This window comes from Rhodopseudomonas sp. (assembly GCF_013377015.1).
Lineage (GTDB): Bacteria > Pseudomonadota > Alphaproteobacteria > Rhizobiales > Xanthobacteraceae > JARJEH01.
This window is the reverse complement of the sequence record NZ_JACABA010000002.1, coordinates 172,182-229,371: the sequence shown is the minus strand read 5'-3', so window position 1 is coordinate 229,371 and position 57,190 is coordinate 172,182. Positions and strand designations below refer to the sequence as shown.

The 57,190-nt window shown below is 65.0% G+C and carries 48 protein-coding genes and 2 tRNA genes (2 of these 50 only partly in view); 19 read left to right on the top strand and 31 right to left on the bottom strand.

Going from position 1 to position 57,190, the window contains the following annotated elements; all coding sequences use genetic code 11:
- A protein-coding gene (gene hspQ / locus HXX15_RS09330; RefSeq protein WP_296515328.1) for a heat shock protein HspQ crosses the window boundary here: on the top strand, positions 1–219 show its 3' portion. 114 nt of this gene lie to the left of the window's left edge; 219 of the gene's 333 nt are visible here — the last part of the coding sequence; its start codon lies off the left edge, out of view; it ends in the stop codon at positions 217–219.
- Positions 220–297: 78 nt separating this feature from the next.
- Here the strand turns inward: hspQ and HXX15_RS09325 are convergent, their stop codons facing one another.
- On the bottom strand, positions 298–1,080 hold the full coding sequence (locus tag HXX15_RS09325; RefSeq protein ID WP_296515326.1) for an invasion associated locus B family protein: 783 nt from the start codon (positions 1,078–1,080) through the stop codon (positions 298–300).
- A gap of 373 nt (positions 1,081–1,453) precedes the next feature.
- Between HXX15_RS09325 and HXX15_RS09320 the strand changes: the two genes are divergently transcribed.
- From HXX15_RS09320 to HXX15_RS09310, 3 genes are read left to right on the top strand one after another with little or no spacing between them, the layout of a single operon-like run.
- Positions 1,454–3,169 carry an extracellular solute-binding protein gene (locus HXX15_RS09320; protein ID WP_296516892.1) on the top strand — a complete coding sequence of 572 codons (1,716 nt, stop codon included), beginning with the start codon at positions 1,454–1,456 and terminating at the stop codon, positions 3,167–3,169.
- A gap of 4 nt (positions 3,170–3,173) precedes the next feature.
- Complete coding sequence (locus HXX15_RS09315; RefSeq protein WP_296515324.1) at positions 3,174–4,709, top strand: class I adenylate-forming enzyme family protein; 1,536 nt, start codon at positions 3,174–3,176, stop codon at positions 4,707–4,709.
- Positions 4,710–4,763: 54 nt separating this feature from the next.
- On the top strand, positions 4,764–5,999 hold the full coding sequence (locus tag HXX15_RS09310) for a GGDEF domain-containing protein (RefSeq protein WP_296515322.1): 1,236 nt from the start codon (positions 4,764–4,766) through the stop codon (positions 5,997–5,999).
- Between the two features lie 9 nt (positions 6,000–6,008).
- Here HXX15_RS09310 and mfd read toward each other — a convergent pair whose 3' ends face one another.
- Both mfd and HXX15_RS09300 read right to left on the bottom strand, forming a co-directional pair.
- A complete protein-coding gene (gene mfd / locus HXX15_RS09305) occupies positions 6,009–9,527 on the bottom strand; it encodes a transcription-repair coupling factor (protein ID WP_296515320.1) in 3,519 nt (1,172 codons plus the stop codon).
- On the bottom strand, positions 9,524–9,814 hold the full coding sequence (locus tag HXX15_RS09300) for a succinate dehydrogenase assembly factor 2 (protein WP_296516891.1): 291 nt from the start codon (positions 9,812–9,814) through the stop codon (positions 9,524–9,526). Before HXX15_RS09300 ends, mfd begins: the two co-directional genes overlap by 4 nt.
- A 152-nt stretch (positions 9,815–9,966) precedes the next feature.
- Here HXX15_RS09300 and recG point away from each other — a divergent pair, with 152 nt between their 5' ends.
- Positions 9,967–12,066, top strand: a complete 2,100-nt coding sequence (gene recG, locus HXX15_RS09295; protein ID WP_296515318.1) for an ATP-dependent DNA helicase RecG — start codon at positions 9,967–9,969, stop codon at positions 12,064–12,066.
- Positions 12,067–12,228: 162 nt separating this feature from the next.
- On the opposite strand, the gene HXX15_RS09290 is transcribed toward recG, so the two are convergent.
- From HXX15_RS09290 to glmU, 3 genes are all read right to left on the bottom strand, one after another.
- On the bottom strand, positions 12,229–13,005 hold the full coding sequence (locus HXX15_RS09290; RefSeq protein WP_296515315.1) for a DUF502 domain-containing protein: 777 nt from the start codon (positions 13,003–13,005) through the stop codon (positions 12,229–12,231).
- A 221-nt stretch (positions 13,006–13,226) separates the two neighbouring features.
- On the bottom strand, positions 13,227–15,053 hold the full coding sequence (glmS, locus tag HXX15_RS09285; protein WP_296515313.1) for a glutamine--fructose-6-phosphate transaminase (isomerizing): 1,827 nt from the start codon (positions 15,051–15,053) through the stop codon (positions 13,227–13,229).
- A gap of 137 nt (positions 15,054–15,190) precedes the next feature.
- Positions 15,191–16,558 (bottom strand): bifunctional UDP-N-acetylglucosamine diphosphorylase/glucosamine-1-phosphate N-acetyltransferase GlmU, encoded by a 1,368-nt coding sequence (gene glmU, locus HXX15_RS09280; RefSeq protein WP_296515311.1) that lies wholly within the window; start codon positions 16,556–16,558, stop codon positions 15,191–15,193.
- Between the two features lie 134 nt (positions 16,559–16,692).
- Between glmU and HXX15_RS09275 the strand changes: the two genes are divergently transcribed.
- Complete coding sequence (locus tag HXX15_RS09275; protein WP_296515309.1) at positions 16,693–18,057, top strand: SPOR domain-containing protein; 1,365 nt, start codon at positions 16,693–16,695, stop codon at positions 18,055–18,057.
- 60 nt (positions 18,058–18,117) lie between these two features.
- A complete protein-coding gene (locus tag HXX15_RS09270; RefSeq protein ID WP_296515307.1) occupies positions 18,118–18,498 on the top strand; it encodes a hypothetical protein in 381 nt (126 codons plus the stop codon).
- Here HXX15_RS09270 and HXX15_RS09265 read toward each other — a convergent pair.
- On the bottom strand, positions 18,458–20,128 hold the full coding sequence (locus HXX15_RS09265; RefSeq protein WP_296516890.1) for a beta-(1-6) glucans synthase: 1,671 nt from the start codon (positions 20,126–20,128) through the stop codon (positions 18,458–18,460). The two genes, HXX15_RS09270 and HXX15_RS09265, sit on opposite strands and share 41 nt — an antisense overlap.
- 227 nt (positions 20,129–20,355) lie before the next feature.
- On the opposite strand from HXX15_RS09265, the gene HXX15_RS09260 reads away from it, so the two are divergent.
- From HXX15_RS09260 to HXX15_RS09240, 5 genes are all read left to right on the top strand, one after another.
- On the top strand, positions 20,356–20,922 hold the full coding sequence (locus tag HXX15_RS09260) for a beta-1-3, beta-1-6-glucan biosynthesis protein (RefSeq protein WP_296516889.1): 567 nt from the start codon (positions 20,356–20,358) through the stop codon (positions 20,920–20,922).
- 196 nt (positions 20,923–21,118) lie between these two features.
- Positions 21,119–23,836 carry a glycosyltransferase gene (locus HXX15_RS09255; RefSeq protein ID WP_296515305.1) on the top strand — a complete coding sequence of 906 codons (2,718 nt, stop codon included), beginning with the start codon at positions 21,119–21,121 and terminating at the stop codon, positions 23,834–23,836.
- Between the two features lie 156 nt (positions 23,837–23,992).
- Positions 23,993–24,068 (top strand) — tRNA-Lys (locus HXX15_RS09250).
- 67 nt (positions 24,069–24,135) lie between these two features.
- Positions 24,136–24,726 carry a formyltransferase family protein gene (locus HXX15_RS09245; RefSeq protein WP_296515303.1) on the top strand — a complete coding sequence of 197 codons (591 nt, stop codon included), beginning with the start codon at positions 24,136–24,138 and terminating at the stop codon, positions 24,724–24,726.
- A gap of 145 nt (positions 24,727–24,871) precedes the next feature.
- Positions 24,872–25,222 carry a hypothetical protein gene (locus HXX15_RS09240; protein ID WP_296515301.1) on the top strand — a complete coding sequence of 117 codons (351 nt, stop codon included), beginning with the start codon at positions 24,872–24,874 and terminating at the stop codon, positions 25,220–25,222.
- A 55-nt stretch (positions 25,223–25,277) separates the two neighbouring features.
- On the opposite strand, the gene HXX15_RS09235 is transcribed toward HXX15_RS09240, so the two are convergent.
- Both HXX15_RS09235 and HXX15_RS09230 read right to left on the bottom strand, forming a co-directional pair.
- Positions 25,278–25,478 (bottom strand): hypothetical protein, encoded by a 201-nt coding sequence (locus HXX15_RS09235; protein ID WP_296515299.1) that lies wholly within the window; start codon positions 25,476–25,478, stop codon positions 25,278–25,280.
- Between the two features lie 78 nt (positions 25,479–25,556).
- Entirely contained in the window at positions 25,557–25,958 is a 402-nt protein-coding gene (locus tag HXX15_RS09230) for a RidA family protein (protein WP_296515297.1), read from the bottom strand.
- A gap of 214 nt (positions 25,959–26,172) precedes the next feature.
- On the opposite strand from HXX15_RS09230, the gene HXX15_RS09225 reads away from it, so the two are divergent.
- On the top strand, positions 26,173–27,042 hold the full coding sequence (locus HXX15_RS09225) for a DMT family transporter (RefSeq protein WP_296515295.1): 870 nt from the start codon (positions 26,173–26,175) through the stop codon (positions 27,040–27,042).
- Between the two features lie 4 nt (positions 27,043–27,046).
- Here the strand turns inward: HXX15_RS09225 and HXX15_RS09220 are convergent, their stop codons facing one another.
- Complete coding sequence (locus HXX15_RS09220) at positions 27,047–27,289, bottom strand: BrnA antitoxin family protein (protein ID WP_296515294.1); 243 nt, start codon at positions 27,287–27,289, stop codon at positions 27,047–27,049.
- A gap of 437 nt (positions 27,290–27,726) precedes the next feature.
- On the opposite strand from HXX15_RS09220, the gene HXX15_RS09215 reads away from it, so the two are divergent.
- Positions 27,727–27,942 carry a hypothetical protein gene (locus HXX15_RS09215; RefSeq protein WP_296515292.1) on the top strand — a complete coding sequence of 72 codons (216 nt, stop codon included), beginning with the start codon at positions 27,727–27,729 and terminating at the stop codon, positions 27,940–27,942.
- A gap of 11 nt (positions 27,943–27,953) precedes the next feature.
- Here the strand turns inward: HXX15_RS09215 and tgt are convergent, their stop codons facing one another.
- The 6 genes from tgt to coaD form a co-directional block, all read right to left on the bottom strand.
- Positions 27,954–29,087: a tRNA guanosine(34) transglycosylase Tgt gene (gene tgt, locus HXX15_RS09210; protein ID WP_296515290.1), complete on the bottom strand. Its 1,134-nt coding sequence runs from the start codon at positions 29,085–29,087 to the stop codon at positions 27,954–27,956.
- The gene (gene queA, locus HXX15_RS09205) at positions 29,084–30,166 is read right to left on the bottom strand and encodes a tRNA preQ1(34) S-adenosylmethionine ribosyltransferase-isomerase QueA (protein ID WP_296515288.1); all 1,083 of its coding nucleotides are present in this window, start codon (positions 30,164–30,166) and stop codon (positions 29,084–29,086) included. The genes tgt and queA overlap by 4 nt, the downstream gene beginning before the upstream one ends.
- 134 nt (positions 30,167–30,300) lie before the next feature.
- Entirely contained in the window at positions 30,301–30,768 is a 468-nt protein-coding gene (locus tag HXX15_RS09200) for a peptidylprolyl isomerase (RefSeq protein ID WP_296515286.1), read from the bottom strand.
- Entirely contained in the window at positions 30,744–31,169 is a 426-nt protein-coding gene (locus HXX15_RS09195) for a hypothetical protein (protein ID WP_296515284.1), read from the bottom strand. Before HXX15_RS09195 ends, HXX15_RS09200 begins: the two co-directional genes overlap by 25 nt.
- A gap of 28 nt (positions 31,170–31,197) precedes the next feature.
- The gene (locus HXX15_RS09190; protein ID WP_296515282.1) at positions 31,198–31,761 is read right to left on the bottom strand and encodes a peptidylprolyl isomerase; all 564 of its coding nucleotides are present in this window, start codon (positions 31,759–31,761) and stop codon (positions 31,198–31,200) included.
- 26 nt (positions 31,762–31,787) lie between these two features.
- The gene (coaD, locus tag HXX15_RS09185) at positions 31,788–32,285 is read right to left on the bottom strand and encodes a pantetheine-phosphate adenylyltransferase (RefSeq protein WP_296515280.1); all 498 of its coding nucleotides are present in this window, start codon (positions 32,283–32,285) and stop codon (positions 31,788–31,790) included.
- A gap of 327 nt (positions 32,286–32,612) precedes the next feature.
- Between coaD and HXX15_RS09180 the strand changes: the two genes are divergently transcribed.
- Positions 32,613–32,870, top strand: a complete 258-nt coding sequence (locus HXX15_RS09180) for a hypothetical protein (protein ID WP_296515278.1) — start codon at positions 32,613–32,615, stop codon at positions 32,868–32,870.
- A gap of 90 nt (positions 32,871–32,960) precedes the next feature.
- Here the strand turns inward: HXX15_RS09180 and gyrA are convergent, their stop codons facing one another.
- From gyrA to dusB, 9 genes are all read right to left on the bottom strand, one after another.
- A complete protein-coding gene (gene gyrA / locus HXX15_RS09175; RefSeq protein ID WP_296515276.1) occupies positions 32,961–35,699 on the bottom strand; it encodes a DNA gyrase subunit A in 2,739 nt (912 codons plus the stop codon).
- A gap of 283 nt (positions 35,700–35,982) precedes the next feature.
- Positions 35,983–37,359: a GTPase HflX gene (gene hflX, locus HXX15_RS09170; RefSeq protein WP_296515274.1), complete on the bottom strand. Its 1,377-nt coding sequence runs from the start codon at positions 37,357–37,359 to the stop codon at positions 35,983–35,985.
- 11 nt (positions 37,360–37,370) lie between these two features.
- Positions 37,371–37,619, bottom strand: a complete 249-nt coding sequence (gene hfq / locus HXX15_RS09165) for an RNA chaperone Hfq (protein WP_006020546.1) — start codon at positions 37,617–37,619, stop codon at positions 37,371–37,373.
- Between the two features lie 180 nt (positions 37,620–37,799).
- Positions 37,800–38,657 (bottom strand): D-amino-acid transaminase, encoded by an 858-nt coding sequence (locus HXX15_RS09160; protein WP_296515271.1) that lies wholly within the window; start codon positions 38,655–38,657, stop codon positions 37,800–37,802.
- Positions 38,658–38,692: 35 nt separating this feature from the next.
- Complete coding sequence (locus HXX15_RS09155; protein ID WP_296515269.1) at positions 38,693–40,063, bottom strand: sigma-54 dependent transcriptional regulator; 1,371 nt, start codon at positions 40,061–40,063, stop codon at positions 38,693–38,695.
- Positions 40,064–40,080: 17 nt separating this feature from the next.
- Entirely contained in the window at positions 40,081–42,366 is a 2,286-nt protein-coding gene (locus tag HXX15_RS09150; RefSeq protein ID WP_296515267.1) for a PAS domain-containing sensor histidine kinase, read from the bottom strand.
- Positions 42,367–42,541: 175 nt separating this feature from the next.
- A complete protein-coding gene (gene ntrC, locus HXX15_RS09145; protein WP_296515265.1) occupies positions 42,542–43,984 on the bottom strand; it encodes a nitrogen regulation protein NR(I) in 1,443 nt (480 codons plus the stop codon).
- A 9-nt stretch (positions 43,985–43,993) separates the two neighbouring features.
- A complete protein-coding gene (locus HXX15_RS09140) occupies positions 43,994–45,166 on the bottom strand; it encodes a nitrogen regulation protein NR(II) (RefSeq protein WP_296515263.1) in 1,173 nt (390 codons plus the stop codon).
- On the bottom strand, positions 45,163–46,227 hold the full coding sequence (gene dusB, locus HXX15_RS09135) for a tRNA dihydrouridine synthase DusB (RefSeq protein ID WP_296515261.1): 1,065 nt from the start codon (positions 46,225–46,227) through the stop codon (positions 45,163–45,165). The genes HXX15_RS09140 and dusB overlap by 4 nt, the downstream gene beginning before the upstream one ends.
- A gap of 211 nt (positions 46,228–46,438) precedes the next feature.
- Here dusB and HXX15_RS09130 point away from each other — a divergent pair, with 211 nt between their 5' ends.
- Complete coding sequence (locus HXX15_RS09130) at positions 46,439–47,635, top strand: bifunctional 2-C-methyl-D-erythritol 4-phosphate cytidylyltransferase/2-C-methyl-D-erythritol 2,4-cyclodiphosphate synthase (protein WP_296515259.1); 1,197 nt, start codon at positions 46,439–46,441, stop codon at positions 47,633–47,635.
- 1 nt (position 47,636) lies between these two features.
- On the top strand, positions 47,637–48,272 hold the full coding sequence (locus tag HXX15_RS09125; RefSeq protein ID WP_296515258.1) for a CinA family protein: 636 nt from the start codon (positions 47,637–47,639) through the stop codon (positions 48,270–48,272).
- Positions 48,273–48,275: 3 nt separating this feature from the next.
- Here HXX15_RS09125 and HXX15_RS09120 read toward each other — a convergent pair whose 3' ends face one another.
- Both HXX15_RS09120 and lipA read right to left on the bottom strand, forming a co-directional pair.
- Positions 48,276–48,752, bottom strand: a complete 477-nt coding sequence (locus HXX15_RS09120; RefSeq protein WP_296515255.1) for a type II toxin-antitoxin system RatA family toxin — start codon at positions 48,750–48,752, stop codon at positions 48,276–48,278.
- Between the two features lie 9 nt (positions 48,753–48,761).
- A complete protein-coding gene (lipA, locus tag HXX15_RS09115) occupies positions 48,762–49,721 on the bottom strand; it encodes a lipoyl synthase (RefSeq protein ID WP_296515254.1) in 960 nt (319 codons plus the stop codon).
- Between the two features lie 139 nt (positions 49,722–49,860).
- Between lipA and HXX15_RS09110 the strand changes: the two genes are divergently transcribed.
- The gene (locus HXX15_RS09110; protein ID WP_296515252.1) at positions 49,861–50,493 is read left to right on the top strand and encodes a DNA-3-methyladenine glycosylase; all 633 of its coding nucleotides are present in this window, start codon (positions 49,861–49,863) and stop codon (positions 50,491–50,493) included.
- 161 nt (positions 50,494–50,654) lie between these two features.
- On the opposite strand, the gene HXX15_RS09105 is transcribed toward HXX15_RS09110, so the two are convergent.
- The 4 genes from HXX15_RS09105 to HXX15_RS09090 form a co-directional block, all read right to left on the bottom strand.
- Positions 50,655–53,525 (bottom strand): valine--tRNA ligase, encoded by a 2,871-nt coding sequence (locus tag HXX15_RS09105; RefSeq protein WP_296515250.1) that lies wholly within the window; start codon positions 53,523–53,525, stop codon positions 50,655–50,657.
- Between the two features lie 122 nt (positions 53,526–53,647).
- Positions 53,648–54,427, bottom strand: coding sequence for a PopZ family protein (locus HXX15_RS09100; protein ID WP_296515248.1), 780 nt, complete (start codon positions 54,425–54,427; stop codon positions 53,648–53,650).
- A 301-nt stretch (positions 54,428–54,728) separates the two neighbouring features.
- Positions 54,729–56,129, bottom strand: coding sequence for a TolC family outer membrane protein (locus HXX15_RS09095; RefSeq protein ID WP_296515246.1), 1,401 nt, complete (start codon positions 56,127–56,129; stop codon positions 54,729–54,731).
- A 214-nt stretch (positions 56,130–56,343) separates the two neighbouring features.
- Entirely contained in the window at positions 56,344–57,009 is a 666-nt protein-coding gene (locus tag HXX15_RS09090; RefSeq protein ID WP_296515244.1) for a protein-L-isoaspartate O-methyltransferase, read from the bottom strand.
- A 174-nt stretch (positions 57,010–57,183) separates the two neighbouring features.
- Here HXX15_RS09090 and HXX15_RS09085 point away from each other — a divergent pair.
- Positions 57,184–57,190 (top strand) — tRNA-Asn (locus HXX15_RS09085); it runs 68 nt beyond the window's last position.

Genomic DNA, 57,190 nt, shown 5'->3' with positions numbered 1-57,190 from the left:
TGGTGGCTGTCGATCCCCGAAGAGGTCCGGCCGCACAAGGATCAGCCATTTTATCACCTGCTGGCAGAGAACGCCGAGTCGGAATACGTCGCCTATGTGTCCGAGCAGAATCTGCTGCCCGACGAATCCGGCGAGCCGATCCGGCATTCGCAGGTGGCGGAGATTTTCGTCAAGGACAAGTCGGGCGGTTACCGGCCACGCAATCCATCGCTGAATTAGTTGGATAGCCGCCGATCGCGGCGGAAACAAAAAGGGCGCTCCGTTCGGGGCGCCCTCTTGTATTTCGTCGGCGGCTTGTTACTTCGCGGCCGGATTGGCCGGCGCCCCGCCCGCGGGCGCCTGGGCCTCGAGCTTCTTGCGCTGCTCCTCGGCCCGCTTCTGCAATTCTTCCTGAAGCTTCTTCTGAGTTTCCTCGAACTGCTTCGGATCGGTCGGCGGACCGTCATAAGCCTTGGCGAATTCCGCCAGCGGCAGCGGCAGCGTCAGCGGAGCCCCGTTCGAGTTGATCGCCTGGACGATCAGGTTCTGGCCCTTCTTCAGTTGGCCGAGCAGTTCCGGCGTGACGTCGTAGTCCGACATGCAGCCATTGGCGAAGCAGATCACGTAAGGGCTCTGCATCGGCGCGTTGCTGTCGACGATCACCCGGGTTCCGTGCACCAGCTGCATGCCGAGCGGCAGCGTCACGCGCAGGATCTTCTTCGGCTCGCCTTCCGGCTCGATGATCACCGCCGCAATTACCGGCTGGCCGGACTCGATGCGACCGTCCTTCCCGGTGAAGCAAACCTGCTTCGCCTTGGCATCCTGGCCCTTCAGACAGAACTTGGTCCACGGCGCGTAAATCAGTTGCACCTGCTGCTCCGCAGGCGCGGCGCCAGCGGCGGGTGGCGCTGCGGGGGCTTGCGCAGTGGGAGCTGGAGCAGGCGCCGGAGCGGCCTTCGGCGCCGCCTTGGCCTTGGGTGCTGGTGGGGTCTGGGCCTGGGCTGCGGAAACCACGGTGACGGCAGCGAAGGTCGCGGCCGTCAGCAGGGCTAACGCCCGCCCGCGCGGCACGGCCGGCGCGACCAAGTTACGGAAATTCATTGCAGAGAACCCTTTCTGAACGGTCGCACACCCGAAAAACCGCGACGCGGAGCTGACATCTGGCCGTTTGGCGGCTGTCTCGGAGCCAATTGAGGCGGTTACGTGACAGGCCGAGCGCGCATCGTCAATCGACCGCCTTCAATACAACGGCAGGCGAAAAGATCAATGCCGACCATCCTCCGGGACCGTCCTGGTCAGGGCGACGCTGCGATTGTGGTAAAATTCTCAGGTGAACTTCACCGAATCAAACCACCCGTTCTGGCAGCAGGTTTTGAAGCTCGCGCTTGGCGCCGGTTTCGCGTTCGGCGTGCTTTGCGGCGCCGCGAGATGCGACACCGTTGCAGCGGCGGGAAAGCCCACGCACGCCATTGCCATGCACGGCACGCCAGCGCTTGCCCCCGACTTTGCCGCGATGCCCTACGTCAACCCCGACGCGCCGAAGGGCGGCCGGTTAATCCAGGGGGTGCTCGGCACCTTCGACAGTCTCAATCCGCTGATCGTCAAGGGCCTCGCGGTTCAACAGGTCCGCGGTTTCGTGATCGAGAGCCTGATGGCGCGGGGCAATGACGAAGCCTTCACGCTTTACGGACTGCTGGCGCAGAGCGTCGAAACCGATGACGCCCGGACTTACGTCACCTTCCGGATCGATCCCCGCGCGCGCTTTTCGGATGGCGAACCGGTCCGCGCCGAGGACGTGCTGTTCTCCTGGCAGTTGTTGCGCGACAAGGGACGCCCCAATCACCGGCTGTACTACGCCAAGGTCACCACGGCGGAGGCGCTCGACCAAGCCACGGTGCGGTTCGATTTCGGCGGCGCGGCCGATCGCGAACTGCCGCTGATCCTGGCCTTGATGCCGGTGCTGCCGAAACACGCCGTCGATGTCGCGACTTTCGAGGAGACCTCGATGGCCCCGCCGCTCGGCTCGGGGCCGTATCGCGTCACAGCGGTCAAACCGGGCGCCAGCGTGACGCTGACCCGCAGTCCCGATTATTGGGGCCGGGGCCTGCCGGTCAATCGCGGGCTGTGGAACTTCGACGAGATCCGGCTGGATTATTTTCGCGAGGCCAATTCGCATTTCGAGGCGTTCAAGCGCGGCCTTTACGACTTCCGGGTCGAGAACGAACCGCTGCGCTGGCACGACGGCTACGATTTCCCCGCCGCCCGCGATGGCGAGGTGATCCGCGACACCATCAGGACCGGGATGCCGCAGCCGTCGGAATTTCTTGTGTTCAACACCAGGCGGCCGGTGTTTTCCGACATCCGAGTCCGCGAAGCCTTGCTGCAATTATTCGACTTCGAATGGATCAATCGCAACTACTTCTTTGGCCTCTACACGCGCGCGGCCGGCTTCTTTGCCGGCTCCGAACTGTCGGCCTATCAGCGTCCGGCGGACGACCGCGAACGCGCGCTGCTGAAGCCTTTCCTTTCCCAGCTACGGCCAGAGATCGTCGACGGCAGCTACCGGCTACCGGTCAGCGACGGATCGGGCCGCGATCGCGGCGCGCTCCGCAAAGCACTGACCTTGCTGGCGCAGGCCGGCTACGAGCTCGACGGCACCGCGCTGCGTCACCGCTCGACTCGGGAGAAGCTGCGGTTCGAAATCCTGGTGACCACGCGCGATCAGGAGCGGATCGCGCTGGCCTATGCCGGCAATCTCAAGCGCGCCGGGATCGAAGTTGCGGTCCGCGCGGTCGACGCGGTCCAGTTCGATCAACGCCGCCTCGCCTTCGATTTCGACATGATCCAAAACCGCTGGGACCAATCGCTATCGCCCGGCAACGAACAGTCGTTCTACTGGGGCGCCGAATCGGCCGACCATCAGGGGACCAGGAACTACATGGGCGCACGCGACCCCGCGATCGAGGCGATGATCGCGGCGATGCTGGAATCGCGCGAGCGCCCCGGTTTGGTGTCAGCGGTGCGCGCGCTCGACCGAGTACTTGCCTCGGGGTTCTACGTGATTCCGCTTTACAACGTTCAAGAGCAATGGATCGCCCGATGGAATCGGATAGAACGGCCAAAGGCTACCGCTCTGACCGGTTATCTCCCGGAGACCTGGTGGCAACGACCATCGACGCAGCAAAGGTGATCCCGTGAGCCAGAACAACGCTTCGCCGACGCTAGACGGACTATTTCGCCGCATCCTGGCGCGGCAACCCGACGCCCTGGCGCTGGTCGACCCCGCCGACAAGATGCGCGTCAGCGCCCAATTGCCGAAGCGATTGACTTACGCGCAAGCTGACCGGGCGATCTCGGCACTGGCGGCGCATTTCGCGGCGGCGGGGCTGCCTGCCAATTCGGTGATCGCGGTGCAACTGCCGAACACCATCGAATTCGTTCTGACCGTGCTGGCGGCGCATCGCGCCGGGCTGGTGGTGGCACTGCTGCCGCAGCTGTGGCGGCAGGCCGAATTGACGGTGGCGCTGAACCGCACCGGGGCGCGCGCGATCGTCTCGACGAGCAAGATCGACGGCATCAACCACGCCGATCTGGCGATGAATGCCGCAGCGGAGGCGTTCTCGATCCGGCATGTCTGCGGCTTCGGCGACGATCTGCCGGAGGGAATGGCCTCGCTGGACGTCGCGCTCTACAATAGCGACGAAGCGGGAGTGCCAGCCACCCAGGACGCGCGGCGGGCGGCGATCATTTCGTTCGACGTCACCGCGGACGGTTTTCGCGCGGTGCCGCGCACGCATCTCAGTCTGATTGCCGGCGGCCTCGTGGTGTTTCTCGAAAGCGGGCTGGCGCAGGGCGCCACGATGCTGTCGGCGCAGGCGCCTTCGTCATTCGCCGGTCTGACCTCCTCGCTGGTGGTTTGGCTGCTGAGCGGCGGAACATTGGTCCTGCATCATCCGTTCGACGACCAGATCGCCGAACGACAGATCGTCGAGCTTGGCTGCGACGCCTTGATCGCGCCGGCGCCGCTCGCGCTGCGATTGGCCGACGCCGGGCTGCTGGCGCGGGCACCAACGCTGCGTACAGTAATCGGGCTTTGGCGGGCGCCGGAACAGGTCGCCTCCAGCGCGACCTGGCCGGCCGGCGCGACGTCCATGACCGATATCTACCTGTTCGGCGAAGCCGGGCTGTTCGGCGCGCGGCGATTGTCCGACGGCTCGCCGGCCCCGATTCAGCCCGGACCACACGGCGCGCCGCGCGATGTGGCGGGGTCGTCGACCGCCGGTGAAATCCTGCTAACTCCGAAAGGCACCCTGGCGCTGCGCGGCCCGATGGTTGCGCTCGCCGCCTATAATTCTCACGGTCCGCTGACCGGCCTCCCCGGCGGACAGCCGCCGCCCGATTATGTCGACACCGGCTACGCCGCGCGGCCCGACCGCACCACCGGCGCGATCTGCATCACCGCGCCGCCATCCGGAATCATGGCGGTCGGCGGCTACCGGTTCCTGGCGCAAGACCTGCAGGAATGGGCCAAACGGCTCGGCCAGGGCGCGCTGCTGACCGCGCTACCGGACCGGCTGAGCGGGTATCGCCTCGCCGGACGCGCCAATGACAACGCCCGGGCCCGCGAGGCATTTTCGGAACTCGGTCTCAACCCGTTGATGGTCGAGGCATTTCGCGACCCGGTCGGGCGCAGCGAAGAAAATCCAGCGTCGCCGTTGACGCGGCATTAACAGCGCCAAACTAGGGTCGAACGCTGAAGTGCAGCGTTCAACCGGCTCTGAAATATGTCGTACCAGGCCCCCATCCTCGTCGTGTCGTCAGGCGATCGTGCAGCGCTGGTGACGGCGCTATCGACCGCAAAACTGTTCCCGTTGATCGACGCCGGTTGGACCGACGCCCGCGATGCCGTCAAGCGATTGCAGCCGGCGGCGGTGATCGTCGCCGGGCGCGGTGCCGAGCCATCGTTCGGCGCGCTGGCACAACAGGTCGCCGCGATGACCCCCTACGTGCCGCTGATCGCGATCGATCCGGCCGACCGGTCGCCGGACAATGCCATCCCCTTCGTCGCAACCGACGGCAATTTCGATCGGCTCGGCGCACGGCTGCGCGCCGCGCTGCGGGTCCGGACGCTGCACGCCACGGTGCTGCGGCGGTTGGCGTCGGACTCCGGGGCGCTGCCTCGCCTGCCCGATACCGACCCGATTCAGGACGCCACCGTGCTGCTGATCGGACGCGGTGCGGCCTACCCGGCCTTGTCGGTGGCTCTGGGCGAACGTCTGGGTGTGGTCGGCGCGTTGAGCGTCGAGGCAGCCGCCAAACACCTCAATACGCGCGACCTCGACGGCATCATTCTTGGCGAGGGTTTCAGCCCGCGGGTGGTCGACGCCTTCCTGACCGTGCTCTCTGAAGACTCCCGGTTTCGCAATTTCCCGATCGTGGTGACGGCCCCGGGGCCGACCACGTCCTATGACCTTCCGAACCTGGAATTTGCGCTCGGCGATCCGGCGCACATCGTCGCCGACGCGATGCCGCTGATCCGGCAGCACGCCTTCGAGGCCCGGCTCAGCCGCACGCTGAAGTCGCTCGACGCCGGCGGTCTGCTCGATCCACGAACCGGCCTGCTGACGCTCGACGCCTTCAACCGCGACTTCGCCACGGCGGTGTACCAGACCCAGACCCGCGGTGGCGGCCTGGCGGTGGCGCGGTTCGCCCTCACCCGGCAGGACCCGCGCGCGCAACTCGACGCCGCGCGGATCATCAGCCGGTTAATGCGGCGGATGGATTTTGGCGTGCTGCAAGATGACGGCACGGTTCTGGTGGTGTTCGCGGAGACTGATCTGCGCAGCGCCCAGGCGATCGCGCGACGGCTGTCGAGCGTGATGAAACAGACCTCCCACGGCGCCCGGCGCGAGCAGCGGATCGATCCCGAGGTGACGCTGGCAACGTTGCTACCGACGGATTCCGCGCGATCGGTTCTGGCGCGGTTGCTCGAACACGACGCCCGCCGCGCGGCCTCCTGAGCTTGTCGCTCAGGCCGCCTTGCGGTTCTCCGCGAGATTGGCAAGCTGACGCAGGATCTCGGTGGTCCCGATCAGGCGATCCTCAGGCGTCTCCCAATCCTGGAAGAACACCACCTTCATGTCCGGCCGCACCTTCGCGGCCTGGCCGTGCTGGCGAATGAAGAACACCAGTCGATCGGGCTGTGCGAATTTGTTGTCGCGGAAGCTGATCACCGCGCCCTTCGGCCCGGCGTCCACCTTCTCGACATTGGCACGGCGGCAATACGCCTTGATGGCGGCGATCTTGAACAGGTAGCGCACTTCGTCAGGCAGCACGCCGAAACGGTCGCGCAGTTCGGCGGCGAAATTCTCGATCTCGTCGTCGGTCTCCAGATCGGCGAGCCGGCGGTACAGCGACAGCCGCACCGACAGGTCGGCGACGAACTCCTCCGGGATCAGCACCGGCATGCCGATGGTGATCTGCGGCGACCAGCGATCGGCCACCGGCTCGACCACGCCAGCCTTGAGGTTGAGGATCGCCTCCTCCAGCATCGATTGGTAGAGCTCGAAGCCGACTTCCTTGATGTGACCGGACTGCTCCTCGCCCAACAGATTGCCGGCGCCGCGAATATCGAGATCGTGCGACGCCAGCTGGAATCCTGCCCCCAGTGTCTCCAGCGATTGCAGCACCTTCAGCCGCCGCTCGGCCTGGGCAGTGATCTTTAGCTGCGCCGGCAGCGTGAACAGCGCATAGGCGCGCAGCTTCGAGCGTCCAACCCGGCCGCGCAGCTGATACAATTGCGCCAGGCCGAACATGTCGGCGCGATGCACGATCAGCGTATTGGCGCTGGGAATATCGAGCCCGGATTCGACAATCGTGGTCGACAGCAGCACGTCGTATTTGCCGTCGTAGAACGCCGTCATGATGTCCTCGATCACGGTCGGTGGCATCTGGCCGTGGGCGACCGCGACCTTCATCTCCGGCACGTGCTTGTCGAGGAAGTCCTTGACGCCGGCGAGATCCTCGATCCGCGGCACCACATAGAACGCCTGGCCGCCGCGGTAACGCTCGCGCAGCAGCGCCTCGCGGATCATCAAGGGATCGTGCGGCGCGATGAAGGTGCGAACCGCCAACCGATCGACCGGCGGCGAAGCGATGATCGACAGCTCGCGCACCCCGCTCAACGCCAGTTGTAGCGTGCGCGGAATCGGCGTGGCGCTTAGTGTCAGCACATGTACTTCAGCCCGCAGCTGCTTCAACCGCTCCTTGTGGGTGACGCCGAAATGCTGTTCCTCGTCGACCACCACCAGGCCGAGATCCTTGAACTTGATCGATTTGCCAAGCAGCGCGTGGGTGCCAATCACGATGTCGATGCTGCCGTCGGTGATGCCCTTCTTGACCCGGGTCAATTCCTTCGCCGGTACCAGCCGCGAGGCTTGGCCGATATTCACCGGGAAACCGCGAAACCGTTCGGTGAAAGTCCGGGCGTGCTGCCGCGCCAGCAGCGTGGTCGGCACCACCACCGCGACCTGCTTGCCGTCCATCGCGACCGCGAACGTTGCACGCAACGCCACCTCGGTCTTGCCGAAGCCGACGTCGCCGCAGATCAACCGGTCCATCGGCATGCCGCTTTCGAGATCCTTTAGGGTCGCATTGATCGCGCCGAGCTGATCCTCGGTCTCCTCATACGGGAAACGCGCGCAGAATTCGTCGTACAGATGCGGCTGCACTGGCATCTTCGGCGCTTCGTGCAGAAGGCGTTCGGCCGCGATCTTGATCAGCTCGCCGGCGATTTCGCGAATCCGATTCTTCAGCTTGGCCTTGCGGGCCTGCCAGCCCGAGCCGCCGAGCCGGTCCAGTTCGACATTGGCGCTATCGGAGCCGTAGCGCGACAGCAGCTCGATATTCTCGACCGGCAGGAACAGTTTGGTCTCGTTGGCGTAGCGTAGCTCGAGACAGTCGTGCGGCGCGCCGCCGACCTGCAGCGTCTGCAGCCCGACGAAGCGGCCGATGCCGTGTTCGACATGCACCACGATGTCGCCGGCCGCGAGGCTGGTGACTTCGGAGATAAAGTTGTCGAGTTTTCGCGAGGCCTTGCGCGGCCGCACCAAACGGTCGCCGAGGATGTCCTGCTCGGTGATGATCGCGACGGTTTCGGTCTCGAAGCCGAACTCCATGCCGACCACCGCCAGCATCGCCTCGTTGCGCGGGGTGGCCTGTACAGTGCGCCAGGAATTGACGGATGTCAGGTTGAGCAGCTTGTGGTCCTTCAGCATGCTCGCCATGCGGTCGCGCGAGCCTTCGCTCCACAGCGCCACCACCACCTTCTTGCGCGCCGCCTGCAATGCCTGGACATGCGCGACCAGTGCCTCGAATACATTGACCGAGGTGTCGGCGCGCTCCGGCGCGAAATTGCGACCCTGCCGCGCACCGGCGTCGACCACGCCGGTTGTGCCCTCGGGCACCGCGAACGGCGTCAACCGCGCCAGCGCGGCATCCTCCAGACGCTTGCTCCACTCGCCTTCGCTCAGATACAGCCGGTCCGGCGGCAGCGGCTGATAGATCGCGCCGGAGCCAGGATGCTCCATCGCCTCGCGCCGGGCATCGTAATAGTCGGTGATCTGCGCGAACCGTGCCTTCGCTGCGTCCTCGCTCTGCGGCTCGATCGCCACCGGCGCGCCGTCGAGATAATCGAACAGCGTATCCATCCGTTCCTGAAACAGCGGCAGCCAGTGCTCCATGCCGGGATGACGGCGACCTTCGCTCACCGCCTCGTAGAGCTGATCGCCGCGCTGCGGCGCGCCGAATGCGGCGACATAGCCCATCCGGAACCGCTTGATGGTTTCGGTGACGAGCTGGAATTCGGAGATTGGCACCAGGTCGAGTGCGCGCATGTCGTGCAGCGTGCGCTGGGTCTCGGCGTCGAAGGTGCGGATTGATTCCAGCGCGTCGCCGAAGAAGTCGAACCGTACCGGCTGGTCGAGGCCGGCCGGAAACAGATCGAGGATGCCGCCGCGCACCGCGTACTCTCCGGGCTCGCGGACCGTCGAGGAGCGGTTGTAGCCATTGTGCTCGAGCCAGGCGACGATCGAATCCATCGGCACCACATTGCCGGGCGCCACCGATAACGCTTGCGCGGCGACGATCTCGCGCGCCGGCACCCGCTGCACGATGGCGTTGACGGTGGTCAGCACGATCAGCGGCTTGGCGCTGCCTGTCAGGCGCGACAGCCGCGCCAGCGTGGTGAGGCGTTGCGCCAGAATGCCGCCATGCGGCGAGACGCGGTCGTAGGGCTGGCAGTCCCAGGCCGGGAATTGCATCACCGACAGATCGGGCGCGAAGAACTCCAGGCTGCGCGCCAGCTGCTGCATCCGCGGGCCGTCGCGGCAAATCACCGCCAGCGACACCGCCGGCGGCTTCGGCCGCGCCGCCACCGCGCGCGCCAGATCGGACACGATCAACCCCTCGGCGCTCTCCGCCACATTGGCGAAGGTCAGCGCGCGGCCGGGTCCGAGCAGTTCGGCGGGCGATCGTGTCGGCGTTTTCATGCGTCGCGGTCCAATCTGCCGTAGGTCTTGACGCGATCGAACAGGCCGCCGTGGAATTCGGCCGGCAGCGCCGCCTCGCCGCACACCGCGGCGTAGAGGTCGTGGTCGGTCAGTTCGATCAGTCGCTCCAGCTCGTCCACTTCGGCCAGCGACAGCGTGCCGATCTCGGCGTCGGCGAATTGCCCGAGAATCAGATCCATTTCCCGCGTGCCGCGGTGCCAGCAGCGAAACAAGAGCCGCTTGCGCCGGTCATCCAAACCGCCGCTCGATCGTGTCGTTCCCGTCATTGTGCAAACCTGTTCAAACGCCGAAAGCCCGGACGTGCCGGGCGGCGTCGGTATAGCCCCCATGGCCGGCGCTGTCAGCCCGCGTTCGCGCATTGCAATCGCCGCCAAATGCATCCAAGCCTAGGCCTTCCCGATCGTTCGAGCCGGTTTCGATGCGCCCCGACATCCTCAACCCCCTGTTCGCACCCGTCACCAGCCTGACCGGCGTCGGCCCGAAGCAGGACAAATTGCTGCGCTATCTGCTCGGCCGTGACGACACGCCGCGGCTGGTCGATCTGTTGCTGCATCTGCCGGCCAGCGTGATCGATCGCCGCGAACGGCCGAAGATCCGCGACGCCGTGCCCGGAACCATCGTCACCCTGGAGGTGACCGTCGACCGCCATCGCCCGGCCCCGGCCGGCCGCTCGCGTGCGCCGCATTTGGTCTATGCCAGCGACGACACCGGCGACGTGGTGCTGACCTATTTTCGCGCCAAGCCCGGCTATGTCGAAAAGCTGCTGCCGGTCGGCGAAAAGCGCTACGTCTCCGGCACCGCGCAGATGTTCGACGGCACGCTGCAGATCGTGCATCCCGACCGCGTGGTCGACGAAGCCGGCTTCGCGCAATTGACCGGGATCGATCCGGTCTACCCGCTGACCGAGGGGCTTGCGATCGGGTCATTGCGCCGGGCGATCGCGCTGGCGCTGCAGAAGCTGCCGGCGCTGCCGGAATGGATCAGCCCCGAGGTACTGCGCCGCTGCTCGTTTCCGCCGCTGGCGGAAGCGTTGCAGCACGTCCATGTCCCGGTCGAACTCACCGACATTTTGCCGGAAGGACCGTTCTGGTCGCGGCTGGCGTTCGACGAATTGCTGGCCGGGCAATTGGCGCTGGCGCTGGTACGCGCGCAATTGCGCCGTCCCGCCGGCACCCGCAACGCCGGCGACGGCGAGTTGCGCCATAGGATCATCGACGCGCTGCCCTACGCGCTGACGACCTCGCAGCGCGATGCCGCAGCGGCGATCGCCGAGGATCTCAAGCAGCCGGTGCGGATGCTGCGGCTGCTGCAGGGCGATGTGGGTTCCGGCAAGACCGTGGTGGCGCTACTCGCCGCTGCTGCCGTCACCGAGGTCGGCAAGCAGGCGGCACTGATGGCGCCGACCGAAATCCTGGCACGCCAGCACATCAAGACCATCGCGCCTTTGGCCGAGCGCGCCGGCTTGCGCGTCGCGATTCTGACCGGGCGCGAAAAGGGCAAGGAGCGCAAACATATTCTGGCGCGTCTCGCCGCCGGTGAAATCGACTTGCTGGTCGGCACCCATGCGCTGATCCAGGACGACGTGATGTTCAAAGCGCTGGCGCTGGCGGTGGTCGACGAACAGCATCGCTTCGGCGTGCGCGAGCGGCTGGCGCTGACCGCCAAGGGAGACGCCGTCGACGTGCTGGTGCTGAGCGCCACGCCGATCCCGCGCACCCTGGTGCTGACCTATTTCGGCGACATGGATGTTTCCGAACTGAGGGAAAAGCCCGCCGGCCGTCAGCCGATCGAGACGCGAACGATGTCCAGCAACCGGCTGCAAGAGGTCATCGACGGCGTCGGTCGCCAGCTCGCGGCAGGCAAGCTGGTGTATTGGATCGTGCCGCTGGTGGAGGAATCCGAAACCGTGCAGCTGACCGACGCCGAGCAGCGGTTCGAGAGCCTGAAGGAACGCTTCGGCGACAAGGTCGGCCTGGTGCATGGCAAGATGCGCGGCACCGACAAGGACCAGGCCATGGCGCGCTTCGCCTCGGGCGAAACCGGCGTGCTGGTGGCCACCACTGTCGTCGAGGTCGGCGTCGACGTGCCCGCCGCCACCATCATGGTGATCGAAAATGCCGAACGCTTTGGCCTCGCCCAGCTCCATCAGCTGCGCGGCCGGATCGGCCGCGGTTCGGAAGCCTCGACCTGCCTGCTGCTCTACAAGGAACCGCTTGGCGAGATCGCGTCGAAACGGCTGAAAGTCATCAAGGAGACCACCGACGGCTTTCGCATCGCCGAGGAAGACCTGAAGCTGCGCGGCGAAGGCGACGTGCTCGGCACCCGCCAGAGCGGCCTGCCCGGCTACCGGATCGCGCGGTCCGACGTTCACGCCCAACTGATCACTCAGGCCCGCGACGAAGCGTTGCGCATCCTCAAGGACAACCCGAAGCTGACCGGCGCGCAGGGCGAAGCGCTGCGCTGCCTGCTCTATCTGTACGAACGCGACGAAGCGCTGCCGCTGATCGGCGCCGGATAGCTTGGCGTCATTCCGGGGCGCGAGGCCGTCGGGCGAGCGAACCCGGAATCTTGCGGCAAGGTCGAGAGCGTGAGCAAGATTCCGGGTTCGCTCACAGCTTCGCTGCTCGCGCCCCGGAATGACCACGCTGTTGGTTCCCGCATCAAGTCGCGGGCAGAAGCTCTAATCGACCTTGGCGCGGTGGCGTGAGAACGCCGATTCCGGCCCCTTGTTCACCGCCTGCGCGGCCAACACGGTTTCCGCCAGCGCCGCGATCTTCTTTTGCGGATCGGAGCCCGGCTGCACCACGCCCGCCGACATGATCAAGGTGGCCGCTTCCTCGGCCGACATGTCGATCACGATCACCTTGCTCTTCGGCACATAGAAGAAGAAGCCGGTGGTCGGGTTCGGCGCGCAGGGCAGGAACACCGAGATGTGCTCATTCTGTCCCGGCAGTTTCGCTTCGATCTCGACGCTCGGCGGCTGCGAGATCAGCACGATCGACCACATCCCGGGCGACGGGAATTCGACCAGCCCGACCTTGCGGAAGCTCGATCCAGATCCGGAGAACAGCGTCTCGAACACCTGCTTGAGGCCGCGATAGATCGCCCGCACCACCGGCATCCGGCCGAGCAGGCGCTCGCCGAGATCGACCAGAGTGCGGCCGATCAGGTTGGCGGTGAGGAAGCCGAGCAGCGTCAGCGCCACGAACGCGACTACCAGCCCCGAGCCCGGAACGCCGAACGGCAGATAGGTTTCCGGCCGGTAATCGACCGGCACGAACGGGCGCACGAAACCGTCGACCCAGTTCACGAACCACCAGGTCAGGTAGAAGGTGATGGCGACCGGGCCGGCGACCACCAGGCCGGTCAAGAAATAATTCCTGATGCGGGCCATGAATCCGCGCGGCGGGTCCGGAAGGACTTCGCCGGCATGTGATTTCAAATGCTCATCGTCCATCAGGCGTCCAAATCAACTGAAACAGGGGGTCGCGGCCGGGACCACGATGACTTTGTCACATTCTAGCAGACTATTTGCAAAGTCGTGCGAACGGATAGAACGAGCGCGCCTTGATCACAACCGAGGTTAACTTTCGGCATTCAAGACGCTGAAATCAATGAGTTTTCGCCAGGACCGCGGATTGTCGAGCGTGTGGATAGTTCCGCCAGCGCGCGACTCCCCTATTCTACGGTGACCGATTTCGCCAGGTTTCGCGGCTGGTCGACATCGGTGCCCATCACCACGGCGGTATGATAGGCGAGCAGTTGCACCGGAATCGCATAGACCATCGGCGTGAAGGTCGCGGCCATGTCCGGCAGAATGATCGTCACCAGCGACTCCACGGTCGCTTCCGCGGCCCCCTTGGCGTCGGTCATCAGAATGATCTTGCCGCCGCGCGCCGCGACTTCCTGCATATTCGAAACCGTCTTCTCGAACACCCGGTCGTGGGGCGCGATCACCACCACCGGCATCTTCTCGTCGATCAGCGCGATCGGCCCGTGCTTGAGTTCGCCCGCGGCGTAGCCCTCGGCATGGATGTAGGAGATTTCCTTCAGCTTCAGCGCGCCCTCCAGCGCCAGCGGATAGCTGGTGCCGCGGCCGAGATAGAGCACGTCCTGCGACTTGGCGATGTCGCGCGCCAGCCGTTCGATCTGCGGCTCGATCGCCAGCGCCGTCGCCATCAGCCGCGGAATTTCGATCAGCCCATGCACCAGCCTGATCTCATCCGCCTCGGACAATTCGCCGCGCGCCTTGCCGGCGGCCACCGCGAGCGCCGCCAATACCATCAACTGGCAAGTGAACGCCTTGGTCGACGCGACGCCAATCTCCGGCCCCGCCAGCGTTGGCATCACCGTTTCGCTCTCGCGGGCAATGGTTGAGGTCGGCACGTTGACGACCGACAGGGTGTGCAGCCCCTGCTCCTTGGCGTAGCGCAATGCCGCGAGCGTGTCGGCGGTCTCGCCCGATTGCGAGATGAAAATTGCCAGATCGCCCCGGCGCAGCGGCGCCTCGCGGTAGCGAAACTCGGAGGCGACGTCGATCTCGACCGGCAGCCGAGCCAGTCGCTCGAACCAGTATTTGGCGATATAGCCGGCGTAGCTCGCGGTGCCGCATGCCACGATCGACAGCCGCTGGACATCGCGAAAATCGAACGGCAGTTGCAGCGGCAGCGCGACGCTTTCGGTCGCGAGGTCGATGTAGTGCGCCAGCGTATGGCCGACCACTTCCGGCTGTTCGTGAATTTCCTTTGCCATGAAGTGGCGGTAGTTCGCCTTGTCGACCATCAGGGACGATGCGCCGGACTTGATAAGGTCGCGACGCACGACATCGCCTTGCCCGTTGTGGATCACTGCGCCGTCGCGGTTCAGTACCACCCAGTCACCGTCCTCGAGATAGCTGATATCGTCGGTCAGCGGCGCCAGCGCGATGGCGTCGGAGCCGAGATACATTTCGCCGTCGCCATAGCCGATCGCGAGCGGTGAACCCTTGCGGGCGCCGATCATCAGGTTCGGATGGTCCTTGAACACGAAGGCCAGCGCGAATGCGCCGCGCAGCTGCGGCAGCGCCGCCTTCACCGCGTCCGGTGGCGAGTAGCCTTTCAGCAGATAGGAATTGACCAGATGCGCGACGACCTCGGTGTCGGTCTCGCTGCTGAACTTGGCGCCCTGCTCTTCAAGCTGAATTCGCAATTCGCGAAAATTCTCGATGATGCCGTTATGAACGACGGCGACGCCGTCAGCGGCATGCGGATGGGCATTGCTCTCGGTCGGCTTGCCGTGGGTGGCCCAGCGGGTGTGGCCGATGCCGATATGGCCCGCCAGCGGTTCCGCCTTCAGCCGCGCCTCGAGATTTTTCAATTTGCCTTCGGCGCGACGGCGCGCGAGATGCGAACCTTCCAGCGTCGCGACGCCGGCGGAATCGTAGCCGCGATATTCAAGGCGCTTGAGCGAGTCGACCAATTGCTCCGCAACCGGGCCGCGTCCGAGAATGCCGATGATGCCGCACATGCGGATTGATATCTCCAGATGGGAAAAGATGGCGCGCGCGCCGGACCCGTCTTACCGAGTTCGGCGAAAGCAAAGGTAGACAATAATTGTTTCGGATTGAGACAGGGTTAAACGGTACGGCCGCGCGCCGCCCTGCGTTAACCAGTCTTCGGCGCGCTCTTGGCCTTGGCTTTGGATCGCATCTCGCGAAATCGCTTTGCCCATCCCGGCCGCGTGGTCTGCTCGCCGCGCTCGACCGCCAGTGCGTCGTCCGGCACATCGCGGGTGATCACCGATCCCGAGCCGACATAGGCACCGGCGCCGATCCGCACCGGCGCCACCAGCGACGAATTCGAACCGACGAAAGCCCCGGCGCCGATCTCGGTGCGGTGCTTCCTGAAGCCGTCATAGTTGCAGGTGATGGTTCCGGCACCGACGTTGGCGCCGGCGCCGACATGCGTATCGCCGATATAAGTCAAGTGATTGACCTTGGCGCCGGCGTCCAGCACCGCGGATTTGGTCTCGACGAAGTTGCCGATCTTGGCGCCCTCGCCGATCACGGTACCGGGCCGCAGCCGCGCAAACGGCCCGATCAGCGCCTGCTTGCCGATCGTCGCTTCGGTCAGATGCGAAAACGAATGGATCACCGCACCGTCGGCGATGGTCACGCCGGGACCGATCACGACAAACGGCTCGATCGTCACATCGTTGCCGAAGGTGGTGTCGGCGGCGAGAAAGACGGTGTCCGGTGCGATCATGGTGACCCCGGCCTGCAGCGCCACCTGGCGCAATCGGGCCTGCATCACCGCTTCGGCTTCCGCCAATTGCGCCTTGGTGTTGATGCCGCGCACTTCGTCCTCGCTGGTCTCGATCACGCTGGCCTGCAACCCAAGCTGCCGAACGATGCCGACGGCGTCGGTGAGGTAATACTCGGCCTTGCTGTTGGCGTTGCCGATGCTGTCCAGCAGGCTGAGCGCGGCGCGGCCGTCAAATGCCATCACCCCGGCGTTGCACAACGTGATCTTTGCCTCGTCGGGGCTGGCGTCGGCCTGCTCTCGAATCGCCACCAGTTGCTCGCCTGCGACCAGCAGCCGGCCGTAGCCGGTTGGATCGGCGGCGCGAAAGCCGAGCACCGCCAGCGCCGCCCCCTTCGCCAGCGGTTCGCGCAGCCGCGCAAATGTCGCGGCCGTGATCAGCGGCGTATCACCGAATACCACCAGCAGATCATCGGCGCCGTGCGCGATCGCTTCTCGAGCCGCCAAGACCGCATGGGCGGTGCCGAGGCGATGCTGCTGCACGAAGGTCATAGCGTCAGGACGCAAACGTTTCGCCTCGTCGGCGACGGTCTGATGATTCGGGCCGATCACCACCGCGAGCGAATCGCCCGCCCCGCGCGGCACCGCCGCCAGCACATGCGCCAGCAGCGACCGTCCGGCCACCGGATGCAACACCTTCGGCATCGAGGATCGCATCCGCGTGCCCTCTCCGGCCGCGAGTACGATGGTGAGGCTGGTTCTGCCGGTCATCCGATCTTCCGTCCTTTGGCGCTGCCGCCCTCATAAAGCGTTTCTCGGCGAAGTGGAAACAGCTTTCATGGGGTGAAAGTGCCCACCATCCGCTTTGAAACGACATTTCCCTGTTAATGTTTGACAGCTGATTCGTGTGGCTGCGGGAGTCTTTGGGCGTTCGTATGGCGAGAAAGAGCGACGATCTGGCCGATAGTTTTGCGACCGAGGACTCGGGCAGCTGGATTACGCGTATTTTGGCGGAAGAGGGCGAACTCGATAGTCGGGCCAAATGGCGGCTGGGGACATGGGCGGCGGGATCGGTTGGCGCGTTGGTGATCGCCATTCTGGCCAGCCAATCCTCGACCCAGTCGAAGCGCGAGCAAGTGGCGGCCGCCGATCTGGCGCGGCAGTCGCAGATGATTCAGCGGCTCGCCAAGCAAAGCCAGAGCGAAAGCAGCCGCCTGGCATCGGCAATCGAAACCTTGAATAGCGACCGCGACCGGCTGTTTTCGCGGCTAGGCACCCTGGAACAGGGCCTGGATTCGGTGACCGGATCGATCGCGCGCGTGCAAGCCACAGCTCCCTCGCCCACCGCCGACAAGCCGGCCGCCGCCGCCCCGTCGGCGACCGTCGTCAAAGCACCTGAGACGCCCGCTCCCGCCTTACCTCCGGCCAGTTTGGCAGCAGCGCCATCGATCGCTCCGGTCGAAACCAGATCGGTGCCGGCCGTTGTCGCAACCGCGCCGGCTCCGGTCGAGGCCGATGTCGCCAAGCCCGCGGCGAGCAAGACAGCCACCGCCGTTGTCCCAACTCCGTCCACGACATCGGTCGCGCCGACCGAGACTCCCACCACCAAGCCCGACGCTGGCAGGGCAGTGACCGCACCGCCAGCGCCCGTGACATCGGTCGTCCCGGCCGAGGCTCCCGCCGCCAAGGCCGCGGCGAACAAGTCAATCGCAGCGGCGGTGCCGCTGATGCCAGCCCGATCGCTGATGGCGCCGCCCGACTCCGCAGCGAGCAAGCTGGTCGAGGCCCCATCCAAACCGGAGGTCGCAGCGGTGGCACCCGCGGCGGACGACGCCGAAACCGACGAGGCGGAGGCCGCGCCGATCGCGGTGCAGCGGACCCAGTTCGGCGTCGACCTCGGCGGTGCGAATACGATCGACGGCCTGCGCACGCTGTGGAACCGGCTATCGAAATCCAACAAGCTGCTGGCCGGGTTGCGCCCCATCATCATGGTGCAGGAGCGCGACAGCGGCAACGGAACGCAGTTGCGCCTGGTCGCGGGGCCGCTGGACGACGCCGCGGCGGCCGCGAAACTCTGCGCCCGCCTGGGCGGCGGCAAGCGCTTCTGCGAGACTGCGGTGTTCGATGGGCAGCGCCTGCCGGGCGGCGCCCCTGCTCCCACACCTCGGTCGTCGCGCAGACACAGCCCCCCCAAGGTCACCAGCAATATTCCCGAACCAGCGCCGCCGCCCAAGCCGACTTCGTTTTCTTCGTTTCTCGGCCTTCGATGAATCGGACCTGCGCCGTCTCCCCGGGTTGTCCCGCGACGCTTTCCGCAGCATAATTGACCCATGAAAAAACAACCGTTCCGGCTGACGCCGTACCAAGTGCAATGGCTGCTGATCGTCGGCTTTCTCACCGTCGGTTACGCGCTTTATCTGCGTTATCTGGCGATCGAATTTTCGACCGTGGCGCTGGCCTGCGATGCCGGCCTGCATACCATGCTGTGCAAGACCCGCATCCTGATGACGGCGCTGTTTCGCAATTCGGTGTTCGGCATCGTGGCGCTGATCATCGCCACGCTGCACGTGATCCGGCCGTCGATCGTGCTGCTGACCGGCGGCCTGATCGCCGCCGGGTTCGGCATCGTGCTCTACAATGTCGGACTGTCGGGGCTGGCGATCGGCCTGCTTATTTTGGGGTTTGCACGCCCCGCGCCCGCCACAGCGTGATGCCGAGCAGGAAATAGACCGCGCAGGTCCACAAGGATTGCCAGTTCTTCGGCCCTTCATTGAACACGGTATAGAGCGCGGTCACCACGAACACGCCCGCGAACACCGCCTCGGCGATCGGTCGCACGCCTTGTTGCGGACGGTTCAGCAGCATCAGGCTGAACAGCGGCAATACCGCCATCGTCAGCGACGCGAATGGAAAGTCGCGGTAGCGCGGATCGAACAGAAAGCCCAGTGCGGTCTCAGCGCCAATCAGGGTGGTCACCATCATCGCCAGGCCGAGCGCATAGACCATCAACGATCCGGATCTGCCCTCGCGCGGACCGATCAGTTCCAGGAAGGTCGGCAGCGCCCGACCCGACATCAGCGCGTTGGCCGCCAGCACCGGCGTCACGATCCCGCTGGCCAGCAGCAGCCCCCATCGTAGCCAGCCGCCTACGCTGTAGCTTTCATGCAGCATCCGGTCGGCCGCCACCCCTAGCAGAATGCCGGCCGCGGTCGCCGACGCCGCGACCGCGAGCCACGACACCAGCCGAGGTGACCATGGCCGACGCCTGAGCGTCAGCATCGCGGTCCCGAATACCAGCAGGCTGAGGCCGAGCCCGCATCCCAGCTGGATCTTCCACTGGGGGTAATTGTTGATCGGCTGACCGGCCGGGTATTTCAGCGTCCGCTGCTCGGCATCGATCAGTCCCCAATAGCCGCCCACGGTGCCTTCGAGCTGGCGCTTCCAGGGCTGGTCATAGGCCTCGATCAAGTTGACCCGGAAATTCTCCCGCTTCGCCAGGCCGAGGATGTCCGATACCACCCGCGCCTGGTTGGTCCGTGACGGCAGCGCACCCTCGCGCATCCGCCCGGCGCTCGGCCAGCCGGTCTCGCCGATCAAGATCTCCTTGGCCGGAAATGCCACTGCGATCTGCCTGCGGATCGAATCGACGTGGGCGGCAGCGTGACTGGCGCGAACCGGCATGTCTTCCCAGTAGGGCAGGATATGGATGGTGACGAAATCGACCGCCTCATAGATTTCTCGGTTCCGCAGCCAGTATTCCCAGACATCCGCATAGGTCACCGGCACGGTGACCTGCGCCTTGACCGAGCGGATCGTCGCGGCGAGGTCGGCCGTGGTCATCTCGCCGCGCAGCAGCACTTCGTTGCCGACCACCACCGAGGTGATGACGCCCGGGTATTCCTTGGTCAGTCCTACAACCGTTGCGATCTGCGCCAGATTCTTCAGCCGGTTGTTGCCGAGCCAAATCCCTTGAATCACCTTGAGTCCGACCTTGCCGGCCAGCTCGGGGACCTGATCGAGCCCGTTGTCGATCGAGTAAGTGCGGACGCATTTGGAGATCTGGGCGAGCTGGGCCAGATCCGCGGCAATCTGTGCCGCGCCGATCTGGGTGGTCGGATCAAGCGGGGTCTGGGCGCCCCGGAATGGCGCATAGGACACGCACTCCAGCTTGGCCGCCGGGTCGATCGGCGCGCGCGCCAGCGTCACCGGCGTAGCGATCCACCACCACACCGCGGCTATCGTGCCAAGAGATATCAGAAGAAGCGCCAGTGGCGTGCGAAGCGAAATGGGGTCCGTCCTCCATGGAGAACGTCGATTAGCCGGTCGGTCGCGGTCTGCCAAGGGTGTAACGGCGGCAATCCAGAACACGCGTCATCCGCAAACCAACCGCCTGGCGTGTGCCATCAACAGGACACGCGCGGATCAGCGAACTGATGAATTGCGATTGCTGGACAAAATCGAAAATGTCCGTCATGGGAATCGGATCGAAGTCGCCGACATATTGGCGACCTATTAGAACCGCATCAGACCGGCGCAGCGCCGGAACAGGCAACAATATCGGGGACACTATGCGACGACTGGTGCTCAAGTTCCAAAATGCGGCCTTGCGTTGCCTGGCCGCGCCTGGACTGGCCCTGCTGATCGGTATCGGAGGGGCGATTGCCCAAAGTGGCGATCTTCGCGCCCAGGATCAGTCCGCCAAGCCCGCCACCACCAATCCGGCCACCCCGGCCGTCGATCCGCTGAAGGAAAGTCAGCGCAAGTCGAACGAATTCGTCGAAGCCGCGCAGGCGATCAATGGCCCGGCCGGCAATCCGGAATGCGTTTGGCTCGGTCGCCGAGTCGTCGTTCTGATGTGGCGCGACGACCTCGACACCGCGTTCAGGCACCTCGATCTTTACGACCGATTTGGCTGCCCCGGCGGCCACGTTCAGGCAACGTTCAGGTGCCTCGTGCGATTTGGAGCGATCGATCCGAAGGCGCCGGACAGTCTCAGTGGGCGCGTCCATGCCTGCTGGATCAACCCGAACGCGCAACCGGAAGCGGTCGCGGCGACAGCACCGGCCTCGCCCGGCGCGGCCGCCCCGGCCGCAGCCCCGGCTGCTCCGCCGGCCGCAGCACCGGCTGCGAAATAGGACGACGAAAAACACCGCCGCCGCGGAACGAATGAGAATCGATGCGGTTGCCGAAAGCGCCGCCCTCAAATCGCCATGGCGTCGTACGAGTTGTTATTTGACGTGGCAGAGCTATGCTTGATTTGCCGCAGCCTTGGTCGGACCTCGGGGACGGGTCCGCTTCCCTGCCATGTTGGCCCCGTATGGTTTAGTCGCGATGCGCGCCGTCGTCGCCGTTCTGCTGTTCGTCATTGCCGCTCACGCTGGCCTCTGGGGTGTCCTCAGGGAAAGACAGGAAGCTCCCGACTTCAAGGGCATCCTGCCCAGCGTGTCCTATGCGCCGTTCGACGGCAGCGGCCATCCCGACGTCGATAATATTCCCAATGCGGACAAGATCCGCGCCGACCTGAAGACGCTGGCGCCGCTGTCCCGCGCGATCCGGCTTTACTCGTCGACCGGCGGGGTCGAGATGGTGCCGCCGATCGCCAACGAGGTCGGGCTGAAGGTCACCGTCGGCGCCTGGATCGACAAGAACGTCGATCGCAACGAGCGCGAAATGCTGTCCGCGATCGACCTGGCCAAGCACAACAGCAACGTCAACGGCATCGTGGTCGGCAACGAAACCATCTACCGCGGCGAGCAAAAGGTCGAGGACCTGATCAAGCTCATCCAGCGCGTCAAGGGCACCGTCAACATCCCTGTAACGACTGGCGAAATCTGGAACATCTGGCTCGAACATCCGGAGCTGGCGTCGTCGGTCGATTTCATCGCCGCGCACATCCTGCCGTATTGGGAAGGCTTCTCCGACAAGAAGGCGGTCGATCAGGCCCTGATCATCTATCAGAAACTGCGCGACGCCTTTCCGGGCAAGCGGATCGTGATCGCCGAATTCGGCTGGCCGAGCGCAGGGTATAACCTCAAGGGCGCCATTCCCGGACCGTACGAGCAGGCGGTGACGCTGCGCAATTTCGTCAACCGCGCCGAGGCGATCGGCATGGAATACAACATCGTCGAGGCGATCGATCAGCCCTGGAAGTTCTTCGAAGGCGGGGTCGGTCCGTATTGGGGCATTCTCAACGCCGCGCGCGAGCCGAAATTCGCCTGGACCGGCCCGGTGGTCGACGCGGCCTACTGGAAACTGGCCGGCATCGCCTTGCTGGTCGGCATCCTGCTGTCGCTGCCGATCCTGCAGCTCGCCTACCCCACGGCGATGCAGGCGCTGCTGCTGTCGTCAGCCGCGCATGGCGTTGGCGCCTGGGTGGCGACCGTATTCGCCTACTGGAACGGGCATTATTTCGTGTTAGGCTCGGCGTTCGCGCTGACACTCGGCCTGATTCTACTGGTGCCTCTGGTGCTGATCGCGATGGCGCGGATCGAAGAGATCGCCGCCGTGGCCTTTGGCCGCAAGCCGCACCGGCTGCTGGCCAAACCGGTGCCGGCCGCGCCGGTCGCCATTGCTGCCGCCGGCGCCGAGGGCGACGCGCCTGCCCTGCCGCTGCCGCCAAAAGTCTCGATCCATGTTCCTGCCTATTTCGAGCCGCCGGACATGCTGAAGCTGACGCTGGATGCGGTGTCGCGGCTGGATTACCCGAACTTCGAATGCGTGGTGATCATCAACAACACGCCTGATCCGGAATTCTGGCAGCCGATCCAGGACCATTGCCGCGAACTCGGCGAGCGCTTCAAGTTCATCAATGCCGAGAAGGTCGAGGGCTTCAAGGCCGGTGCGCTGCGAATCGCCATGGACCGCACCGCCGCCGACGCCGAGATCATCGGCATCATCGACGCCGACTATATGGTCGAGCCGAACTGGCTGAAGGACCTCGTGCCGGCGTTCGACGATCCGCGGGTCGGCCTGGTGCAGGCGCCGCAGGACCATCGCGACGGCGATCGCTCGCTGATGCACTACATCATGAACGGCGAATATGCCGGATTCTTCGACATCGGCATGGTCCAGCGCAACGAATACAACGCCATCATCGTGCACGGCACGATGTGCCTGATCCGGCGCGCGGCGATGGATATGGCCGGCGGCTGGGCCGGCGACACCATCTGCGAGGACTCGGATCTCGGGCTCGAGATCATGGAGCACGGCTGGTTGACCCATTACACCAACCGCCGCTACGGCTACGGCCTGCTGCCGGACACCTATGAGGCGTTCAAGAAACAGCGCCACCGCTGGGCCTATGGCGGCTTCCAGATCATCAAGAAGCACTGGCGCCGCTTCCTGCCCGGCGCTAGCCGCCTGACCCAGGACCAGAAGCGCGAATTCGCGCTGGGCTGGCTGAACTGGCTCGGCGCTGAGAGCCTCGGCGTGGTGGTGGCGATTCTCAACCTGATCTGGGTGCCGATCGTGGCGTTCGCCGACATCGCGATTCCCGACAAAATTCTCACGCTGCCGATCATTGGCTCGTTCGCTGTATCGCTAATTCATTTCGCCGCGATGTACCGGCTGCGGGTTCCGGTGAAGATCCCGCAAATGCTGGGCGCGATGGTCGCGGCGATGTCGGTGCAATGGACGGTGTCGCGCGCGGTGGCGCAGGGCCTGATCACCGAGCATCTCGCCTTCGCTCGCACCTCCAAGGGCGGCTTCTCGCTGATGTCGGTGGAGTTCCAGGCGTTCTGGGAGGCGGTGATCGGCACCCTGCTGCTGGTCGGCGCCGCCGTGCTGGTGGCGTCCAATAGCTTCAAGCAAGTGACCGAGATCTACGTGTTCGCCGTTGTGCTGGTGCTGGAAAGCCTGCCGTTCATGTCGGCGGTGGCGATCGCGATCCTGGAGAACTCCCGGATCAACTCCTTCGCATTCTGGAGCCACACCGGCGTCAGGACCGCAGAACTGATCGGGCTGCGGCCGGTGTCGCTGCCGACGCCGATCGCTGCGCCGAAGCCGGTCGCGTCCGAGATTCACCGCGACAAGATCGAGGCGGTGAGCTGATGATGGCGTTTCGGCGCCGTCTCCGGGCTGATTGATTGCGCGAGAAACGCGCGCTAAATATCTGTGCAAACGAGCCAATCCGGCCGCTTCGCCTCCGGTGGCGGTGCCACCTCCTATTGACCGCGGCGGGCCTGCCCCCTACACAGCGCGGCACGTGAGCGCGTAGCTCAGACGGTAGAGCACGTGACTTTTAATCATGGGGTCGAGGGTTCGAGTCCCTCCGCGCTCACCATGAAATACAAGCTTACAACCGCGACCCGCCCTGCGGCCCCGCCCTCCCACTGACGGACCGGACCTTCATGCGGATTACCCTGGTAGGCTCCCGCCATTTCGGCGCGACCACTCTGGACATGCTGCGCAAGCACGGCGTCGACATCGTCCGGGTGGTGGTTGCTGACGCCGAGGACCGCCTTGCCGCGGCGGCGCGCGCCGCCGGCATCGAGGTGACGGTGCAGGCCGATCCGAAACGAGTGGCGCCGTCGGAAATCGCGCCGGACACCGATCTGATCGTGACCGCGCACAGCCATGCCCGGGTCAGCCGCGGCGCCCTGGCAGCCGCCCGACTCGGCGGCATCGGCTATCACCCGTCGCTGCTGCCGCGGCATCGCGGCATCGCCGCGGTGGAATGGACCATCCGTGAGGGCGATCCGATCGCCGGCGGCACCATCTACCATCTGGCCGACCGGATGGATGCCGGCGCCATCGCAGCCCAGGAGTGGTGTTTCGTCAAAAAGGGCGAAACCGCCCGCGAGCTGTGGGAACGCGCGCTGGCGCCGCTCGGTCAGAAGCTGCTGGCCCAGGTGATCGATTCCGCAAAGGCCAATGGCGCGCTGCCCGCAACGCCGCAGGACGAGCAATTCGCCACCAATGCGCCAAAACTGTCGGATTGAGCCAATTTCCGGCAAATTTTACCGTCGCGCAGGAACATCTGGCCACCGCCGCCGTTGATCACGCAGGACATCTTGTTGCATCGCAGCAAATTTATGACACATTGTCCCTGAATAGGATACCCATCAGCAATCAGGGATGTGATTCATGCGCTTCAACCGCCTTCGTATGCTCGTCGCCACAGCCGCAGCGGCTGGGGTTCTGGCCGGTCCTGCCATGGCGGAGACGCCTTATGATGGGCTGTGGACGGTGACGATCATGACCAACACCGGCAGCTGCGAAGCGTCGGCGCGCTATCCGCTCACGGTCGCCGACGGCAAGGTGTCGGCGCAGGGTGCGGACGTCACCGGCAGCGTTGGCCGGGCCGGCAACGTCCGGGTCTCGATCCGCGGCACCTATGCCAACGGTCAGCTCAATGGCAACTCCGGCTCCGGCAAATGGAACGGCGCCTCCGGCGGCGTCCCATGCAGCGGACGCTGGGAAGCTTCGCGCCAGTAGGCGCCGCAAGGCGGCCTGCCGCGGAAGCGTCGGCCGTTTTGGGCGGCCGACCCGATCAGGCCTTTTTGGGCTCCGCCAGCTGAGCCGCGGTCTGCTTGATGGTTTTGGCGATTAACAGCGCCTGCTCCTTATTGAACGCGAAATCCTGCACGCCCTTATGCGTGGTCAGTGACAGAATCATCAGATCGGGCTGGGCTTCGGGCCAGCCCGTGGCGAAGGCGGTCACGAAATTGGCGGCGGTGGATCGTTGCGTCATCGACAGACATCCTCACAATTGGTCGCGCGCTTGTTGAACGAAAGCGGCGTTCGCTGCAAGGGCTCCGCGTTCCGACACTTACTCGGCCGGAACGAAGGCGGTGACTTCGATCTCGACCTTGGCGCGTGGGTCGACCAGTCCTGAAATGTAGAGCAGCGTCGAGGGCGGGAAATTGCGGCCGAGCGTCTCGCGCCAGGCCGCGCCGATGCCGGCTCCCGCCGCCTGATATTCGTCGCGGCCGGTGAGATACCACGTCAGGCGGACGATGTGTTCGGGCCCGGCGCCGGCCTCTGCCAGCAGCGCGACGATCCGGCGCAGCGCGGCGCCGACCTGGGCGGCCATGTCATCGGATTCATAGTCGCCTTTGTCGTTGGTTCCGGTCTGACCGGCGAGCACGATCCATTGTCCCGGACCGTCGACCGCCACGCCGTGCGAAAAGCCGCGCGGCTTCGACCACGCCTCCGGCTGCAACGTCCGCATCGCTACCCCTCCCCTGCAATCGATCGGCCGGACTTCTGGACTGGCCCTGGCGGCAATTGGACGCACAGTCACGGACCGAAATCAACCGCGGCCGGGTTGCAGCGCCAGCGCCGCAGGCATTGGCCTGCAACGGTTGCAATGTCATCCGATCTCGCAGATAGGAGTTTGCGCGCGACGCCGGTTGCGCAAGCGCCAGCCAAAGTCAGCCCCGCCGATGGACCGCAAACCTTCCACGACCAAAGCCGCGCTGTGGATGGCCGGCTGGCTGTCGTTGATGTTGATCGTGGCGGTCGCCGGCCGCGAGACCACGCGCGAGCTCAACGTGTTCCAGATCATGGAGCTGCGCTCGATCATCGGCTTCGTCATGCTGTATCCGCTGGTCCACGCCGCCGGCGGCTTTGCCGCGATGCGATCGGCGCGCGGCTCTCACCACGTGGCGCGCAATCTCGTTCACTATGCGGCGCAGATCTGCTGGTTCTTCGCTTTGACGCTGATCCCGCTCGGTCAAGTAGTATCGATCGAATTCACCATGCCGATCTGGATCGCAATCCTGGCGGCGGTGTTCCTCGGCGAGCATATGACGTTCTGGAAGATCTGCGCGATCGTGCTCGGTCTGATCGGTGTCGTGGTGATCGTGCGTCCCGCCACCGGCACGGTCAATCCGGGCCAGTTGATCGCGCTCGCCGCCGCCGTCGGATTCGGCATTTCCATCACCTTGATGAAATCGCTGACCCGGACCGAAACCACGCTGGCGATCATTTTCTGGATGCTGGTGATCCAGACCGCCGCCGGGTTCGCTCCGGCGTTGTATTTCTGGCAATGGCCCTCGGCCACCGCCTGGGTCTGGATCGTGGTGATCGCGTTCTGCGGCACGTTCTCGCACTACTGCATGGCGCGGGCGATGCTCTACGCCGACGCGACCGTGGTGGTGCCGATGGACTTCCTGCGGGTGCCGCTCAGCGCCACGGCCGGCTGGCTGCTCTATGCCGAGCGGATCGACCTCTACACCGCGCTCGGCGCAATTCTGATCCTGTCCGGCAATCTGCTGAACCTGAAGAGCGTCGCGCCGGCCCGCGCCGGCTGACGCGCTACGACAGGCCGGCGGCCTTGCGCAGCGCCGCGTTGATACGGTCCTGCCAGCCCGGGCCGTCCTCCTGAAACCGCTCCAGCACGTCCTGGTCGATCCGCAGCGAGACCAGCTCCTTGACCCCTGGAATCGCGGTCGGCTTCGGCGGCGCTTCGGGAACCTTGGTGGTGGTCTTCTTGAAGGCGGCTTCGGCCTCGGTGCGGGCATCGTTCAAAGTGCGCGGGCGGCGCGGCGTCTGGGCCATGGGAGTCTCTCAGCCTTGATTCAAGTTGCATCGACGTCGCCGAGATCACCCCGACGGCACGCGCCGAATGACGTTCGGCATAGTCCCCTCTCGGCCCGATTTCCAGCGCTGCGATGCCGGCGATCACGAATCCTTGGCCTACTTCGCAGTCGCACAATGCGCCCTGCTCCGATCGCAGCACGCTGCCGCCCAAAGTCCCAGCGCGTGCATCGCGCGCAGGCGATGCACTCCATTCATGCCGGCGAAACTGTGGCGAGGGCCTGATAACAAAGCATTTGATAATCGCACGCGCACTAACGCCTGACTGCGTCGACAACGCGAGGCAGTGGGTCGCTGCAGTGCAGAATCGAATTCGCAAAACGAACTCATTTCTGTTGCGGCGTCGTCAGAGTTCCTAGTGTATAGTTTTGGCAACTTGGAACCCACAGGAGGTCACGATGCCAGCACTTGCTGAAGTCATGTCGACCAATGTGCCGCGTCCTGCGCCGCGTGGTAGCGAGCTTCCAACCTGCCCGGTTTGCGCTGATTCCATGGTTGCGGCGGAAGCTTCGGCGTTCGTGACCGAGGGTATCGTCAGCTATCTGTGGACCTGCGACACTTGCGGTTACGGATTCGTCACCAAGCACTCGCTGAAGCGGTTTGCCTGCAATTGATTCGGCCACCGTCATCGTAGCGCGATATCGCCCCGCGCCCAGTCGGCGCGGGTTTGCATTCTGAACTCCTGAAACGTTCCGCGTGCGATCGCGTCGCGAATATCGCCCATCAGCCGCTGATAATAGGCGACGTTGATTTCCGACAGCAGCATCGCGCCGAGCGTCTCGCCCGACTTCACCAGATGGTGAAGATAGGCGCGCGAACAGTCGCGCGTCGACGGCCAGGCGCTGGCCTCATCCAGCGGCCGCGGGTCGTCGGCGTGGCGGGCATTGCTCAGATTGACCGGCCCGAACCGGGTAAATGCCATGCCGTGGCGGCCGTTCCGGGTCGGCATCACGCAATCGAACATGTCGATGCCGCGCGCCACGGCTTCCAGGATGTCCTCCGGCGTGCCGACGCCCATCAGATAGCGCGGTCGGTCCTCGGGCAGGATCGGCGCCGCCTCCTCGATCATCGCCAGCATCACCGCCTGCGGTTCGCCGACCGCGAGCCCGCCGATCGCGTAGCCATGGAACCCGATCTCGATCAGGCCCTGCGCGCTGGCGCGACGCAATTCGGGCACATCGCCGCCCTGTGCAATGCCGAACAGCATGTGGTCCTCGGGCGCGGTCTCGAAGGCGCGCTTGCAGCGCTCCGCCCAGCGCAGCGACAATTGCATCGCGCGTTCGATGTCGTCGCGCTCCGCCGGCAGCCGCACGCATTCGTCGAGCTGCATGGCGATGTCGGAGCCGAGCAGAAGCTGCACCGCGATGGCGCGTTCCGGCGTCAGCTCGATGGCGGCGCCGTCGATGTGGGAGCGGAACTTGACTCCGCTCTCGGTGACCTTGCGCAACTGCGCCAGCGACATCACCTGGAAGCCGCCGGAGTCGGTCAGCATCGGCCCGTTCCAGCCGGTGAAGCGCTGCAGCCCGCCGAGCGCGGCGATCCGCTCGGCGCCGGGCCGCAGCATCAGGTGGTAGGTGTTGCCGAGCACGATGTCGGCGCCGGCGTCGCGGACCTCGCGCCAGTGCAGGCCCTTCATCGCCCCGAGGGTGCCGACCGGCATGAACGCCGGCGTGCGCACCACGCCGTGCGGGGTGGTCAACCGGCCAACGCGGGCGTCCTGATCGCGGCCGAGCAATTCAAAGTAGTTCGCTACGCTCATCGGTTCTCTATATCCCGAAACAACAGGCAGGCATCGCCATAGGAATAGAACCGATAGCCGCTCTGGATGGCATGCGCATAGGCCTGTTGCATGGTGTCCAGCCCGCTGAAAGCCGATACCAGCATGAACAGCGTCGAACGCGGCAGGTGGAAATTCGTCATCAGTATGTCGACGGCGCGAAACCGATAGCCCGGAGTGATGAAGATCGCGGTCTCGTCGGCGAATGGCTGGATCTGTCCGTCTTCGCCCGCGGCACTTTCCAAAAGCCGCAGCGAGGTGGTGCCGACCGCGACGATGCGCCCGCCCCGCGCCCGCGCCGCATTTAATGCCTCCGCGGTATCGCGCGAGATCGTGCCCCATTCGGCATGCATCCGGTGTTCGGCAGTGTCCTCGGTCTTCACCGGCAGGAAGGTGCCGGCGCCGACATGCAGCGTCACCCTGTGCACCGTCACGCCGCGCGCGGCCAGCGCAGCCTGCAACGCCGGGGTGAAATGCAGCCCGGCGGTCGGCGCCGCGACCGCGCCTTCGTTGGCCGCAAACATGGTCTGGTAGTCGGCGGCGTCGCGGTCGTCCGGCGCCCGCTTCGAGGCGATATAGGGCGGCAGCGGCGTCGCACCAAGTTCGGCGATCGCCTGATCCAGCACCGGGCCGTGAAACGAGAACGCCAGCGTGATCTCGCCGGCCTCGCCCTTGGCCTCGACCTCGGCGTCGAGCTGGCCGAGCAGACACACCCTGCCCTCATGGCCGAACTGCGCACGATCTCCGACGGCGAGCTTCTTCGCCGGCTTGACCAGCGCCTGCCAGCGCGAGCCGTCGAGCCGCTTGATCAGCGTCGCCTCGATCTTCGGCTCGGTGTCGCGGCCGATTCGGCGGCCCGTCAGCTGCGCCGCAATCACCCTGGTGTCGTTGACGACGAGCTGGTCGCCCGGCTCCAGCAGCAGCGGCAGGTCGCTGACGGACAGGTCCTGCAGCGGCGCGCCGGGGCGCACCACCAGCAGCTTCGCCGAATCGCGCGGGCTCGCCGGCCGCAGCGCGATGCTGGCCGCCGGCAAATCGAAATCAAAGAGATCGGTGCGCATCAAGCCGCCCCTGCGGCGCCCCTCGTCCTGAGGAGCGGCGTCTTCGCCGCGTCTCGAAGGACGAGGTTGCTGAATCTCCTCATGGTTCGAGACGCGCGCTGCGTGCGCTCCTCACCATGAGGGCTCAGCACCGGTTACGCTGCGTCGTCCGCCGCCATCCGGGCCTTGATGATCTTGTCGGGATCCTTCACCGGCTCGCCACGCTTGATCTTGTCGACGTTCTCCATGCCCTCGGTGACCTTGCCCCAAACCGTGTACTGGTTGTTGAGGAACGAGGCGTCGTCGAAACAGATGAAGAACTGGCTGTCGCCGGAATCGGGGCTCGCGGCGCGCGCCATCGAGGTGGTGCCGCGGACATGCGGCTCCTTGTTGAACTCGGCCTTCAGCTTCTTGCCGCTGCCGCCGGTGCCGGTGCCCTGCGGGCAGCCGGTCTGGGCCATGAAACCTTCGATGACGCGGTGAAACACGATGCCGTCATAGAAGCCCTCGCGCACCAGCTCCTTGATCCGCGCGACGTGACCGGGCGCGAGATCGGGGCGCATCTCGATGGTGACGTTGCCCTGTGTGGTTTCGAGGATCAAAGTGTTGTCGTTGTCAGCCATGCTCTCTTCTCTGTTGGTTTGGGGTGGTTCCGACGGTCGTCAAACCGCAATGCAAAGGGTCGTCCGGCGACGGCGCCGCCCAGGCTCTCGGTAAATGGCAACGGCGTGCAATGTTGCAATGTCTCCATCACCGCGATCCGGTAGGCTACGCTGTCGGCCTGCGAGGCCTCTGGGGTCTCGAAGGTGATCCGCGGCTTGCCGAGAATCGCTCCATCGCGTTGAAACGCCACCAGCACGGTGATCTGCATCCCCGGATCACCGCGCGGCAGCGCGGGCGGGCGCCAGCAGCCCTTCAACGTGGCGAACATCTCCTCCAGGGTATCGATCCGGCCGTCACCCGCGCTCGCCCGGTCCATGGCCGCAAGGCAAGCGAGGGTGAGAGATGCCGCAACCAAGGTCATTGGCAGTCGGCGCCGCACCTCGGCTACCTCACTTGATATCGGATGCGACCTGCACCTTTAGCATCTTGTCGGGATCGACGACGCTGCCGCTGGCGGAGCCGGGCGGCGCCTTCTTCAGCTTGTCGACCACGTCCATGCCGGACACCACTTCGCCGATCACGGTGTATTGGCCGTTCAGGCTAGCGCCGTCGGCGAACATGAAGAAGAACTGCGAATTCGCGGTATCGACGCTGTCGCCGCGCCGCGCCATGCCGACGATGCCGCGCGTGAACGGCACGGCCGAGAACTCGGCCTTCAGGTTGGGATATTTCGAGCCGCCGGTGCCGTTGAAGTTCTGGCCATCGCCGGTCTGCGCCATGAAGCCGGCCATCACCCGGTGGAACGGCACGTTGTCGTAATAGCCCTCGCGCGCCAGCAGCTTGATCCGCTCGGCGTGCTTCGGCGCGAGGTCGGTGCGCAGCTTGAACACGATGCGACCCTTGGCGGTGTCGATGACGATCGCATTCGCCTTGTCGAGACCGGCGGGCAGCGACTCCGCCAAGGCTGGAACCGCAAACAGCAACGTGGCGATCAGGCCAACAATTCGGATCATGGAAACTCCGATCAGAAGAAAGCCGGCTAACCGGCGAATTTGGATTTCAGACTGGCCGCGACCTCGTCGGGCACGAAGGCCGAGACGTCGCCGCCCATCGCAGCGATCTGCCGCACCAGTGTGGCGGTGATCGGGCGCACACCGACCGAGGCCGGAATAAACACGGTGTGAACGCCGGGCGCCATGGTCTCGTTCATCCCGGCGATCTGCATCTCATAGTCAAGATCGGTGCCGTCGCGCAGCCCGCGGATCATGATCGTCGCGCCGGCCTTCTGCGCCGCCGTGATGGTGAGGTTGCCGTAGGTGGTGCAATCGAACGCGCAATGCGCCGCCGACGCGATCGGGGCGAATACCGCCTCGACCATGGCGAGCCGCTCCTCGGTGGAGAACAGCGGCTTCTTGCCGGGATGAATCCCGATCGCCACCACCAGCCGGTCGCACAGCCCGACGGCGTGACGGACCACGTCGAGATGACCGTTGGTGACCGGGTCGAATGAGCCTGGATACAGCGCGATGCGGGGCATCCCCCCCTCTAGCGTGCCGGCCGGATGGCCGCAAGCCGACCTGGTTCCGCAAAATTCGTAACCGGGGCCGAATTTTATTTTCGGATCCGCCCCGAACCAAACCGAGGGGCAGCGCGTCTACCCTGCAAGAACGCGACGACACTGAAAACATTGCGGTTTCCGGCCGTAATATTTCGTCAAATCGCGGCGACGACACAATTCGGCGGGCAAACGAAACCTTATTCCCGCAGCGACGAAGACGTCCTGAAACCAGGGCTGGGTAAACCACCAGCATTGGGAAGCGACAAACCAAGCGGGCCGCAAAGGCCCAAATGACAGGGGACCGTCATGATCAAGGCTCTTTCAGCAATCGCGATCGCAGCTTTCATCGCCGCGGCTTTGACCGTGTTGCCGGGCTTCGCCCCGCAGGTCGAAGCCAGCGTGCCGGTGGCTCTGGCCAAGGGCGACCGTCTCGATATCCGTCCGGTGGGGCGGGATTGCTCGCAGCAGGCCTGGCCGAATTTCGAGGCGTCCTGCCTGCGCAGCGCCGCCACCCGGAGCGCGACCATCCGCGAAGCCCGGCTGGTGACCGCCGAACGCCGCTAACAGTTTCAAGGCTCTACCAAGCTCTCCTCCAAGAGCGCTCTCGAAGGCCCCCGGGATGCCCCCCGGGGGCCTTTCGATTCAGGGAACCCTTTAGCCGCCGTTGCCGGTGTCGGTGTCCTCGCCGATGTGCTCGACCGAAACGACATGCTCGTCGGCGGCGGTGTCGAACACGGTGACGCCCTGGGTCGAGCGGCCGACGATGCGGATGCCGGCGACCGGGCAGCGGATCAACTGGCCCTTGTCGGTGACCAACATGATCTGGTCGTCGTCCTCGACCGGGAACGAGGCCACCAGCTTGCCATTGCGGCTGTTTACCGACATCGCCACGATGCCCTTGCCGCCGCGGCCGGTGGTCCGGTACTCGAACGACGAGGTCCGTTTGCCGTAGCCGTTCTCGCTGAGCGTCAGCACGAACTGCTCGTTGGCAGACATCTCGGCATAGCGCTCCGACGACAGCGACGTCAGCACGTCGGCCTCCTCGGCCTCGGGTTCCGCGACCAGTTCGACGGCCTCGGCGTCCTCGCCGGTGGCGGCGCGGCGGATCGCGCCGGATTGCTTCAGATAGGTGGTGCGCTCGGCCGGTGTCGCATCGAAATGGCGCAGGATGGTCAGCGAGATCACCTTGTCGCCCGAGGCCACCGACATGCCGCGGACGCCCATCGAGGCGCGGCTCTGGAACACCCGCACCTCGTTGACCGCGAAGCGGATGCACTGGCCGCCGGCGGCGGTGAGCAACACATCGTCGCGGTCGGTGCAGATCTGAACGTCGACGATCGCTTCGCCGTCGTCGAGCTTCATCGCGATGATGCCGGAGCGGCGGACGTCGACGAAGTCCGACAGCTTGTTGCGGCGGACGGTGCCACGGGTGGTGGCGAACATCACGTCGAGCTCGGCCCAGGAGGATTCATCCTCCGGCAGCGGCATGATGGTGGTGATGCGTTCGCCCTGCTCCAGCGGCAAGATGTTGATCAGCGCCTTGCCGCGGCCGTTCGGCGGCGCGATCGGCAGCCGCCAGACCTTTTCCTTGTAGACCTGGCCGCGCGACGAGAAGAACAGCACCGGCGTATGGGTGGAGGCCACGAACAGCCGGCTGACGAAATCCTCCTCGCGGGTCGCCATGCCGGAACGGCCCTTGCCGCCGCGGCGCTGCGCCCGGTAGGTCGACAGCGGCACCCGCTTGACATAGCCGGCGTGCGACACCGTCACCACCATGTCCTCGCGCTGGATCAGGTCCTCGTCCTCGACCTCGCCCTCGTGCTCGATGATCATGGTCTTGCGCGGCGTGGCGAATTCCGCCTTCACCGCGGCGAGTTCGTCCTTGATGATGGCCTGGACCCTGGCACGCGAGCGCAGGATCTCCAGATAGTCGGCGATCTCGATCGCGAGCTTGTCGAGTTCGTCGGAAATCTCCTCGCGGCCGAGAGCGGTCAGGCGGGCCAGGCGCAGGTCGAGAATCGCCTTGGCCTGCTCGAACGACAGCCGCGCGGTGCCGTCCGGATTGAGCTTGTGCCGCGGATCGTCGATCAGCGTGATCATCGTCGCGACGTCCTTGGCCTCCCAGTCGCGCGACATCAGGGTGTCGCGCGCCGTGGTGGGATCCGGCGAAGTCCTAATCACCCGAATAATCTCGTCGATATTGGCGACCGCGATCGCCAGGCCGACCAGGATATGGGCGCGGTCGCGCGCCTTGTTGAGCAGGAACTTGGTACGCCGCGACACCACCTGTTCGCGGAACGCGATGAACAGCGTCAGCAGGTCTTTCAGCGTCATCACCTGCGGCCTGCCGGTGTCGAGCGCCACCACATTGGCGCCGAAATTGGTCTGCAGCGGCGTGTATTTGTAGAGCTGATTCAGCACCACGTCCGGCACCGCGTCGCGGCGCAGTTCGACGACGACGCGGAAGCCATCGCGGTCGGATTCGTCGCGCAGATCGGAAATGCCTTCGATCCGCTTTTCGCGCACCAGCTCGGCGATCCGCTCCACCATGGTGGCCTTGTTCACCTGGTAGGGAATTTCCGTGATGATGATCGCTTCGCGGTCCTTCCGGACCGGTTCGATCGACACCTTGCCGCGCATCACGATCGAGCCGCGGCCGAGGTGATAGGCGGCGCGAATGCCCTGACGGCCGAGAATGATGCCACCGGTCGGAAAATCCGGCCCCGGAATGATGTTGATGAGATCGTCGATCGACAGCGCCGGATCGTCGATCAGCGCGACGCAGGCGTCGATCACCTCGCCGAGATTATGCGGGGGAATGTTGGTGGCCATGCCGACGGCGATGCCGCCGGCGCCGTTGACCAGCAGGTTCGGAAATTTCGCCGGCAGCACCCGCGGTTCGCGGAACGAGCCGTCATAGTTGTCCTGATAATCGACGGTGTCCTTGTCGATGTCGTCGAGCAGCCCCTGGGCGATCTTGGTCAACCGCGACTCGGTGTACCGCATCGCGGCCGCCGCATCGCCGTCGACCGAGCCGAAATTGCCCTGGCCGTCGATCAGCGGTACCCGCATCGAGAAGTCCTGCGCCATGCGGACCATGGCGTCGTAGACCGACTGGTCGCCGTGAGGATGATACTTACCGATGACGTCGCCGACGGTGCGCGCCGATTTGCGATACGGCTTATTCCACTCGAAGCCGTTCTCGTACATCGCGAACAGAATCCGGCGATGCACCGGCTTCAAACCGTCGCGCGCATCCGGCAACGCGCGGGCCACGATCACGCTCATGGCGTAATCGAGATACGAGCGTTTCATCTCGTCGAGGATCGAAACGGGGCGAATATCCGAGGGCGCCGGCGGCTCCCCGGGCTTCTTATCGTCGGTGTCGGACAAAGGTGATTTCCGGTCAGAATCTGTTGCGAAATTTATAGCCGATCCGGCCTACCCGAACCACCCTTAACTCAGTCCGACACGGGGTTTTTCCGACTGTTTTTCCAGTAACTTACGCGACCCCTGCAGGTCCCTTTCCGGTCATTCCGGGGCGCGAGGCCGCAGGCCGAGCGAACCCGGAATCTTGCCATCAGAAAAGCGATGTGATTCGGCGCGAGATTCCGGGCTCGCCCGCAGCTTCGCTGCGTGCGCCCCGGAATGACTGGAGGTTAAATGCGGAGCTCAATCAGTCCGGATGCAGCACGGCGCCGAAGCGATTGACCACGAGCTCGCGCTTGGTCTCGTCGACCCGTACGGTCATGTCGAACCGCCCTTCATGCAGGTCCTTGCGCAACACTTCGGCGTTGCGATGTAGCCAGCTGACGCCGGCGCCGTCGGAAGCGTCGATCGACAGATCCAGCGCGATCCGTGTCGCCGCCAGCCGCTGCTCGATCGCCGCCAGCAGTTCATCGATCCCCTCGCCGGTCACCGCCGACACCATGAAACAGGGATGCTCGGCCGGGCGCCGCGCGGCGATGTTGCGCAGGTTCTCGCGCTGCTCCGGCTCGAAGCGGTCGATCTTGTTCCAGACCTCAAGAATCCGCCCACCGGTCTCGGGATCGATCCCGAGCTGCCGCAGCACCGCGTCGACGTCGCGCTGCTGCGCTTCGGCGTCTTCATGGGAAATGTCACGGACGTGGAGAATCAGATCCGCCTCCAGCACCTCTTCCAGTGTGGCGCGGAACGCCGCCACCAGCTGGGTCGGCAAATTGGAGATGAAGCCGACGGTGTCGGACAGCATCGCCTTGCCGCCAAGCGGCAGCGTCAGCGCGCGTAGCGTCGGGTCCAGCGTGGCGAACAGCATGTCGGCGGCCTGCACCTCGGCGCGGGTCAGCCGGTTGAACAGGGTGGATTTGCCGGCATTGGTGTAGCCGACCAGCGCCACCACGCGATACGGCACCCGCTGCCGGCCGGCGCGGTGCAGCCGGCGGGTGCCCTGGACCTTCTTGATCTCGTTTTCGATCTTGGTGATGCGGTCGCCGATCAGCCGGCGGTCGGCCTCGATCTGGGTTTCGCCAGGACCGCCCATGAAGCCGAAGCCGCCGCGCTGGCGTTCGAGATGTGTCCATGACCGCACCAGCCGCGAGCGCTGATAATTCAAATGGGCGAGTTCGACCTGGAGCGCGCCCTCCTTGGTTTTGGCGCGGCGGCCGAAGATTTCCAGGATCACCCCGGTGCGGTCGAGCACCTTGGCATTCCAGGCCTTCTCCAGATTGCGTTGCTGGATCGGCGACAGCGCACAATCCATCACGACGAGATCAGCCTCGTGGCCCTTGATGACGCCGAGAATCTCCTCGACCTTGCCCTTGCCGAGATAGGTCGCCGGCCGGATCTGGCTGATCGGCGCGAGCACCACGTCGGCGATCACCAGGTCGATGGCACGCGCTAGTCCTGCTGCCTCTTCGAGACGGGCGTCGGAGCCGCGCACGGCAGAGCTCTCGGCTGCATCAGGGTCGCCACGGCGCGCACGCAGATAAGGACCGACGACGATCACGCGTCCGGTCTGTAAATCATGCGCCGACCGCGGCCGGTCGGCGCCCCCGTCAAAGCTGCGGGGTTCCAATCAGGTCAAGCTCAAGCTGGAGCGTCCTCGCCACCTTCGAACAACTGGATCGGTGCCCCCGGCATGATGGTCGAGATCGCATGCTTGTAGACCAGCTGCGAGTGACCGTCGCGCCGCAACAACAAGCAGAAATTGTCGAACCAGGTAACAATGCCTTGCAACTTGACCCCGTTGACGAGAAAAATCGTGAGGGGAGTCTTGGTCTTGCGAACATGGTTCAGGAAGGTGTCTTGAAGGTTCTGTGCGCGGTCTGCCGCCATTTTCTTGTCCCGCAGTTTGTTTTGATCTTTTTTTGCCGCAGCGCTGCTCTCGCTGGAACATGGCCACGGTGCCAGCCTTCCTGAGATCCCCCTCCGGGAGCTGACAAGACGATTAGACGGCAGGTGTCATTTTTAGGCAAGCCAGTTCGCGCAAAAGCTGTGCCACGGAAGCCACAAAACTCAGGAAAATGCCGAAAACCGATGGAATTGCTCGCGCAAACGCTTGGCAATGTTGCCTGGCGTACCATCGCCGATCGCCTGGCCATCGATCGCCACCACCGGCATCACGATCTGGCTCGATGCGGTGACGAACGCCTCCTTAGCCTGAAGCGCTTCGCTCGGCGTGAACGGCCGCTCCTCGAACCTGATCTGGAGCGCCGCGAGGGTCTCGATTAGTACCGATCGCGTGATGCCGGCGAGGATTCCGAATTCAGCGGACCTCGTCACCACCCGGCCGTCCTGGGTGACGATCCAGGCATTGCTGGACGACCCTTCGGTGACGAAACCATCGCTATCGACATACCAAGCCTCATAGGCGCCCTGCTCGCGCGCCGCCTGCTTCGCCAGCACGTTCGGCAACAGCGCGATCGACTTGATATCGACCCGCGGCCAACGGTTCTCCGGAACGGTGATCACCTTGATGCCGCGCGCGGCGCTGTCCTCGCCCTTGGCCAGGCTGATCGTCCGCGCCGTCACCACAATGCTCGGCTGCACCGGCTTGACCGGGAACGCATGGTCGCGCCGCGCCACCCCCCGGCTGATCTGCAGATAGACGATCCCGTAGCTGACGCGATTGCGCCGCACCACCTCATGCAGCACCACCTGCAGCGCCGACAGCGGCATCGGCATCGCGATCCGCAATTCGCCTAACGATCGCTGCAGCCGCGCCAGGTGTCGCGGCATGTCGACAATCCGGCCGCCGCGTACCTCGCAGACCTCGTAGACGCCGTCGGCGAACTGATAGCCGCGGTCCTCAATGTTGACGCAGGCATCGCGCATGTCCTGATAGCGGCCGTTCACATAGGCGATGCGAGCCATGACGAGTTTCCGATGATGATTGCAGATGACGCCGGTCAGCCGACGCCGAGCGCCTTGAGCTTGCGATGCAGCGCCGAGCGCTCCATCCCGACGAATTCCGCGGTACGCGAGATGTTGCCGGAGAACCGGCTAATCTGCGCGATCAGATAGTCGCGCTCGAACACCTCGCGGGCTTCGCGCAGCGCCAGCCCCATGATGTGTTCGCCGTTATTGCCGGTCGGCATCGTCGGCACCATCGAGCCGACATCCTGCGGCAGCATGTCGGCAGTGATGATCACCTCGGGGCCGCCGCCGGCCAGGATCATCACCCGCTCGACATTGTTGCGCAGCTGGCGGACGTTGCCGGGCCAGACATGCGACTGCAGCACCGCCATCGCATCCTGGCCGATCTGCCGCTTCGGCAGGCCGGTGGCCTGCGAAATCTGATCCATGAAATATTCGATCAGTTCGGGGATATCCTCGCGGCGCTCCGACAGCGGCGGCACCCGGATCGGCACCACCGACAGCCGATGATACAGATCCTCGCGGAACCGGCCCTCGGCGATCTCCTCCTCGAGATTGCGCGCGGTCGAGGACACGATCCGGACGTCGACATTGACCTTGGTGGTGCCGCCGGAGCGCTGGAAGGTCTGATCGACCAGCACGCGGAGAATCTTGTTCTGGGTCTCGCGCGGCATGTCGCCGATCTCGTCGATGAACAGCGTGCCGCCATGGGCCTCTTCCAGCGCCCCGGCCTTGCGCGGCAACTCGCCATTGGACTGCTCGATGCCGAACAGTTCGACTTCCATCCGCTCCGGCGTGATCGCCGCAGCATTGATGACCACGAACGGGCCGTCGGCGCGGGCCGAGGCATTGTGCAGCGTGCGCGCCGCCAGCTCCTTGCCGGAGCCGGAAGGGCCCACAATCAGAATACGGCTGTTGGCTTTCGCCGCGCGCTCAATGGTCTGCCGCAGTTGGTTCATGCAGGCGGAGTGGCCGGTCAGCGTCGAGGCGCTCGGCGCCTGCTGCTTCAGTTCCTTGACCTCGCGCTTCAACCGCGAGGTCTCCAGCGCCCGGGTCGCCACCAGGATCAGGCGGTCGGCCTTGAACGGCTTCTCGATGAAATCATAGGCGCCGCGCTTGATCGCCGCGACCGCGGTCTCGATATTGCCGTGGCCGGAGATCATCACCACCGGAACTTCGGCGTGCTCTCGCTTGATCTGCTCGAGTAATTGCAGGCCGTCGAGCTTGCTGCCCTGCAGCCAGATGTCGAGAAACACCAGATTGGGCCGGCGCGTGGCGATCTCCGCCAGCGCCGAATCGCTATCGCGCGCGGTGCGCGTAGTGAAGCCCTCATCGTCGAGAATCCCGGCGACGAGATCGCGAATATCCGCCTCGTCATCGACGATCAGAATGTCATTTGCCATGGGTCGCGCCTATCATCTCAACTGCTGCTCACAGCTTCTGCTGTTGTTTCGTTACCCGCCTGAATTTTTGGTTCACCGGAATCAGCCGCGGGGGCCTGTCCGGAAATCGAAAATCGCAGCCGCATCCAGGCGCCGCGCTGCCCAGGCCGAATATCGGAAGCGTCGTTGAGTTCGATGCGGCCGCCATGATCGACCAGAACCCGGCCGACGATGGCGAGGCCGAGCCCGGTGCCCTTCTCGCGGGTGGTAACGTAGGGCTCGAGCAATCGCGCCCGGCTGACCTTCGGCAGCCCGATGCCGTTGTCGATCACATCGATGACGATGTCGTGATGGTCGCGCGCAGCGATCACCTCGATACGGCCCTTGCCGAGTTCCTCCGGCGGCACCACCTCGATCGCCTCGGTGGCATTCTTGATGATGTTGGTAAGTGCTTGGGAGATCAGCCGGCGATCGAACCGCGCCCGCATCGGCTCGTCCCTGATCTCGGCCTCGATCTCGATGTCGGGATGCCCGACCCGCATCAGGAACACCACCTGCCGCACGGTGTCGGCGACATCCTCGCCCTCGATCACCGGCTTCGGCATCCGCGCGAAGCGCGAGAATTCGTCGACCATCCGCCGGATGTCGTCGACCTGGCGCACGATAGTGTCGGTGCATTGCTCGAAGATCGCCTTGTCCTCGGTGATGACCTTGCCGAATTTGCGCTTGATCCGCTCCGCCGACAGCTGGATCGGCGTCAGCGGGTTCTTGATCTCATGCGCGATCCGGCGCGCCACGTCGGCCCAGGCCGAGGTACGCTGTGCCGACACCAGTTCGGTGATGTCGTCCAGGGTGATGATGTAGCTGTCGCGCGACTGGCTGGTTTGCTCGGCGCTGACCCGCACCGACAGGTTTCGCTCGCGGCCGTCGCGGGTGATGGTGATCTGGCCCTGCACCAGCCGCTGCGAGCCCTCGCGCGCGGTCTTCATCATCTCGTCGAGCTCCGGCAGCACCTCGGACAACGGATGCCCGAGCGTTTCGGATTCCGAATGGCCGATCAGCTTCTCGGCCGAGCGGTTGAGAATGCCAATGCTGTTGGAGCCGTCGACGCCGATAATGCCGGCCGAGGCCGACGACAGCACCGCCTCGATGAAGCGACGGCGGCTGTCGATCAGGTCGCTGGCGTTGACCAGTTCGTCGCGCTGGGTGCGTAGCTCCTGGGTCATCTTGTTGAAGGTCTCGCCGAGATGGGCGAGATCGCCCTCCGACTTGAACACCGGCACCTGGACGTGCAGATCGCCGGTGGAGACCAGATTGGCCGCGCCCATCAGGCGCCGGATCGGCGCCACCAGCCAGTTGGCGAAATTCAGTCCGATCAGCACCGACGACATCAGCACGGTCAGCGCGATCACGGTGAACATCAGCGCGAACGCGACCTGGACGCCGAGTCGCCGCGCCTCGATCTCGGCATATTCGGCGACGCTGGCCTGGGTCTGGCGCAGTTGCGACACCACACGCGGATCGAGCAGCCGCGCGACGTACAGGAAGGTGTCGTCGAAGGCGCGCAGCCGGATTACCGCGGCGACGTAATTGGCTTCGATGAAAACCGCAATCTGCGGCTCGGTGGCGTTGATGTTGCTGAGAAACTCCGGCGCCGGGGTATCGAAATCGCGGGTGATGCCGGTCTGCGCCGATTCCAGGATATTGCGGTCCTTGTCGATCAGCATCGCGCCGGGCAGATTGCGCGACGTGGCACTCGCGGTCAGGAATTCGCGAAACGACCGGCGGTCCTGGTCGTACAGCGGCCGGGCATTGGAGATGTCGTTGGCCATCCCCAGAATGTCGCCGCGAATCATCTGGGCGTGTTCATGCAGATAGGCATTGGCCACGATCAGCGAATTCTCGATCACGGCCCGGGTCGGGCCGGAGAACAGTCGGTCGAGACCGCGATCGATGGTGACATTGGCCACGATCGACACCAGCACCGCCGGCAGCACCGCGATCACCGAGAACAGGCTCACCACCTGGACGTGCAATTTCGCGGCGGCGCGACCTCTGCGCCGCGCCTGCACCACCTTCCAGACTTCGCGGACGATGATCACCACCAGTAGCAGCACTGTGGCGGCGTTGATCAGCAGGAACGTCACCACCACGTCGGGGGTCGGCGCGATCCGGGTCAGCCCTGTCAGCACCACGAAGGTCAGGAACGCCGAAAGCAGCGCCAAGCCGACCGCGAACGGCGCCAGGAGCCCGCGCAGTTTTCCGGCGCGCGGCTCGACAATCGACGGATCAAATGGTGGGGCCGACGGGTCTGCGCTGGTCATTCCGGCAATATGTGAGCGTGAACGCGAGGCGGACGCCAAAGATCGATCAGCGCGCCGACTGATGCATTCATACAACAATGTTGCTCAATTACGACAATTCCGCGGCGCCGTCACCTCGTAGACTTCCGCATCTCGGGCAGAGACCCGGCCGAGCACGATCTCGAGCGCGGCGAATTCAGCCGCCGGTGCGATAAACTTGAATGTCGAGATCGCGAATCTTCTTGCGCAGGGTGTTTCGGTTCAGCCCCAGCAGGTCCGCCGCCCGGATCTGGTTTCCCCGGGTGGCCGCCAGCGCCGCGGTCAGCAGCGGCACCTCGATTTCGCGCAAGATCCGGTGATAGAGGCCCGGCGGCGGTACGCCGTTCGGGAAGCCGGAGAAGTGCGAGGACAGGTACATCTCGACCGCGCCGCCAAGATTTTCGACGCCGTGCTGCGCGCTGCCGCTGGAGACGACCGCGGGCGGCGCCAATTCGCCGTCGATCACCGAACCCGTGATGACGTCCTGGGGATACAGCGCGGCCAGCCGCCGGGCCAGGTTTTCCAACTCGCGGACGTTGCCGGGCCAGCGATGCTGCTTCAGGCGCTCGAGCGCCGCCGAATCCAGTTTCTTGGCCGGCAATCCATCCTTCTCCGCCAGCGCGAAGAAATGCCGGACCAGATCGGGCAGATCCTCGATGTGCTCGCGCAGCGGCGGCAGCCGCAGCGGCACCACGTTGAGCCGGAAGAACAGATCCTCGCGGAACAGCCCCTGCTGGATCAGGATACGGAGATCCTTGTTGCTCGCCGCGACGATCCGCACGTCGGTCTTGATCGGGGTCCGGCCGCCGACCGTGGTGTATTCGCCCTGCTGCAGCACCCGCAGCAGCCTTGTCTGTGCTTCCATTGGCATATCGCCGATCTCGTCGAGAAACAGCGTGCCGCCCTCAGCCTGCTCGAACCGGCCCGATGCGCGCGTATTGGCGCCGGTGAAGGCGCCGCGCTCGTGGCCGAACAATTCCGACTCGATCAGGTCGCGCGGGATCGCCGCCATATTGACGGCGACGAACGGGCCATTGCGGCGCTTGCCGTAGTCATGCAGCGCCCGCGCCACCAGCTCCTTGCCGGTGCCGGATTCGCCGGAGATCATCACCGTCAGATCGGTCTGCATCAGCCGCGCCAACACGCGGTAGATTTCCTGCATCGCCGGCGAGCGGCCGACCAGCGGAATCGAATCGAACTCCGCCTCGTCGGCATGGCTCGCGGCGCGGTCCTTCGGCTCCGCCAACGCGCGGCCGACGATCGCGATCAGTTCCTTCAGATCGAACGGCTTCGGCAGATATTCGTAGGCGCCCTTCTCGGAGGCGCGGATCGCGGTCATGAAGGTGTTCTGCGCGCTCATCACGATGACCGGGAGGTTCGGCCGCAATTTCTTGATCCGCGGCAACAGATCGAACGCGTTCTCGTCCGGCATCACCACGTCGGTGATCACCAGATCGCCCTCGCCCTGGCTGACCCAACGCCACAGCGTCGCCGCGTTGCCGGTCAGCCGCACCTCGTATCCGGCGCGCGACAGCGCCTGATTGAGCACGGTGCGAATCGCGGTGTCATCATCGGCGACAAGTATGCTACCTGCGGGCATTGTTAGTCCTCATCTTGCAGTCTGTGAGGCAGGGGACGACGCCGGCACGTCCTCGCCGTTGCCTTGATTATAGTTCTTCGCGGTATTGAACATCGGCAACAGCACGCGAAACGTGGTCTTGCGCGGCTGGGATTCGCATTCGATGATTCCGCCGTGGTCGCCGACGATCTTGGCGACCAGCGCGAGGCCGAGCCCCGAGCCCGACGGCTTGGTGGTGACGAACGGATCGAACAGGTTCGGCAGCAGATCTTCCGGCACGCCCGGCCCGTTATCCTTGACGCAGAATTCCAGCGGCAGCGACACCCGCGATTTCTTGCCGGGCACCGACAGCCGCACGCCGGGCCGGAACGCGGTGGTGAGCTGGATCTCCGCGTCGCTGCCGAGATCGACCACGGCTTCGGCGGCATTCTTCACCAGATTCAGAAACACCTGAATCAGTTGATCCTGATTGGCCAGCACCGGCGGCAGCGACGGATCGTAGTCCTCGATGAACTTGATGTTGCGCGCGAAGCCTGACTGGGCGAGCCGCTTGACGTGATCCAGCACCGAATGGATGTTGACCGGCCCGCGCGCTACCGGCCGGTCGTCGCCGAACACTTCCATGCGATCGACCAGCGTCACGATGCGGTCGGCCTCGTCGCAGATCAGCCGCGTCAGCATGCGGTCTTCCGACGACGCCTGCTGCTCGAGCAATTGCGCCGCGCCGCGAATGCCGGACAGCGGGTTCTTGATCTCATGCGCCAGCATCGCCGCCAGCGCGATCACCGAACGCGCAGCGCTGCGGTGGGTCAATTGCCGGTCCATCTTGTCGGCGATGGTGCGCTCCTGCAGCATCACCACGATATGGCCCGGCCGCTCCGGCATCGGGGTGACATGCAGATCGACCTGGCGGTCGCCGCCGATCCGCGGCGTGCCGAGATCGACCTTGTATTCATTGACCGGCGAACCGCTGCTTCTGACCTGGTCGATCAGCGCCAGCAACGGACTGCCGAACGGCACCAGTTCGGTCAGCGACTGCCGGCGCAGGAACTGGGTCGAAATCTCGAAGAAGAATTCCGCCGCCATGTTGGCGTCGATGATCTTGCCGTCGGGCGCGATCAGCAACACCGGATTCGGCAGCGCGTTGAGGATCGCGTCGCTGTCGGTCGGCGGTGTCCGGCGTGGCTCTGCGGCTAAGTTCATGCGGCGGCACTCCAGGCGAAATCATCATAGGCATCGCCGAGCGAACGATGCACGGCGGCCGGATCTTCCGCGGTCAGGATCCGGGTGCGCCAATTCTTCAGCGCGGACAGCGGCGCATTGCCGCTGGCGGCCGCGACGTCGAGCGCCCAGCCGAGATGCTTGCGGGCGTGGCGAAGCCCGATCCGCACCCCGTAGAGGCTGAGAATGTCGTCGTAGAGAACGCGCAGATAAGAGAGCTGATCGGCCAGCGCCGGCGCGCGCTCCGCGACGCCCGTTTGCATTTGCCGTCCGATCTGGCCGGGCAGCCAGGGCTGGCCCAGCGCGCCGCGACCAATCATCACCGCATCGGCGCCCGATAGCTCCAGCGCCGATATCGCGGTCTCGAACGAGGTAATGTCGCCGTTGACCACGAGCGGAATATCGATCGCGTCTTTGACCGCGCGGACCGCGCCCCAGTCGGCCTCGCCCTTGTAGAACTGGCAGCGGGTGCGGCCGTGAACGGTGATCAGCTTGACTCCCGCGGCCTGCGCGCGCTGCGCCAGCTCCGGCGCGTTCATCGACCGGTCGTCCCAACCGAGCCGCATCTTCAGCGTCACCGGGACCTTCACCGCGGCGATCGTCGCTTCGATCAGCTTCAACGCATGATCGAGATCGCGCATCAGCGCCGAGCCTGACGCACCGCCGGTCACGTGCCGCGCCGGGCACCCCATATTGATGTCGATGATGTCGGCGCCGCCGGCCTCCGCGATCCGCGCGCCTTCCGCCATCCATCGCGTTTGACAGCCCGCCAGTTGCACGACATGCGCGCCAGCGCCGCCGACATCGCAGCGCCGGATCGACATCGCACGTCCCCGCGCCAGATCCTCGCTGGCAGTCATTTCGGAAACCACCAAGCCGGCGCCGAGCGCCGCGGTCTGCCGGCGGAACGGCGCGTCGGTGATACCGGACATCGGTGCCAGGATGACCCGGTTGACCACGTCAATATTGCCAATTCTCAATGGCGTAGAACCTGATAGTTTCGGGCCGGTCACGGTATGCTCATTCTCTAGCCACCGCATCATCGCGATGGGTCCGGCTCATTTGTTGGGCACTCTAACCTGTTGCCTACAGTTTAGCCAGTTCTGCCGGACTTGCAAGTGCATTGCAGCAATGTTGTCGGCGCTCGTCTCCAAAAACCATGGAATCAGGATGAATATACGCCTCGGCATGGTAATGGCTTTGCGCTGCACCGCCAAAACTCTCCCTTCAACCGCGTAATTCCTGCTGGTCACGATGTCGAAATCACAACGCACTGCCGCCATTATCGTCGCGGCCGGCCGCGGCCTTCGTGCCGGCTCGGGCGGCCCCAAGCAATACCGTACGCTGGCCGGCCGCTCAGTGATTGCCCGGGCGATGGAGCCGTTCTGCATCCATCCGGAGATCTTCGCGGTCCAGCCGGTCACCAACCCGGACGACGCCGCGATGTTCAATCAGGCGGTCAGCGGACTGAACTACCAACCCGCCGTCGGCGGCGGTGCGACCCGGCAGGCGTCGGTCCGCGCCGGCCTCGAAGCGCTGGCCGGCCTGTCGCCCGACGTGGTGCTGATCCATGACGCGGCGCGGGCGTTCGTCACCCCGGCGCTGATCTCGCGCGCGATCGAGGCCGCCGGACGAACCGGCGCGGCGCTGCCGGTGATCGCGGTGACCGACACCATCAAGCAGGTTGACGCCGCCGAACAGGTCGAGGCCACGCCGGAGCGGGCGAAGTTGCGGATCGCCCAGACCCCGCAGGCGTTCCGGTTCGACGTCATTCTCGACGCCCATCGCCGCGCCGCGCGCGACGGCCGCGATGATTTTACCGATGACGCCGCGATCGCGGAATGGGCGGGATTGACGGTCTCAACATTTGAAGGCGATGTTGCGAACATGAAGCTCACCACACCGGAAGATTTTGTCCGCGAGGAATCCCGGCTCGGCGCCCTGCTCGGCGACGTGCGGACCGGCACCGGCTACGACGTCCACGCCTTCGGCGACGGCGATCACGTCTGGCTGTGCGGCCTCAAGGTGCCGCATAATCGCGGCTTCCTGGCGCATTCCGACGGCGACGTCGGCCTGCATGCGCTGGTCGATGCGATCCTCGGCGCGCTGGCCGACGGCGATATCGGCTCGCATTTTCCTCCGAGCGATCCGCAGTGGAAGGGCGCCGCGTCCGACAAATTCTTGAAATATGCCGTCGACCGCTTGACCGCGCGCGGCGGCAGAATCGCCAATCTCGAAGTCACGATGATCTGCGAACGCCCCAAGATCGGCCCCCTGCGCGACGCGATGCGGGCGAAGATCGCGGAGATCACCGGCGTGCCGGTGGCGCGCGTCGCGGTGAAGGCGACCACCAGCGAACGGCTCGGCTTCACCGGCCGCGAGGAAGGCATCGCCGCCACTGCCTCCGCCACGATCCGGCTGCCCTGGGGCCCGAACGGGCTGGACGGTTGAGATGAGCGGCAGCGACGCCCGCGCCGATTCCCGCGCTCTGGCCCGCTCGCTGCTTGATCTGTGCCGCTCGCGCAAGCTGACCATTGCCACCGCCGAATCCTGCACCGGCGGTTTGGTCGCCGCGACACTGACCGACATCCCCGGCTCCAGCGACGTGATCGACCGCGGCTTCATCACCTATTCCAATGAGGCCAAGCACGCGATGCTCGGCGTCACCAATACGATGCTGTCGACCTTCGGCGCGGTCAGCAAGGAGACCGCGACCGCGATGGCGGTCGGCGCGCTGGAAAACGCCGACGTCGATCTCGCGGTGTCGATCACCGGCATCGCCGGCCCGGGTGGTGCCACGCCCGGCAAGCCGGTTGGCCTGGTGCATTTCGCGGTTGCGGCGCGCGACGGCCGGATCGCCCACCGCGAACATCGTTTTGGGGCGATCGGGCGCAGCGCGGTGCGTCAGCGCTCGGTGGTCGAAGCCTTGCGCATGCTGATGGAACTGGCACGCGGCCCACAGGCTCCGACAAAGCCGCGAACAGCGGTCAGCGCATCACGCCTGCGGGTCGCTCGCAGCCCGCGCCGCGCCGCGGTGAAACGGCGCCGCGCCGCGCCGCCGCTCAAGCCGAAGCCCGACAAGGGCTGACTACTAGACCATAAGCTTGCGAGCCTGCGCGCGGCCGTAAACTTCGCCGGCGCGTTTTTCGAACGCCGCGGCGAAGCGATGGAACGCGGTGTCGAACATCGTGCCCATCAGCATCGCCAGCATCCGGTTCCTGAACTCGTAGGCCAGAAAGAATCCGACATCGCAGGCCGCGTCGCCACGCGGCTCGAACGCCCAGCGGTTCTGCAGATGCGAGAACGGGCCCTGCAGATACTCCACCAAAATCTTCAGATTGGCGCGATCCAGCGTCACCCGGCTGGTGAAGGTCTCGCGGATCAGTTTGAACGACACCGTCATGTCCGCCGTCAGCACCTCGGTGCCGTCGGGTTTTTCCAGACGCTGCCGGATTTTCAGCGCGCTACACAGAGGCACGAATTCCGGATAGCGCTCGACGTCCGCGACGAGGTCGAACATCTGCTCGGCGCTGTGGCGCACCCGGCGCTTGCTCTGGAATTGCGGCATGTCGACGTCTCAGCGCGCCAGCGCGGCGCGCGCCGCCTGCAGCTTGGTGAAATTGTCGCCGGCATGATGCGACGACCGCGTCATCGGACTGGCCGACACCATCAGAAAACCCTTGGAATAGGCGACCTGCTCATAGCCGGCGAATTCTTCCGGCGAGACGTAGCGCATCACGGCGTGGTGCTTGAGGGTTGGCTGCAGATATTGCCCGATGGTGAGGAAATCGACATCGGCCGAGCGCAGGTCGTCCATCACCTGCAGCACCTCGTGGCGCTCCTCGCCGAGTCCGACCATGATGCCGGATTTGGTGAAGATGGTCGGATCGATTTCCTTCACCCGCTGCAGCAGCCGAATCGAATGGAAGTAGCGCGCGCCGGGCCGCACCGTGAGATAGCGCGACGGCACGGTTTCGAGGTTGTGGTTGAACACGTCGGGCTTGGCGGCGACCACGATTTCCAGCGCGCCATCCTTGCGCAGGAAATCCGGGGTGAGGATTTCGATCGTGGTGGTTGGGCAGCGCTCGCGCAGCGCGCGAATGGTCGCGGCGAAATGCGCAGCGCCGCCGTCGGCGAGATCGTCGCGATCCACCGAAGTCACGACGATATGCGCCAGCCCCAACTTGCGGGTCGCCTCGGCGACGTGCTCCGGCTCGAGCGGATCGAGCGCGCCGGGCATCCCGGTGCGGACGTTGCAGAACGCGCAGGCGCGGGTGCAGGTGTCGCCCATGATCATGAAGGTGGCGTGCTTCTTGTCCCAGCACTCGCCGATATTCGGGCAGCCGGCCTCCTCGCACACTGTGACCAGGCCGTTGGCCTTGACGATGGCACGCGTGTCGGCATAGCCGCGGCTGCTCGGCGCGCGCACCCGGATCCAGTCCGGCTTCTTCGGCGACGGCGAATCCGGCCGGGCCACCTTCTCGGGATGGCGCGGGCGCAACGGGGTTGTTGAGACGGTATCGACGACGACGACCATGGCGAGTCCGATCTGGCAGAGCCTTACCTAATCCGCCGGGCATTGTCCCGCAACCCGCGCGCCTTGCTGGGGATCATCCATTGGAATAATGCTCAAACTGTATCCATCGCGGGTCCCGGCCCGTGCCAACCGGAGCGCCATGCCCCGCCCCCGCGTTCCAGCTGCCCCGCGCCTCCCGAGCCTCGGCCCGCCGCTGCGCCGCGCTTTCTTCGCCCGCAGCGTCCATGAGGTGGCGCCCGAGCTGATCGGCGCGACGCTGCTGGTGGACGGCGTCGGCGGCATCGTCGTCGAGGTCGAGGCCTATCACCACAGCGACCCGGCGGCGCATTCGTTCCGCGGCCCTACCCCGCGCAACGCCGTGATGTTCGGCCCGCCCGGCTTCGCCTATGTCTATCGCTCCTACGGCATGCACTGGTGCGTCAATGTCGTTTGCGAAGCTGAAGGCTCGGCCAGCGCGGTGCTGATCCGCGCGCTGGAGCCGACCCACGGCCTCGCCGCTATGCGGCGGCGACGCGGCCTCGACGACCCGCGCGCGCTGTGCTCCGGCCCGGGCAAGCTTACACAGGCCCTGGCGATCACCTACAAGCACAACGGCCTGCCGCTCGACAAGCCGCCGATCGCGCTGCATGCGCGCATCGCTGTGCCGAAGATCGTCACCGGCATTCGCATCGGCATCACCAAGGCGGTCGAGTTGCCGTGGCGTTATGGGCTGCAGGGCTCGCGTTTCCTGAGCAAGGCGTTTCCGAACCAAGACCGTCATCGTCCGGCTTGACCGAACGACCCAGTATCCCAGAGCGCTTCGTCCAATAACGAGCGCTCTCCATTACTAGGCCCTCCGCTTTCGCGGAGGGTGACGACTTTTGGGTTACGACTGCACCGCCAGGGATGCTTGCGAAGAGGGTTCAATCGAGCACAGATCGAGCATCGCCGGCGTCACACCACGGTCTTCAGCCGCTCCAGCGCCTCGAGGATCTTGACTTTGCGCGCGGTCGCGGCCGCATGCTTGTCCTTTTCCTCTTCGACGATCTCGTCCGGCGCGTTGGCGACGAATTTCTCGTTCAACAGCTTGGCGTCGACCCGCTTGATGTCGGCCTCCGCCTTGGCGAGTTCCTTGTCGAGTCGCGCCTGCTCGGCGACCAGATCGATCAAGCCCTTCAGCGGCAGCGCCGCGACTTCGCCGCGCACCAGGAGCTGCACCGCGCCCTGCGGCGCGGTGTCGGCGAACGAGATCTCGCCGACTCGCGCCAGCCGCTTCACCACATCGCTCCAGCGCTGCGCCCGCGCCTGCATGTCGGGCGACGCCTTGATCAGCATCAGTGGCGTCAGAGTCGCCGGCGTGATGTTCATCTCGGCGCGCAGCGAACGGATCGCGGTGACCAGATCGACCACCCAGCCGATCTCGGCTTCGGCGGCATCGTCGCGGAAATCCGGCGTCGGTTCCGGCATGTTGATGATGGTCGGCATCGCCACCGGATCGCCCGCCACCGACGCCGCCAGCAGCGACAATTCCGCAGGCGTCGGCCCGCGTTGCCGCGACCATGGCGCCAGCGCCAGCAGCACGTCGCGTGGCGCCGTCACCGCCCACAATTCCTCGGTGATGAACGGCATGAACGGATGCAGCAGCTTGAGGATTTCGTCGCGCGCCCAGGCCACCATCGCCCTTGTCTCGGTCTTGGCCGGACCGTCCTCGCCCATCATCACCGGCTTGGCGAGTTCGAGATACCAGTCGCAATACACGTTCCAGACAAAGCGATAGGCGGCGGCGGCGGCGTCGTTGAAGCGATAGGCCTCGATCGCCTCGGTGACCTCGCGGGTGGCGCGCACGGTTTCGTGCGCGATCCAGCGGTTCAGCGTCTGCGTCGCCGCGGTGTGGTCGAAGCCCTTGGGCAGCGCGCAGCCGTTCATCTCGGCGAAGCGGCTGGCGTTCCACAGCTTCGTCGCGAAATTGCGGTAGCCCTCGACCCGCTGCGGCGCCAGCTTGATGTCGCGACCCTGCGCCGCCATCGCGGCCAGCGTGAAGCGCAGCGCGTCGGCGCCGTAATCGTCGATCAGGTGCAACGGATCGATGACATTGCCCTTCGACTTCGACATCTTGGCGCCCTTCTCGTCGCGGACGAGGGCGTGGATGTAGACGGTCGGGAACGGCACGTCCTTCATGAAGTGCATGCCCATCATCATCATCCGGGCGACCCAGAAGAAGATGATGTCGAAGCCGGTGACCAGCACGTCGGTGGGGTAGTAGCGCTTGATGTCGGTGTCGGAGTCCGGCCAGCCCAGCGTCGAGAACGGCCACAGCGCGGAGGAAAACCAGGTGTCGAGCACGTCTTCATCGCGCGTAATGAAGCCCTCGCGCTGCGCCGGATCGTTCGCCATCGCCTCGCCCTGCTCGGGCGTGATCACTTCCTGCTCGACGTAATAGCCGAGCGCGTGGCCGACCGCCTCTTCCTCGGTCTCGGCGACGAACACCTTGCCGTCCGGGCCATACCAGGCGGGAATCTGGTGGCCCCACCACAATTGCCGCGAGATGCACCAGGGCTGGATGTTGTCCATCCATTCGAAATAGGTCTTTTCCCAGTTCTTCGGCACGAAGGCGGTGGCGCCCGAGCGCACCGCGGCGATCGCCGGCTGCGCCAGCGTCTTGGCGTCGACATACCACTGGTCGGTCAGATAGGGCTCGATCACCACGCCGGAGCGGTCGCCATGCGGCACCATGTGGACGTTGGGTTCGACCCGCTGCAGGAAGCCGAAATCCTCCAGCCGCGCCAGGATCAGTTTGCGCGCGGCGAAGCGATCGACGCCGTGCATCTCGGCGGCGAATTCCGACGCCCCTTCGGGCAGGCCGTGCAGATAGGCCTCGTTGTCGACCAGGTCGAGACGGCCCTCGGTATCCAGAACGCTTATCTGCCGCAGATTGTGGCGGCGGCCGACCTCGAAATCGTTGAAGTCATGCGCCGGCGTGATCTTCACCGCGCCCGAACCCTTATCGGGATCGGAATATTCATCGGTGATGATCGGGATCTTGCGGCCGACCAGCGGCAGGATGACGTTGCGCCCCACCGCATGGGTGTAGCGGTAATCGTCCGGATTCACCGCCACGGCGGAATCGCCCAGCATGGTCTCCGGCCGTGTGGTGGCGACGACGATGAAGCTCTCGGGATTTTCCGGATCGAAACTGGCGCCTTCGATCGGATAGCGCAGATACCACAGATGGCCCTTGACCTCGACCTGCTGCACTTCGAGATCGGAGATCGCGGTGAGCAGCTTCGGGTCCCAATTGACCAGCCGCTTGTCCTTGTAGATCAGGCCGTCACGATGCAACTCGACGAACACCTTGATCACGGCGCGGGACAGGCCCTCGTCCATGGTGAAGCGTTCGCGCGACCAGTCGCAGGAGGCCCCGAGCCGCTTCAGCTGGTTCACGATGACGCCGCCGCTCTCGGTCTTCCACTGCCAGACACGTTCGAGGAATTTTGCGCGGCCCATCTCGCGGCGGCCCGGCTCCTGGCGTTCCATCAGCTGGCGTTCGACCACCATCTGGGTGGCGATGCCGGCATGATCGGTGCCGGGCTGCCACAGCACGTCGCGGCCGCGCATCCGCTCGAACCGGCACAGAATGTCCTGCAGCGTGTTGTTGAGCGCGTGCCCCATATGCAGCGAGCCGGTGACGTTCGGCGGCGGAATCACGATCGAGAACGGCTCGGCGTTGCGGCGGTCGGAACGTCCGGCCTTGAAGGCGCCGGCGTCTTCCCAGGCGCGCCCAATGCGGCCTTCGATCTCGGCGGGCTGGTAGTTTTTTTCGATCATGGCAGTGCAATCAACCGGGGTGTCAGGCAGCGTGCGCAACGCACCCGCCCCACGCGGCTAGAAACCTTCCGGCGCGCCGCAAGTCAACCACAACGGGACCATCAATTCGGTCGGCCGACGCGTCAGCGGCCGCGGGAAACCCGTTCGATTTCCGCCTTGACGATCCGTTCGACCAGCGTCGGTAGATTATCGTCGAGCCAGGATTTCAACATCGGCCGCAGCATTTCCTTGACCAGATCTTCCAGCGTGCGGGCATTATTGCTCAGCACCGTGTTGGCCAGCGAATTGAACGCCGACTCCACGGCGGTGACGGTCGAACGCGACAGGATCTGCTGCGGCGCCGGTTCCGGCGCCCACTGCTCCGGCGCCGGCGGTTCGTATGCCGGCTCGCGATTCCGCTCTTTCGGCGAGGCGAATTCGGCGAATTCCACGTCGTCTTCCAGCGCCTGCTTCTGGAACGAAGATTGCGGCACAGGAGTCGTCGGATTTGGCGGCGGCGGGTCAGGCAGCGCCATCTCATCGGTGAGTTCGAACACGTCACCGTCCGGCAGCGGCGGCCGCACCTCTTCTTCGGTGGTCGTGGCGTCGAGGCCGGCCAGCAGGGCGTCGATATCGTCCTGATTGTTGCTGACGGCTGCCGGGGCTGGTGGCGGCGGGGCCGGCGCTTCTACGGGCTTGGCAGCTGCAGCTGCCTTTACCGGCGCCGCGGCGGGGGTATTGGTCATCGCAGCAACCTTGGACACAGGCGTAACCGCCTTCGGGGGTTCCGGCTTGGTCGCCACCACGGCCGGCGGCTCCTTGGCGGTGGTCACGGGTTTCGCTTCGTCGTCGGCGATGATGCGACGAATCGACGCCAGAATCTCCTCCATCGAGGGCTCTTGGACCTTTGCAGGCTGCGTCATCTCCGACTCCACATCATCAACGCCTTTCTCAGCGCTTTATACCAAAGCGGCGCAGGAATTGCCGGTTTCGGAATGGCAATGCCGACTTTCATCGAGCAAACCTGACTTGTCCCCAAGATCAAGCTTGGCACGATCCGCGGCGCGGCCAGCGGGCATCGAAACGCGCCAAATCCGACCGAGCTGCCGACGCGGACGCAGCACGAATCGCCCTACTTCCTCGTAGGACGGTATGTCATTGCAATAAATGATTGCAAGCAAAGGGGCCTCGACGACGCCCGCGGCAATGCTACGGACGCTCGACTCAGTGTCCGTCCGGTGTACGAACGCCGATCCAGCTGTCGCGGATCTGATGATAATGCACGCTGGGATCATAGACCTCGGTATTGAGGTTGAGAACCTGCGGCGACAATCGGCCCACCGCGTTCAACGCCGCGTAGGATGCGACCACCCGGTCATGTTGCGCGGTGACCAAAGCGACGCGTGCATTGACCAACGCCTGCTGCGCATTCAGCACGTCCAATGTGGTGCGTTGGCCGGCCCTGGCTTCCTCGCGGACACCGTTGAGCGCGATCTCCGACGCCTTGACCTGGGCCTGAGCCGAGGATACCTGCGCCCGGCCCGCCAGCAACTGGCCCCAGGCTTGAGCTACCCCGGCGCGGGTCTGGTCGCGAACCTGTTCGAGATTGAGACGCTGCTGCGCCAGCGTCTCCTTCGACTGCCGGATCAAGGCGTATTCGCCGCCGCCCTGGAACACCGGGATCGACAGCTGCGCGATCCCGGTGGCGACAAATTGCCGAGGAACCGTAATCGATTGTTCGTAGGCCTGCTGTGCGCTGGCCTGCACCGTCAGCGTCGGGAACAACGCGCCCTCAGCAACCTTGACGTTGAGATAACTGACATCGATGCCGAACATTGAGGCGGTGACGTTCGGATTTTCCGTCAGCCCCAGTTCGACCGCTTGCGGCAGATTCGACGGCAGGAAGCGATCGACCGGCGAGCCCGGCGCCAATCGATCGGGCTCGTTGCCGACGATTCGGCGGAAATTCGCACGGGTGGTGACGAGATTGGATTCCGCCGTGAGCTGCTGGGTACGGCCGGCGGCCAGTTGGGCCTCCGATTGCGCCACGTCGGTGCGCGTCACCTCGCCGACGTTGAAGCGATCGCGCGTCTGCTTCAGGGTCTGCTCGAGCACCCGGACGTTGCTGCGCTGAACTTCGACGATCGCGGAGTCACGGAGGTAATCCATGTAGATCGTTGCCGCTGCGAGTAGCACCGACTGTTCCAGCACGCGCAATCCTTCGCGCGCCGACGAGACCTGGCCTTCGGCGGCTCGGGTCCGGTTCGCGGTTTGCTGACCGTTGAACAGAGTCTGGGTGAGCGTCGCGCCGACGGCGCGTGGCGTCTGCGCACCGTTGAGATGAGAGGTTGGACTGCCGCTGCCGACGACGCCGGAAATCACATCGGTGTACTGATAGCCGCCGCTCGCCGTCACCGCGACGCGCGGACGATAGCCCGATAGCGCCTGCGGTACGTTCTCGTCGACCGAACGAACCGAGGCGCGCTGCGCGTTCAGTTGCGGATTGGTCTGATAGGCCCGCACCAGCGCCGATTCGATGGTGTCGGCCAAAACCGGAGTCGGACCGAAACATGCCATCATGATGCCGGTCACGGCAACGCCGGTCACTCGTTTAACACCACGCATCCCTAGCAATCCAATCCTACCGTTCGCTGATCCCGAGGCAGCCCGAAAACGCTGAAAGCGCTCGCATCTTTCGAAAGCCCCACGATGTCCCGCCGCACCATAAGCCACGACACGGGCCGACGGAACCCCCGCGACCGCATCGCGGTCGAAACTCTCTGGCTGGGACATCCAAGCCACACTTCTGATTCAAAACGTAAATTGGCCTGAAAACAGGCTAGAAAACGAACGCCGGGGCGCGTTGCAGTTCCGGCAGCACCGGTACTGTGGTGTCGAACACCACCCGAGTTCCGAAGTCGTTTTTCGACCGCGTCACGATCATGGCGCGCTGCGGCCGCTCGGTGGCGAATACGCCGACCAGGCGTCCGCCCTGCTTCAACTGCCCGTAGAGCCCCGTCGGGACGATTTCGGTGGCGCCGTTGAGGAGAATGACGTCGTACGGCCCCTCCTCCGGGCAGCCCGCCGCGGCGGGCGCGGTCCGGACGCTGACATTGCCGAATCGAAGTCCGGTCAGGATCGCCGCGGCCTTCGCAGCCAGCGCGGCATCGCCGACGGTGGCCGTGACCCGGCCGGCGAGCTTTGCCGCCAGCGCGGCGACATAGCCGGTGGCGCAACCGACCACCAGCACATGGTCGGTCGGCGCGATGCCGGCGGACTGCAGCAGCCTCGCCGTCACCACCGGCTTGATCAGAAACTCCTTGGCCGCGCCATTGCCGCCGACCTCAATATCGATGTCGAGATAGGCCAAAGCGCGCTGCGATTCCGGGACAAAGGCCTCGCGCGGTACCGCCCGCATCGCGTCGATGATTCGCCAATCCGTCACGCTGCTGGGCCTGATTTGACCATCGACCATGTTCTGACGCGCGGTGGCGAAATCCGACATCGGCATTCCTTGCGTTGCTGGAGACTGCATCATCCTTGATGCAAGGCGACCCAAAACGCAACATGCGGCGAACCCCGCCCAGCCAAAGGCTGATCGCGCCTTCGCTCGGATTTGTGCTTTGCAAGGCCGAACGGCTTTGTTATACGCAGCCTCGCGAGCTTCGCTTCGCTCTGTTCCCTGG

Excerpts from the sequence above, each read along its gene's own strand:
- HXX15_RS09325 (WP_296515326.1), bottom strand. The coding sequence starts at position 1,080 with ATGAATTTCCGTAACTTGGTCGCGCCGGCCGTGCCGCGCGGGCGGGCG.
- HXX15_RS09320 (WP_296516892.1), top strand. The coding sequence starts at position 1,454 with ATGCACGGCACGCCAGCGCTTGCCCCCGACTTTGCCGCGATGCCCTAC.
- HXX15_RS09310 (WP_296515322.1), top strand. The coding sequence starts at position 4,764 with ATGTCGTACCAGGCCCCCATCCTCGTCGTGTCGTCAGGCGATCGTGCA.
- mfd (WP_296515320.1), bottom strand. The coding sequence starts at position 9,527 with ATGAAAACGCCGACACGATCGCCCGCCGAACTGCTCGGACCCGGCCGC.
- HXX15_RS09300 (WP_296516891.1), bottom strand. The coding sequence starts at position 9,814 with ATGACGGGAACGACACGATCGAGCGGCGGTTTGGATGACCGGCGCAAG.
- recG (WP_296515318.1), top strand. The coding sequence starts at position 9,967 with ATGCGCCCCGACATCCTCAACCCCCTGTTCGCACCCGTCACCAGCCTG.
- HXX15_RS09290 (WP_296515315.1), bottom strand. The coding sequence starts at position 13,005 with ATGGACGATGAGCATTTGAAATCACATGCCGGCGAAGTCCTTCCGGAC.
- glmS (WP_296515313.1), bottom strand. The coding sequence starts at position 15,053 with ATGTGCGGCATCATCGGCATTCTCGGACGCGGCCCGGTTGCGGAGCAA.
- glmU (WP_296515311.1), bottom strand. The coding sequence starts at position 16,558 with ATGACCGGCAGAACCAGCCTCACCATCGTACTCGCGGCCGGAGAGGGC.
- HXX15_RS09270 (WP_296515307.1), top strand. The coding sequence starts at position 18,118 with ATGAAAAAACAACCGTTCCGGCTGACGCCGTACCAAGTGCAATGGCTG.
- HXX15_RS09260 (WP_296516889.1), top strand. The coding sequence starts at position 20,356 with ATGCGACGACTGGTGCTCAAGTTCCAAAATGCGGCCTTGCGTTGCCTG.
- HXX15_RS09255 (WP_296515305.1), top strand. The coding sequence starts at position 21,119 with ATGCGCGCCGTCGTCGCCGTTCTGCTGTTCGTCATTGCCGCTCACGCT.
- HXX15_RS09245 (WP_296515303.1), top strand. The coding sequence starts at position 24,136 with ATGCGGATTACCCTGGTAGGCTCCCGCCATTTCGGCGCGACCACTCTG.
- HXX15_RS09240 (WP_296515301.1), top strand. The coding sequence starts at position 24,872 with ATGCGCTTCAACCGCCTTCGTATGCTCGTCGCCACAGCCGCAGCGGCT.
- HXX15_RS09235 (WP_296515299.1), bottom strand. The coding sequence starts at position 25,478 with ATGACGCAACGATCCACCGCCGCCAATTTCGTGACCGCCTTCGCCACG.
- HXX15_RS09230 (WP_296515297.1), bottom strand. The coding sequence starts at position 25,958 with ATGCGGACGTTGCAGCCGGAGGCGTGGTCGAAGCCGCGCGGCTTTTCG.
- HXX15_RS09225 (WP_296515295.1), top strand. The coding sequence starts at position 26,173 with ATGGACCGCAAACCTTCCACGACCAAAGCCGCGCTGTGGATGGCCGGC.
- HXX15_RS09220 (WP_296515294.1), bottom strand. The coding sequence starts at position 27,289 with ATGGCCCAGACGCCGCGCCGCCCGCGCACTTTGAACGATGCCCGCACC.
- HXX15_RS09215 (WP_296515292.1), top strand. The coding sequence starts at position 27,727 with ATGCCAGCACTTGCTGAAGTCATGTCGACCAATGTGCCGCGTCCTGCG.
- tgt (WP_296515290.1), bottom strand. The coding sequence starts at position 29,087 with ATGAGCGTAGCGAACTACTTTGAATTGCTCGGCCGCGATCAGGACGCC.
- queA (WP_296515288.1), bottom strand. The coding sequence starts at position 30,166 with ATGCGCACCGATCTCTTTGATTTCGATTTGCCGGCGGCCAGCATCGCG.
- HXX15_RS09200 (WP_296515286.1), bottom strand. The coding sequence starts at position 30,768 with ATGGCTGACAACGACAACACTTTGATCCTCGAAACCACACAGGGCAAC.
- HXX15_RS09195 (WP_296515284.1), bottom strand. The coding sequence starts at position 31,169 with ATGACCTTGGTTGCGGCATCTCTCACCCTCGCTTGCCTTGCGGCCATG.
- HXX15_RS09190 (WP_296515282.1), bottom strand. The coding sequence starts at position 31,761 with ATGATCCGAATTGTTGGCCTGATCGCCACGTTGCTGTTTGCGGTTCCA.
- coaD (WP_296515280.1), bottom strand. The coding sequence starts at position 32,285 with ATGCCCCGCATCGCGCTGTATCCAGGCTCATTCGACCCGGTCACCAAC.
- HXX15_RS09180 (WP_296515278.1), top strand. The coding sequence starts at position 32,613 with ATGATCAAGGCTCTTTCAGCAATCGCGATCGCAGCTTTCATCGCCGCG.
- hfq (WP_006020546.1), bottom strand. The coding sequence starts at position 37,619 with ATGGCGGCAGACCGCGCACAGAACCTTCAAGACACCTTCCTGAACCAT.
- HXX15_RS09160 (WP_296515271.1), bottom strand. The coding sequence starts at position 38,657 with ATGGCTCGCATCGCCTATGTGAACGGCCGCTATCAGGACATGCGCGAT.
- HXX15_RS09155 (WP_296515269.1), bottom strand. The coding sequence starts at position 40,063 with ATGGCAAATGACATTCTGATCGTCGATGACGAGGCGGATATTCGCGAT.
- HXX15_RS09150 (WP_296515267.1), bottom strand. The coding sequence starts at position 42,366 with ATGACCAGCGCAGACCCGTCGGCCCCACCATTTGATCCGTCGATTGTC.
- ntrC (WP_296515265.1), bottom strand. The coding sequence starts at position 43,984 with ATGCCCGCAGGTAGCATACTTGTCGCCGATGATGACACCGCGATTCGC.
- HXX15_RS09140 (WP_296515263.1), bottom strand. The coding sequence starts at position 45,166 with ATGAACTTAGCCGCAGAGCCACGCCGGACACCGCCGACCGACAGCGAC.
- dusB (WP_296515261.1), bottom strand. The coding sequence starts at position 46,227 with ATGATGCGGTGGCTAGAGAATGAGCATACCGTGACCGGCCCGAAACTA.
- HXX15_RS09130 (WP_296515259.1), top strand. The coding sequence starts at position 46,439 with ATGTCGAAATCACAACGCACTGCCGCCATTATCGTCGCGGCCGGCCGC.
- HXX15_RS09125 (WP_296515258.1), top strand. The coding sequence starts at position 47,637 with ATGAGCGGCAGCGACGCCCGCGCCGATTCCCGCGCTCTGGCCCGCTCG.
- HXX15_RS09120 (WP_296515255.1), bottom strand. The coding sequence starts at position 48,752 with ATGCCGCAATTCCAGAGCAAGCGCCGGGTGCGCCACAGCGCCGAGCAG.
- lipA (WP_296515254.1), bottom strand. The coding sequence starts at position 49,721 with ATGGTCGTCGTCGTCGATACCGTCTCAACAACCCCGTTGCGCCCGCGC.
- HXX15_RS09110 (WP_296515252.1), top strand. The coding sequence starts at position 49,861 with ATGCCCCGCCCCCGCGTTCCAGCTGCCCCGCGCCTCCCGAGCCTCGGC.
- HXX15_RS09105 (WP_296515250.1), bottom strand. The coding sequence starts at position 53,525 with ATGATCGAAAAAAACTACCAGCCCGCCGAGATCGAAGGCCGCATTGGG.
- HXX15_RS09100 (WP_296515248.1), bottom strand. The coding sequence starts at position 54,427 with ATGACGCAGCCTGCAAAGGTCCAAGAGCCCTCGATGGAGGAGATTCTG.
- HXX15_RS09095 (WP_296515246.1), bottom strand. The coding sequence starts at position 56,129 with ATGCGTGGTGTTAAACGAGTGACCGGCGTTGCCGTGACCGGCATCATG.
- HXX15_RS09090 (WP_296515244.1), bottom strand. The coding sequence starts at position 57,009 with ATGTCGGATTTCGCCACCGCGCGTCAGAACATGGTCGATGGTCAAATC.